The sequence below is a fragment of the Kitasatospora sp. GAS204B genome, assembly GCF_029892155.1.
Taxonomy (GTDB): domain Bacteria; phylum Actinomycetota; class Actinomycetes; order Streptomycetales; family Streptomycetaceae; genus Kitasatospora.
The window spans coordinates 115,051-168,166 of record NZ_JARZAG010000021.1 but is presented as its reverse complement, the minus strand read 5'-3'; the positions used below and the strand labels follow the sequence as shown (position 1 = coordinate 168,166).

The window sequence follows — 53,116 nt, the reverse complement described above, 5'->3', positions numbered from 1 at the left end:
AACCCGACGGCACCCGACACTCCAACCGTCCGGCTGGTCGCACCCACCAGAGCCAGCCCGACCAGCCGGAAAACGACCTAAATCACCGGTATTGGAGCTAAGGGGCGTTCTCGTCCTGTCCGGCTGCCAGGTGGCTCCGTCCGTGGTTGCTGCGGACGAGCCGAGGGGCCCGGTGCGCGTGGTTCGCGCTCCGGGCCCCTCGGCTCTGGCCCCGTTCGGCCCGGCCCTGGCCTGGATTTGTGGCGTGGGTCGTGGTCGTGGGGCGGGTGGGTCAGTAGTTGTGGTGGATCTGCCAGTAGGCCCAGGCCTGGTTGGGGCTGCCGTAGCGGGTGTTCATGTAGTCGTAGGCCCACTTGATCTGGGTGCCCGCGTTGGTCTGCCAGTCGGCGCCGGCGGTGGCCATCTTGCTGCCGGGCAGGGCCTGGGCCAGGCCGTAGGCGCCGGAGGAGGGGTTGGTCGCGGTGACGTTCCAGCCGCTCTCGTGGGAGATGATCTGGTCGAACGAGGCCAGCTGGTTGGCGGGCACGACGCTGGCGGCGATCTGCTGGGGGGTATCGGCGCTGGCGGTGGCCGGGGCGACGGCGGCGCCCAGGGCGGCGATGCCGGCGGCGGAGACGAGCAGGGCGGCGGACTTGCGCATGCGGGTGGTGATCACGGGCATGTGGGAGTTCGACCTCAATCGTGCGGGGTGCCTCGCCCCGCGGCTGTGCGGACCCGGAAGGTCCGGCGGGCGGGAGTCGGCACCGGGGCGGTCACGGGTGGTGACCGCCGGGCGGGAGTCGCGGCAGTGGATCAGACCGCCGCCGCGGCTGGCGACTGAGCCATTGTTAGCGGGGCCGACGCCCGGATCCAAGGGTGTCCGCTACGACGCGGCGTCGTAGCGGGGCGGGGCGCATGCGCCCGCCGGAGGCGGGCCGGCTGCTCGTCGTCGGGGTGGTCAAACCTGGCCGGGCACACTTTTTTGGGCGATTTGCACCGGTTTGGCCTGCGGAAACGACGGAAGGCCGACTGCGGGCGCGGGAGCGCGGCCGCTGCGGCGGCCGACCAGGCGGGCGCGGCGGGCGGGACCGGCGGGCGGCCTACTAGGAAGGGTAGGAGACGCGCGGGACGCGTGAGCACCATCACGGGCCGCTGCGGTCCGACACCCGCCGCGAGGAGATCCGGCTCACACCGCGGTGACTGCCCGCAACCACCCGGTGGCGCCGGCCCGTGTCCGGCTGCGGCCCGGCCGCCGAAGACCCGCACGCGCCCGGCCGGGCGCGCCCACGAAGGCCCGGCGTAGCGGCGCACTGCCCGCCCGCTCCGCACCTCCCGGACTGGAGCGCCGTCCCCGCCAGGACGAGCCGGGACGGCGCGGCCGGTACGGGGCGGGTCGGCCGGTGACGGTCTCGGGGGACCGGTAGAGCGCGTCCGGAAGCGCGCTCTGGTGGTCGCTCGGCTTTCCGTCGGCGCGGCCCCCGCCTGCCTGCGCAGCCACGTGCCGACAACGATCCGAGCCGTCTGGGCCACGACGCATCCGTCTGGTACCGGCGCGCGACGGCCACCACGAGCGGGCGACAGCTCAGCGCATCTGGACCCAAAGCTGCGTCCTTGCCTTGTCACGCCTCCACGCCTACGAGACCGGAGAACGAAGGCCGGTGACAGCCGACTTGGCGGGGACCAGCCCGTTCGAGCCGGGCCAGGCGGGGACAACGAACCGAAGACAGCGAGCCCGCCCGACCCACCCGGGCGCAGCACTGCCCGGCCCGGGGTTCCGTCCCCAACGGACCGTCACGCAACCACCACCCGCCGCAGGCGCTCGCCTGCCGGCTACGGCTCGGTGAGGGAGCCGTCGCCCCCGGCCCGGACGGCGGCGGCGAATCGCCACGCTTCGATGTCGCGGTAGCGGATCGGCCCGGGGCCACGGCCGATGTTGCTGCCGACAAGGTGGAGGCGTTCGGTCCACCACGGCCGGCCCACGAACCCGGTGAGCCCGGCCGCGGCCTGCGGCACGCTGGTGGGATCGTCGCGGCGGGACCGTGCCAGGGTCAGATGGGGGCGCAGCGGGCGGTCCCTGAGCTCGATCCCGCAGGACCTGATCAGGCCCCGGATGTCGGCGGCGAGCAGGTGCAGTCCCTCCAGGTCCCCGTCGATCCCGCTCCACAGCAGTCGCTGGTCGAAGTGGCCGCCGCCCCGCAGGCCCAGGTGCAGGGGTGGGTGCGACGCAGTCGCACCCACCAGCGCGGAGCGCAGCAGCGGCACTGCCGTGGATGGCAGTTCACCGAGGAAGGCCAGGGTGATGTGCCAGTCCTCGATCCGGTTCCACCGCAGCCGTGGGTACCTGGCGTAGGCGGGCTGCAGGGCCTGGGCCAGTTCATCCTTGGCGTCATCGGGCGGAGCCAGTGCCACGAAGACGCGCAGGGTCGAGGGCTCGGGGTGATCGTCCACGAGGGGGGAGGTTAGCTGAGGGTAGGTGGCCTGCGCTCGCTGGTGCCGCCGGGGTCGATGCCCTGGTCGTCAGCCGCTACCCCTGCCGCGGCCGCCGCGCTGCCCTGGGGCACAGCACCTGCCTCGTCAGGCATCCACAGTTCGGTGGTGCGGGCGGGCCGTCAGGGCGCTTTGAGCAGCCGGCCGAGGAGCTCGACGAACTGCTGGCGAACGTACAGGGCGCCAGGTCGGTGTCGGGCAGGTTCGCAACTGAACTCGACGCTTGGCTGGAGCGGGCGTTGCTGCTCATCGGGGAGGGAAACGCTGCGGCCGACGCGCAGTTCGACCGCGGAATCCGAACCGCGTCCGGAGCGCTTGCGCCGCCGTCCAGGGCCCCCATTACCCACGGGCCGGGCCCGCTGCCGCCTCGACAGCGGGTCCGACCGGGGCGCAGCGGTCACTGGACGATGACCGCCATGTCGCCGTAGGTGGCGTACCCGGCGTCGAAAGCCGCCTCGCTGATCTGCAGTTGCCCGCGGGCCGGGTCGTTGACCAGGTACTGTCCGTTGCTGACCGCGGTCACGACGACGGTGTGTTCGGATGGGCCGGCGTAGGGCACCACCTGACCGTCGTACGCGGTGTACGAGCTCGCCGCGACGTCACGCCAGTTGTAGTCGACCCATACGATCGCCGGGTGTCCGGCGGCAACGGCGCTGCTCAGCTGAGCGGGGGAGATCCCCTGCCCGGCCGCCGTCACGGACAGGCCGTAGGACTGCGCGGCCTGGGCGATCGGCGGGGAGTACACGCCGAAGCCGGTGCCGGCTGCTTCCGAGCCGTTGGGGTCTCCCACGAAGGCCCGGAACGGGTCCCCGGACAGCGGCCCGGAGACTCCCGCCTGGGGATGCGCCAGGTCGACGCCGATGCGCCCGAGCACGTCCTGGTCCGACACCTGCACCCCCCGTGCGGCCAGCACCATGCGCAGGGAGGTCGCCTCGCAGTCGTTGGCCAGTTGCTGCTGGTAGGCCGGGACGGCGGCGGAGGCGGCGCTCGAGGGGGGCGTGCCGGCCATCATGACAGCGCTGGTCAGGACCGCGGTGACGGCCGCTGCCAGCCTGCCGTGCCTCTTCGTCGCCGGCCGGCCCAGCGTTGGGCGTCTGCCGGCGCGCGGTGCGGTCGCGGGTGACGAGGGCGCGGGTGGAACCGGCCGTCGCGGACTCTGGTGCGGGCACCGCCCGCCGTTCAGGACGTCTTCGTGGCTCTCCATGGCTCATCTCCTTCCCACGGCTCCTCATCGTCTGAGGGCCGGACACCCGCCGCCAGCTGCCGCTGGCCTTTGCACAGGTCGGCGGCAGCTGCGGACGTACGTTCCTTCCATCGAACCTCGGCTTCGCTCGCTTCGCCCGCTTCGCCCCGCGGTGACACCAGCGCTGGCGGAGCCGACCGCTGTGGTGTACGCGGGAGTTGCCCGGGCAGCCGGCAGCCGGCAACCGCGACCTGCGCGTGGTCTGGAGCCTGGAGCACCCCCGACCGCCGTCGGCTCACGGTCTGCGTCTCGGACACACTCTTTGCCCGCCGGGCTCGGAGACCGGGCACCGTGAATCGGCGCCCGGTCCAGGCCTTCGGCCAGGTGCGGGCGTTCGTCGTTCCGCATCGTCCTCAGCTCGTCGCATGTCTCGCTGGAGCGTCAGCCACTGACGAGATCACCTCACCGCGAACCCCGCTCGGCGGGCACGCATCAGCGCTGGACGGCGTGCCCGCCACTGGGCTGCACGAGTTGGCGGGCTCGGGCCCGCTCTCCCACCAGATCAGCCACTGGCTCTTCAGGTCGACGGCCGCCTCACTTGCTCCTACCGCCAGTCGTTGTTGCGGCGACCACCCCTCCATGAACCGCCTCTACACCGCCTGGGTGTTCGCCACCCACGGGCACGACACCGGCCGGCTCGAACGCCAGCTCGACCTGACCGGCGGCCTGGCCCGAGAGCTCGTCGAGCAAGCCCACCAACGCAGCGGGGTGCCACGCTCCTGACGTCCGCACGGCCTGCCCCGGCCGGGTGAATACGCGTTGCGCCATTCGAGCCGGGTACCGCCCCACGACGGTGCGTCCCACGGGCCGTCGCCACAACCGGACTAGCGTCGTGGCGTGGACCGTGTCGTGTCGCTTTCCCAGCTGTTGCGCCGCCCGCTGGTGGGGCGTGATGGCGCGGTCGTGGGCCGCCTGTCCGATGTGATCGTCCGTCTGCGCGGGCGCGACTACCCCTTGGCCACCGGCCTGGTCGTGCAGATCGGCAAGCGCGAGGTCTTCCTGCCCATCGAGCAGGTCGCGGACTTCGACGGCGAACAGATCCGGCTGACCAGCGAGGTCGTGGACCTGCGGCCCTTCGAACGGCGCGAAGGCGAGGTCCTGCTGCGCGCCGACGTGCTGGGGCACCGCGTGATCGACGTCGCCGACGTCGAACTCGTCCGCGCCCACGACCTGGAGCTGCGCCGGCGTCCGGACGGCTGGGTGGTCGACCGCCTGGACACCCACCCGCGCCATCCCCGCGTGTTCGGCTTCCTGGCGGGCGAGGCCCATCCGCAGTGGCGGGACTGGAAGTCCTTCGAGCCGCTCATCGGCCATGTCCAGTCGGCGCGTGCGCGGGGGCCGTTCGGGCGCCTGGGCAAGCTCAAACCGGCCGACCTGGCGGACCTGCTGGAGGAGGCCAACCGCACCGAGTCGCACGAGATCCTGCAGACCGTCCACGCCGATCCGGAACTGGAGGCGGACGTCTTCGAGGAGTTGGAGCCCGACTCGCAGACCCGCCTGCTCGCCCAGAAGAGCGACGGCGAGATCGCCGAGGTACTGGGCAGGATGCGCGCGGACGACGCCGCCGACGCGATCAACGACCTGCCGCAGAACCGCCGCCAGCCGGTGCTCGACGCCCTGCCGGCCGGCCAGCGCACCAAGGTCCTGACACTGATGGGCTTCAACCCCTCCAGCGCCGGCGGCCTGATGGCCCTGGACATCCTCACCACCGCGCCTGGCGCCACCGTCGCCGAGGTGCTGCGCCTCGTCAGCGCGGCCCGGACCCTGCAGCCCGAGGCCCTCACCATCGTCCACGTGGTCCGCGACAAGAACCGGCTGATCGGCACCGCGACCCTGGTGGCGCTGCTGCAGGCCGATCCGGACGCCCTGATGGAGCAGGTCATGGCCACCGAACCGGTGCGGGTGCTCCCGGACACGGACGTCGAGGACGTCGCCCTGCTGATGACCGACTACAACCTCCTCAGCGTGCCCGTCGTCGACCACCATGACCAGATCCTCGGCGTCATCACCGTCGACGACATCCTGGAGACGGTGATCCCGGAGGACTGGCGCCGCCGCGAGCCCGCCCCGTACCCGGGTCGCCGCACCGAGGACGACACGCCGCGTGAGCCCACGAACCCAACGGATCTCGGCGGATGACGACCCCTCAGAATCCCCCGGACGACAACGCCCGCCCCGCACCCCCGCCCACCCCGGCACCGTCGGTGCCGCCCGTGCCCGTACCACCCAAGGCCACATCGCCGGCCAGGCCCACCTCGCCGCCTGAACCGCCGCCTGAACCGCCGGCCGCAGCGCGGCCCAGCGCCGTCCTGGACGAGGCTCATCTCGGGGACATCGAAGGCGCGTTCGGCCGGATCCCCAGGGATCACGCCGAGGAACGCCCGGGCTTCAAGACCCGTCTGCTCACCCTGCTGGCCATCGTCGGCCCCGGCATCATCGTGATGGTCGGCGACAACGACGCCGGCGGTGTCGCCACCTACGCCCAAGCCGGTCAGAACTACGGCTACTCCCTGCTCTGGGTCCTGCTGCTGCTCATCCCGGTCCTGATCGTCAATCAGGAGATGGTGGTCCGCCTCGGCGCCGTCACCGGCGTCGGCCACGCCCGTCTGATCAACGAACGCTTCGGCAGGTTCTGGGGCTGGTTCAGCGTCGGCGACCTCTTCGTCCTCAACTTCCTCACCATCGTCACCGAGTTCATCGGCATCTCGCTGGCCGCCGGGTACCTCGGCGCCTCCAAGTACTGGGTGGTCCCCCTGTCCGCCCTGCTGCTGATCGCCGTCACCGCCAGCGGCTCCTTCCGCCGTTGGGAACGCGCCATGTTCGCCCTGATCGCGGTCAGCCTCCTGCTCATCCCGCTCACCCTGATGTCCGGGCCCCAGTGGGGCCAGGCCGCCTACCACTTCGTCGTCCCCGGCATCCAGGGCGGCATCACGAGCGACGCGGTCCTGCTGATCATCGCGATCGTCGGCACCACCGTGGCGCCCTGGCAACTCTTCTTCCAGCAGTCCAACGTCATCGACAAGCGCATCACCCCGCGCTTCATCGGCTACGAACGCGCCGACACCGTCATCGGCTCGGTCGTGGTCGTCGTCGGAGCGGCCGCCCTCGTCATGATCGCCGACTTCGCCGCCCGCGGCACGAGCTTCGCGGGCAACTTCACGGACGCCGCCGGTGTGGCCAACGCCCTCGGACAGCACAGCCGCACGCTCGGCGTCATGTTCGCCATCGTCCTCATGGACGCCAGCATCATCGGCGCCGCCGCCGTCACCCTCGCCACCAGTTACGCCTTCGGCGACGTCTTCAACCTGCGGCACTCCCTGCACCGCGGCTTCGGCGAAGCGAAGAAGTTCTACGCCTCCTACAGCCTGATGGTGCTGCTCGCCGCCGGCATCGTCCTCATCCCCGGCGCACCGCTCGGCATCATCACCGAAGCCGTCCAGGCCCTCGCCGGACTCCTCCTCCCCTCCGCCAGCGTCTTCCTGCTCCTGCTCTGCAACGACCGCGAGGTCCTGGGCCCCTGGGTCAACCCCCGCTGGCTCAACCTCATCGCCACCCTCATCATCGCGGTCCTGCTACTGCTCTCCGCCACCCTGATGACCGCAACCCTCTTCCCCCACATCGACGTCAAGGCACTGACCCGCTGGCTCGCCGGCGCCCTGGTCGTCGCACTCATCTCGGCGGCCGGCGGCCTGCGGATCGCCCGCAGGCGTTCCGGCGCCCCGGCCCGCGCTCCGGCGCCCACGATGCCGGCGGCCGAGAAGCTCGCCTGGCGCATGCCCCCGCTTGCCCTGCTCAAGCCCGTCCGATGGTCGCCCGGACTACGCCTCGGCATGCTCGCCCTGCGCGGCTACCTCGTCCTCGCCGCCATTCTGCTGCTGGTCAAAGCCATCCGCCTCGGCGGAACGTGACCAGCGCACCACCCACGGGGGCCGGCCGTGACGAACCCGTCGCCGCCAGGGCGCTCGCCGTGCGCGACCTCGAACTGCCGTGCCCCCGCCCACGGTAGTGGAACCGCTGGTCTTCAAGGGCGGTCGCTGCGTCTCGCTCGCGGCGGACGAGCCGGCGGCGCGTGGTGCTGAGGGAAGGCCGCCAGATGATTCCCTTCGGGACGGGCGAGTGCGGCGGGCATCGCGTTCCCGACAAGAGCTACCCGAGGCGTGGAATGGCAAACGCCAGGCCTGGAAACACAGTTCTCGCACAAGGCAGAGCGAGGGCTGCTTGCGCTCCCGGACGACGCGTGGATGGCGTGTCCGTCTGAGCGTCTGTCACGGGGAGGGGCAAACCGAGGCGGGAATCGGGTTTCTTCATCCGTTCGGGTGAACCGATGGGTTGGCACGTGCCCGAATCAATTCGATGGGGTTTGATCTCGTCCGACGAAATGTTCATTCCGTCCCAGGAGCTTGTATGCCGAACTCGCCCACCAAGAGCAGCGATTCACCTGAGAGTGGCCCGACCGCTGTCGCCCGGCGCAGCTTCCTCGGCTCGGCCGTCGCGGGGGCCGCGGTCGCGGGAGCCGCCGTGGCGGGAGCCACCGGCTTCACCGGGAGCCCGTCCATCAACCCGCCGATTTCCAACCCGTCCCACGGGATCGACCCGGCGGTCAGCCGGGACCTGGCCCGCAAGCTCCTGCTGGTCGGCGACAAGGACGAGGACCTGAAACTGCAGTACCTGCGGATCCTGATCGACGGCCAACTCCCGCCTCGAGCAGCGCGCAAGAAGATCCTGATAGTCGGCGCCGGGGTGGCCGGACTGACCGCCGCCACGCTCCTGAAGCGGGCCGGGCACGAGGTGGTCGTCATCGAGGCCAACGAGAGCCGGGTGGGCGGCCGGGTGAAGACCTTCCGCAACTTCAAGGACAAGGCCCTCTACGCCGAGGCCGGCGCGATGCGGCTGCCGGACTTCCACCCGCTGGTCCGCGCGCTCGCGGACAAGCTCGGGCTCAAGCGCCAGCTCTTCTACAACGCCGACGTGGCACCGGGCGCCCAACCCACCGGCACCATACCGCCGGTCACCTACCGGGCCTTCACCGGCGAGACCTGGACCAACGGCCCCGACGACCACACCTTCACGCCCCCGGCGTCCGGCGGGAAGCGGCTGATCCGCGTCAACGGACTCACCACCACCCGGGCCGCCTACGCAGCCACGCCGCAGCGGGTGAACGGCACGTTCGGCGCGAGCGCCGGCACCGTCATGGCGGACGCGCTCAACGAGGCGCTCAAGCCGGTGACCGTCTCCGGCGACGCGAGCATCAACGACCAGATCGACGCCTGGGCGACCATCTTCCAGAAGTACGACGACTACTCCACCCACCGCTACCTGGTCGAGGAGGCCGGCTGGGACCTGGCGCAGATCCAGGCGGCGGGCACCCTGGAGAACCTCACCTCCCGGCTCCACTACTCCCTCATCCCGACCCTGATGGACCACGCGGCGATCACGCCGACCGACCGCTACTGGGAACTGGTCGGCGGCTTCGACGTCCTGACCGAGGCTCTGGCCGCGCCGCTCAGGAACGACATCCGGATGGGCCGGCGGATGACCCGCCTCGTCCAGAGCGACAGCGGAGTCCGCATCGAGACCACCGCCGAGAGCGGCACCGAGAACTCCTGCGACGGCGCACCGATCCAGCCCGCCGAGTGCTTCGAGGGCGACTACGCGATCGTCACCATCCCGTTCAGCGCACTGCGCTTCTGCACCGTCGAACCGCTGATGTCCTACCCCAAGCGCCGGGCCGTCAACGAGCTGCACTACGACTCCGCCACCAAGGTGCTGCTGGAGTTCAAGACCCGCTTCTGGGAGCAGGGCCCGAACGGCTTCACCGGCGCGGGCTGCACCTCCGACAGCCCGAGCCGCAACACCTACCTGCCCTCGCACGCCCCGGCCGGATCGCCGGGCGGCGTGGTGCTGGCTTCGTACAGTTGGTCCGACGACGCGTTCCGCTGGGACTCCCTCACCGAGGGCGAGCGGGTCGCGTTCGCCCTGGACGACATGGAGCGGCTGTTCGGCCCGGTCGTCCGCGCCTCGTACGCCGGTGTGGGCGTCAGCCAGTCCTGGGCCAGGGCCCGCTACGCGCTCGGCGAGGCGGTCATCTTCACCCCGGGCCAGCTGCACGAACTGCACCCCGCCACCCGCACGGTGGAGGGCCGGGTGCACTTCGCGGGCGAGCACACCAGCCTGAAGCCGGCCTGGATCGAGGGCGCCCTGGAGTCCGCGGTCCGCGCTTTCCTCGAGGTCCACCCCCGCTGAATGACGCGCCCCGCCCCGCAGGTGTGAGACGGGGGGCCGACCTGCCTGCACGGAGGCAGGTCGGACCCCGGTCCCCGGCGCAGCACCGCGTTCTCGTGCCTGCGCACGAGCAGCTCCGGTGTCTGCGCACGAGCAGCTCCGTCTCCTTGGAAGGGCGCCGGGATCGGGCGGTGACCTGGCCAGCACTCGTACTCGTGGACAGGGCGATCTGCCGTGGTACCGGGTCAGCCGTCAGTGGCCCGCACGTCGATGTCAGCAATTCCTGCATATCCGCGGACATCCGGGCGGCGGTCGGGTCGTCGAACGGGAAGTACGCGCGTACTCCTCGAACTTCGAGGTCAGCACGGCCAAGCTGTGGTTGTGACGGGGGCGCCTCACCCCCGGTCAGGCGCTCGGCACCGCGACCGGCCTGGCCAGTAGCTGGTCCAGGACGTCGGCGAGGAACCGCGCCGGATCCGGGACCTGCGCCGTGACCCGCATCGCGACGATCGCGTCCGGTCGCACGAGCAGGGCTCCGTCGTCGGACAGCCAAGGTGCGCAGACCCGGTGTGCCGGTAGGCCGACGTGCGCCGCGTCGGCGAGCCACCGGTCGCCCGCGGCGCCCACCAGCAGGGTCCACCGGGACGCGACCAGGTCGAGCGTGGAGACCCCGTCGACCCACGCGTGGGGCACCCGTGAACCCGGCGACCCGTCCAGCGCCGCCACCAGGTCGACCGTGGACGGGAGTTCCGGCCGCGGATCGACGACGGCGGCCGAGTCGTACCGCTGGCCGAGGTGCACGACCGGCGCCGCCCACACCCCCGCGGCAGCCCTGGCGGCGTCGGCCTCGGGTCCACGCCCCCAGTGCAGCGCCGGGTCGGCGAACCTGCGCATCGCCTGGTCCAACGTCGCCGCGGCGACCGGCTCGCGCTCCTGCGCGTAGCTGTCGAGCAGGCCGGCGCCCGCCTCGCCGTGGTGGACGGCGGCCAGCTTCCACGCCAGGTTGTGGGCGTCGGCGACGCCGGTGTTGAGGCCGAACGCACCCAGCGGTGCCACGGTGTGGGCGGCGTCGCCGACCAGGAACACGCGGCCGACGGCGAAGCGGTCGGCCAGGGCGCTCCGGGGCCGCCACGGCAGCACGCTGCGCACCTCGACGTCGAGGTCGGGATCGCCGACCGCCGCGCGGACGACCGCGACGCAGCGTTCGTCCGTGAAGTCCTCGGGGTGCTCGCCCCCGTCCACGTCGCAGGTGACGTGGAAGACCCAGGTGGTCGCTCCGTCCACGGTCACCAGCAGGCCGGGTGCCTCCGGCGTGGTGATCGTGCAGGTGCCGAAGGACATCCCCCGCAGGTGGGGTCGGAGGTCGGCGCGGAACAGGATGTTGATCTTCGACTTGCCCAGGTCGCCCGCCCCGGAGGTGCCCACGCCGAGCGCGGCCCGCACGGCGCTGTGCGTGCCGTCCGCGGCCACCACGCGCGCGCAGCGCAGCGAGTAGCGACCATCGGGCCCCTCCAGCTCGACGTCGACCCCGTCGGCGTCCTGCGCGATGCCGACCAGGCGGGTCGACCAGCGCACATCCGCTCCGCGGCGCGCCAAGTCGGCCGCCACCACGGCGTCAAGGCGGTCCTGTGAGCAGACGCCACGCAGCCTGAACGGCGTCGTGTCCAGCTCGGTGGCGGACGGGATCGGCATGGGCACGGTCACGACATCGCCCGCGCCCATCTCGACGACGGTCCGCGCCACCGCCTTGGCCGTGGCACCCCGCAGGTCGACAGCGACAGCGTCGACGGCGGTGTCCAGCCCGAGTTCACGCAGGATCTCGACCGTCCGGGGCCCGATGCCGGTGGCGCGCGGGTGGACCGACGGCCCCGGGCGGCGTTCGACGAGCACCGCGGAGACGCCGTGGTGGGCGAGCAACGCCGCAGTGAGCAGCCCGACGCTGCCGCCCCCGACCACGAGGACCGGCACTTCCAGATACGCTGTTTCTGTCATGGATACACCGTAGCCAGAAGCTAGAATGCCGGTCAACGAGAAGAGGAAGCACCCGATGACCGAACCCGCTCCCTGGTCGGTGTGGACCAGGCCTCGCCCCGAACCGGCCCGACGCGCACCGGGAGTGGACCAGTACGTGGCCGCCGCGCTGGCCGTCGCCGACGCGGAGGGCCTGGCCGCGGTCTCGATGCGCCGGGTCGCGGGCGACCTCGGCTCCGGGACGGCCACCCTCTACCGCTACATCACCAACCGCGACGAACTGATGGACCTGATGGTCGACGCGGCGCAGGGCGAGGACCCGCTCCCCGAGCCCACGCGGGACTGGCGCGCCGACCTGGCCGCGGTCGCGCACGCCCAGCGCGCGACCCTGCTGCGGCACCCCTGGTTGGCTGGAGAACTGGCAGGCCGGCCCTCACTCGGCCCCAACTCGTTGCGACGGTCCGAATCCGCGCTGCGTGCCGCCGTCGCGCTCACGCCCGACATCACCCTGGCCTCACAGGCGCTCGGAGCCGTGCGCGCGTACGTGCTCGGCTCGGTGGCCACACAGCAGGCTGCTCGGCGCGCCGAGCAGCGCACCGGCCTGACCGAGGAGCAGTGGCAGCGCAGCGTCGGCCCCTATATCAGCGAGGTCCTCGCGGCGGGCGAGCACCCGATGCTCGCCCGCCGCGTCCTCGAAGGCGAGGAACTCGACCCCGACGTCGAGTTCACGTTCGGCCTGGACTGCGTGCTCGACGGTCTCGCGGCCCGATTGGGTCGCTGACCGTTCAGTGCGGCTACCGGTTCACAGTTATCTTCCTGCTGGTACGACGGAGACCTTTGATAAGCCTCATCTTCCCAGTTCAGAAGGCACTTTCACGTTGCCACCCACGATCCGGTCCGGCCCCGGTTGAACGAGCAGGCTAGATGTTGGCTGCTGCGCCGACGCCGGTGAGGTCGTACTTGGTCCACGAGCCACCCGGAGCCAGGACGGCAGCCGCGGCGTTCGGGAAAGCCCGCCGCTGACCGGCAGCGAGATCGGGGCAGGCACCACCGGCCGGCCCACCGGCCCGGGGCCGGTACTGCGTCTGCGGTGCCGGCCCCGGGCGTTCACCGGTGGATCGGGGTCCCTGCGCGCTCGGCTGATGCCTGGCCAGTTCGCGGCGATGTTCCCGCCGAGGTCCTGCGCACCTGCCCACGGCTGGCCCTGGTTCCACCAGGCGTGCCAGATGTTGCCGCTACCAGCGCCGCTGCCCTTCCAGTGCCCTCTTCCGCACGTGAACCATCCTGGCTGAACGTGGCAGTGTGCTCCATCGCGTTCGTGTTGCGCTGCTGTGGCGTTCAGCGCCGTCTGCCCTTACGGTCTGTCCAGGCAACGAGTCGACGGCGGGGACACTGCCCGATCGTCAACTGAGCGGAAGCTACTGGTCGGGGGCATCAGATGGCTGGAGAGTTCGGGCCGATCTTACGGAAGTACCGTTTGCGCGCCGGGTCGACGCAGGAGGAACTGGCAGAACGATCAGGTGTGTCCAGGCATGCGATCAGCATGTTGGAGTCGGGAGGACGGCGCCCGCGCTTGTCATCGGTGAACCTGCTAGCAGGTGGCCTGGGTCTGGGTCCAGCTGATCGAGACCGGCTCATCGCCTCCGTCCAGGCTGAGGTTTCCTCCGCACCGTTCCCCGCGATCGCAGACCAAGTGGGAACTGGCGCGGACAGTAGCGGCCCACAGCACCGCGTCCTGTCCCACGGCAAGGCCGCAGAAAATCCACCGTTCCTGATAGTCGGCTACGAAGAGCTGGCCGCCCAGTTCGAGGCGGCTCACACCTTGAGCAGTGGCATGGTCAACACCTTCATCGCCCAGACCCAGCTCCTGCGCACGCTGGATCGCCAGCTGGGGGCCATCGTCCTGAGGGACCAGGTGCAGGCTCATCTGACAGCGTTGGAAGATTTGCTGACCTTCGCCACGCTGCCCAGCATGCGGGAGCACATTGCGAAGGCCCTCGCCGATGCAGCCACGCTCGCTGCCTGGCAGGCGCTTGACCTCGGTGCCGTAGAACGCGCCTGGCGGCTGTACGAGTTAGGCAAACGGGCCGCCGCCGAGTCGAAGGACCCGGCGTACCTCGCGTACACCATGGCAGCCCGAGCCCCTGTGCTGTATGCGGCGGGGCTGCCTGAACTCGCGGTAGAACTCGTCCAGGAAGCGCTTCGGTCAGTGGCGCGCAAGGCATCTGCCCGCCTTGTGGCATGGCTTCACGCCAGTGCCGCCGAGGCGCTCGCGCACACAGGGCAACGGGACGCTTGTCTACGTGCCCTGGACCGGGCCTCGGCAGTGATTCCTCCCGGAGACCACGACCAGGATCTCGAAATGCCGAGCGTCCGTCTGAACGAGAACCACCTGACCCGCTGGCGCGGCAGCATGCTCGCTCAACTCGGCGACGGCGACGCCGTGAGCGAGCTATATGAGGCACTCCCCAAGACCGACCCGACGCTCACCCGCGCGAGCGCTAGCATGCACTTCTACCTGGCGAAGGCGCACCTCGCCCGCAGGGAACGGGATGAGGCCCTGAACCACGCATTACAAGCCCGAAAACTGGCCAACAGGATCGGCTCAGCCCGTAACCGTGCCCGGATCGATCAGCTGGCCACAAGGCTTTGAACGTTCCAGGCCAGGGAGCTTGGGGGGCTGCACCGACTCCGGCCTCGCCAGGGTGGCCTGCGCTCCGCGCGGCCGGCACGACTCTGTACCGCCTGCTGAGCGGTGGTGACGAGACACTCAGTGCGGAGCTGCAGTCGGCCGAAGATCTGACCATGGCGTTTGACCGCCTGGTAACACTGCCCCGACCGTGCGGCTGCCGAATACATCATCCGACCAGGTCAGGCGGCGTTGCGCCTGCCGAAAGCCTCATCCGCCCAGGTCAAGCGGCATGCCGGTACTCGTGGATCACTCCGCCGAGCCGATCGTGTCGGCGTATGTCCAGGCGGGCGATCCGTCCGGGATCAGCGATCGGCTCGGGCACCACGCGCAGTGGTGCGGCCTGGTTCATGGCCTGATGGGGCCGGCGCCCGTTGTGATGCCGCTCGAACTCGCGCAAGGCATGGCGTAGGTGGCGCTCGTTCCAGATCACGGTCCGATCCAGGAGTTCGTGGCGGCAGGTCTGCACCCAGCGCTCCATGACGGAGTTCATCTGCGGCATGCGGATGCCGGAGAGCACAACCTTGATTCCGGCGTCGCCCAGGATCTGGTCGAAGAGCGCCGGGAACTTCGCATCCCGGTCGCGAATCAGGTAGCTGACGGCGGCTCCGGCATTCTCAAGGTCCATGACGAGGTTCCGGGCGGCTTGGCCGACCCAATGGGCAGTGGGATGCGCGGTAGCGCCCAGGACGCGGACGGCCCGGCGGGAGGCGTGCTCGATGACCGCGAGGATGTACTGCCGTTGGCCAGTCAGGGTGACGGTCTCGATGAAGTCGCACGCAAGAAGCGCTCCGGCCTGGGAGCGCAGGAAGTCGGCCCAGGTGGTGACGCTGCGGTCGGGCGCGGGGTCGATGCCCCCGGCCTTGAGAAACTCCCATACGGTGGAGGCAGCGATCTTGATGCCGAGGGCTGCGAGTTCACCGTGCACGCGCCTGTACCCCCACGACGGGTTCAAGAGCGGACGTGACGCTGCTTCATCAGGTCGCGATGCCAGCGCAGCACGGTGTCCGGTCGGACCAACAGCCGCAGGCGGCGCAGGACTCCGCGCGACAGCGGAGCAAGAAGCGCAAAAGGAAAGCCCAGTCCGCCGGAGCGAACCTCACCCGGCCCTCACCGAACTGCCCCCCAAGGACGGCAAGCTGATGACGCAGGGCGAGGATCTCCACATCCATCTCGCGGTCGCTCAACGGCAGCAGCCTCAGGGCGGCGAGCACATTAGTGACAGTCAGGTATGCCAGGCGAAGCAACACGAGTGATCATCCTGCCGCAACCGCCGAGCAACTCCTTGAGCTGCGCGGATGACCTCTCGGCAGGCGCAGAGATCAACCTCCTCCGATGGTGTTAGTGGCTGTTGCCGTTCCGATCTTGAGAGGTGCCGGTCGAACGGGAGTCTCGATCGGGTGACTGTGGCGGGAGCCGCGCATAAGAGCAGGGCCTCGTGGTAGCTCCGAGGGTGTCTACGCCAACGAGTGATCCAGGAGGCCCTGTTGTCACAGCTTTTCGCAGTGGCGGCCGTGGAGTCCAGCCCGGTCACCCTTGCGTATGACTGCCTGGCTCACCGGTTCGGGAACGCGGCCGATCACGGGGTACGCGAGCCCCGCTATCCGACGGACATGTCGGACGCCGAGTGGGCGGTGGTGAGACCGCTGCTGCCGGTGCCGGGCTGGCTGCGGGGCCGGGGCGAGCAGCCGGAGGCGTACTGCCACCGCACGATGCTCGATGCCGTCCACTACCTGGTCGACAACGGCACCAAGTGGCGGGCCATGCTGGCCGACTTCCCGCCCTGGGACCGGGTCTACGCGTTCTTCCGCCGCTGGCGCAACGTGTCCCCCGCCGCACGGGCGGAGGAGGGCCCGCTCAGCCGTCGTTCTTGATGATCTTCATGGTCAGGTGCGAGTCGACCCGGGCGACGGCCGGCAACCCCATCAGCCGGGCGGTGAGGAAGCGCTCGTAGGCGGCATGGTCGGCGACCGCGACGCGGATGAAGTAGTCGGGGCGGCCGAAGAGCCGGCGGAACTCGACCACCTCCTCGTAGGAGGCAACCGTCGACTCGAACTCCTCCACCGTCTGCAGGTCGTTGACGCCGATCTCCACTGCGACCACCACCTCGAACCCCCGGCCGGCCGCCGCCGGGTCGATCCGGGCCCGGTATCCAGCGATGACCCCGGCCTCCTCCAGCCGCTTGACGCGGCGCAGGCAGGGCGGCGGCGTGAGGCCGACCCGCTTGGCCAGTTCGACGTTGGTCAGCCGACCGTCCTGACGCAGGTGGAACAAAATGTCACGATCAATGCCGTCCAGCATCTCTTTATTACTCACAGCGCGACTCCAGGGCAATAATTGGAAACCATATTACCGGAAATCCGGCCTAGAATTTCCCCATGAACTCCACCCCTGGCGGGACGCTCAGCCGTCCCGTTCCGCCACTTGGGCCCGCCGCCGACACAAACGCCGCCGACACGAACGCCGCCGCGCCGAGCGCCCGGAACGACCTGACGGCCGCGCTCCGGGACTCCAGCTCCGTCGGTCTGGGCCTGTTCCCGCTCGGCATCGCGTTCGGCGTGCTCGTCGTCCACGCAGGCCTGAGCTGGTGGTGGGCCACCGCCTTCACCGCGCTGGTCTACGCCGGGTCGCTGGAGTTCCTGCTGATCGGGCTCGTTGTCGCGGTCGCCCCGCTCGCGCAGATCGCCATGACGGCGTTCCTGGTGAACTTCCGGCACGTCTTCTACGCCCTGTCCTTCCCGCTGCATCGGGTCGGCGGCCGGTTCGGCCGGGCGTACAGCACCTTCGCCATGACGGACGAGGCGTACGCCCTGACCACCGGGCGGCAGGCGCGCTCCTGGAGCGGGCGACGCATCATCTGGCTGCAGGTGCTCTGCCAGGTCTACTGGGTCGCCGGCGCCACCGCCGGCGCGCTGTTCGGGGCACTGGTGCCCGCCCGGCTGGTCGGCCTGGACTTCGCGCTCACCGCGCTGTTCGTCGTGCTCGCCGTCGACGCCTACCGCGCCCGACGCGACGTCCCCACCCCCGCACTGGCCCTGGTCTGCGCACTCGCCGCGCGCTTCCTGTTCCCCGGCCAGATGCTGCTCGCCGCCACCGCGCTGTTCACCGCCGGGCTGCTGACCCGACGCGCCCTCACCCGGCACCGCACCCCCGCCCCGAAGGAGCCGACCCGTGCCTGACACGCCCTATCTGCTCGCCGCCATCGGGGTGTCGGCCGCCGTCACCTGGGGCCTGCGCGCGCTGCCCTTCGCCGCGCTCGCCCCACTGCGGGCCAGCGCCGTGCTGCACCACCTGAGCGAGCGAATGCCGGTCGGCGTGATGGTGATCCTCACCGTCTACGCCTTGCGCGACCTCCCCCTCACCAGCCCGATGCGGGCCGTACCCACCGCCGTCGCCCTGGCCGCCACCCTCGGCCTGCACCTCTGGCGGCGCAACGCCGTCCTGAGCATCCTGGGCGGCACCGCCGTCCACGTCGCCCTCGCCAGCACCCTCTTCGCCCACCCTTGACCACCGCCGCACCCGCCGAACCGAGCTGCCGCTGCAGCACTGTGATCCGATGACGAAGGGCCAGGATCTCAACGCCCTTGCCACGATCGCTCAGCGGTAGCAACCGCAGCGCGGCGAACGCGCTTCGAGATCATCAGGTACGTCAGGCGAAGCCTGGTCAGCGATCAGCACGCCGCAGCACACAAGACCCACGCCAGGCGCCCGACCTGCACAGACGTCATTTCCGGCACCCGCAGGACCAGTGCCCACTCTGAGAAGGCTCACTGCTCGACAGGTTCATGAAGACGTAATTCGCCATTCCGCCACGATCTTGCCTAAATCCCCCTTAAGCTCGCCAGCAAGGCGGCTCTCTCCGCCATCTCACGTACTCCCTCATGAAGTTGGGCAGCTGCCCCTTGTCTGAACGATGAGAGCAGGGGATGACAGACAGAAGCGAACCAGTAACAGGCAGCGCGCGCGGGCCCGGCCTGCGACGGCCGGGCAGCGTCGGTCTGCGCGCGACGGGCGGCGTCGCAGCGCTCGTCCTCGGACTCGGCAGTTGCTCGCTGGTGTTGGCGCCGTCGGCGTACCCGCAGGCCGGGGACGGCACGGTGACGGTCCGGGTGATCCGGGCCGTGGACACCAGCGGCGCCTGGACACCCGGGCTGGAACCGGGCATCGGCGGTGTCACGGTGACCCTCACCGATGACGCCGGCACCAGCATCGACGCGGTCACGGCGGCCGACGGCACGGTCACCCTGGCCCCGGCGCAGAGCAAGGCCACCGGCGGCAAGTACCGCGTGCAGGTGGTGAATCCGCAGCCGGGCGTGCTGTTCCCGGCCTTCGCCTCAGCGCAGGGCCTGGACGGCGCGCCGACCCAGCTGAGCAGCAACGAGGAGTTCGTCGACCTCTCCGGCAAGAAGAGCGTGTCCTACACCACCGGCCTGTGGAGCCCTGGCGACTACTGCCAGAAGAACGCGCCGCTGGTGACGACCTGTCAGCCCGCCTCGCGCGAAGGCGGATCCCAGCGCACGCTGGTCTCCTTCCCGTACGACACGCGCGGGCAGGACGGCGCCAACGGTGTCAACGTCACCGACATCGCCACCAACGCCGACACCGGGACGCTCTACGGCATCGCCTGGAACAAGGCCGACAAGCGGGTCTTCTCCTCGGCGGTGGCCAAGCGCACCACGGACTACGGTCCGGGCGGGCCCGGCGGCATCTACGTGACCGACATCGCGGCGAAGAAGACCTCGCTCTTCACCGTGGTCCCGAACGCGGGCACGACGGTGCACGGTCCGGGCACCGATGACGCCTTCCTCGCCGTGCCCGGCAAGGAGAGCCTGGGCGGCATCAAGGTCACCGACGACGGGTCCTCCCTGTTCGTCGTCAACCTCGACGATCGCAAGCTCTACGAGTACGACGCCACCGCGGCGACCGCGGCGGCGCCGAAGGCCGCCTTCAGCATCCCGGACCCGGGCTGCCCGGCGGCCGTGGACTGGCGGCCGTTCGGGCTCGGCATGCAGGACGGCGCCGGCTACGTCGGCGGTGTCTGCTCCGGCGAGTCCACCGGCAAGACCTCCGACATGCGCGTGGTGGTCATGCCGTTCGACCTCGCCACCGGGGCCTTCGGCAAGCCGGTGCTGGACCAGCCGCTGGACTACCCCCGGCAGTCCACGGTCGGTTCGGGCGCGTGCGACGGCGGCACGGGGTGGTGGCCCTGGACCAACACCTGGCCGACCTCGCAGAACGGCCAGGCCTGCACGAGCTACCTGGCCCAGCCGGAACCGGAGTTGGGCGAGATCGGCTTCGAGACCGACGGCTCGATGCTGCTGGCCTTCCGCGACCGGTTCGCCGACCGCGCGCCGGCCGGCCCCACCCCGGGGACCCCCGGCCTGGTGCTGTCGGGTGGCGACCTGAACAAGGCCTGCCCAGCGGGCGGGACGTACGTGATGGACACCAACGGCGGCTGCGGGCTCTCCCCCCGGGGCACCCGGTTCTTCGACAACAGCCGGTTGGGTGCCCACCACAACGCCGCCTTCGCGGGGATGGCGCTCTCCAAGGTGGAGGACACCATCGCGGTCTCCAGCTTCGACCCCAACAGCACGGCCTTCGGGACCGGCACCGCCTTCGTCGGACGGGACGGCAAGCAGCACCCGCCGGACGGGCTGCGGCTCAACCCCGCGGGCGTCAACTCCGCGTTCGGCAAGGGCGCCTCGATGGGCGACCTGGAGGTGCTCTGCGACCAGGCGCCGCTGCAGATCGGCAACCGTGTCTGGTACGACCCGCAGCGCACCGGCATCCAGGACCCGGGCCAGCTGCCGGTGGCCGGGGCGACGATCCACCTGTACGACGGATCGGGCAAGTTGGTCGGCACGACGAAGACGACGGCGCGGGGTGAGTACTACTTCGACGACTCCGACGTCAGCGGCGGGCTCAAGCCGAAGACCGACTACACCATCAAGCTCGACGACCCGGCCGACTACGCCAAGGGCGGTCCGCTCTACGAGTGGGTGCCGACCGACGCGAACGTCGGGATCAACCACTTCATCGACTCCAAGGGGACCGTGCCGCCGGGTACGGCCTACCCCGTGAAGGCGCTGACCACCGGTGGGCCCGGCGAGAACAACCACACCTACGACTTCGGCTTCCGCCAGCAGGAGGGCGTGCTGCGCGTGGTCAAGCACGACCAGGACGGCAACCCGCTGGCCGGAGCCCGGTTCCAACTGTGGGAGGAGAGCAACGGCATCGACGGCCTGCAGACCGGCGGGTCGAAGCCGGACACCAAGGTGGGTGACGTCTGCGCCACCGGGGCCGACGGCATCTGCCAGGGCAGCGGCACGGTCGGAACGTACTACTGGCAGGAGGTCAGCCCGCCCGCGGGCTACACCGCGCCGGACTCGACGGTCTTCGGGCCGCTGGTCCTGACTGCCGACAACCTCACCACCGGGGTCTCGGTGACGGCGGTCAACCAGAAGATCGTCACGCCGACGCCGACGCCGACCCCCACGCCGACGCCCACGCCGACGCCGACGCCGACGCCGGGCCAGTCCCCGACGCCCACGCCGACGCCCGGCCCGACCACGCCGGCACCGGTCGTGCCCGGCCCGGGCTCCCCGCCCGGCTCGCACCTGGCCTTCACCGGCATGGACGAGCTGGTTCCGCTGGCCCTGGTCGGTGGCGCCGCGTTCACCGCGGTCGGCGCGACGATGCTCGTGCTGACGCGCAGGCGCAAGGCCTCGGCACAGCGCGGCTAGGGCCGCGGCCCCGCGAGGGGCGGCCGGCACCGGTGATCCCGGGGCCGGATCGGGCGGGGTCGCCGGGTCACCGGCCGGCGAACCCGCCCGACTCCATGACCGCCCGACTGCATGACCGATAGCCCGTGCAACCGATCGGCCGGGACCCGACCACTCCCCCAGCGATGAGAGAAGACGACCGCATGGCTCGTAAGACCGAGACCGCCGGCCTCGCGCCGCGCCAGGACGGCCCCGCGCCACGCCGGACCCGTTGGTCGCACCGGACCCGCTGGTTCAGGGCCTTGATCGCGCTCGCCGTGTGCGGCACCGCAGTGGGCGGCGTGGCCGCCTACCGGAGCCTGTCCGGCGGCAGCGGCGAGCGGCCGGTGACGATGGACGAGGCCTCCCGCCTGGCGCTGTCGCGACTGAACGTGTACCAGGCCAGCCCCGTGGCGGTGACCCTGACCGCCGCCGAGGGTGGCGGCGTGGTGCTGCGGGTCAGCGGGGTGGTGGACTACCGGACGCACCACGGCGTCGGGAGCTACCAGACCACCGGGGCCGGGTTCACCGGGTCGTCCGGCACGTCAGGCGCCACCGCCGCTCCGCAGCTCGACCAAGGCCTGATCGTCTGGGACAGCGACGGCCTCGGCCTGGCCCCCGCGCTGGACGGCACCCCACCCTGGCAGCAGGCCGAGCACATCCCCCGCTCGGGCTGGTCGCCGCGCTCCTACACCACCGATCCGCTGGACGCCGGGCTACAACTGCTGATCGGGCTCGGCGCGGACCGGCCCGACAACCCGCTGCTGCTCGCCCAGTCCGGCGCCCGCTGGCTGGGCCGCGACCGGATCGACGGCCGCGACTACGACGAGATCTCCGGCCCTCGGGCCACCGGCACCACCCCGGGCAGCGGCCCCGACGGTGGGAAGTCGCCGCTGACCTACTGGGTGGACGGCAACGGCGGCCTGCGCAGGGTCACCATGCGAATGCCGGGCCTGGGCACCCCGACCACCCTGGAGTTCACCGGGCACGACGCCAACGCCAAGCTCCCGGAGGCGCCCTGGGACACGGGCACCGGCTGAGACCCGAATCCCATGGCGCACCGCGGATCCGACTACGCGTCAGTGCGCGGCCGGCACCGCACCGGAGTCCGTGGGCAGCGGGTACGCGTCCGGATCGACGGTCCCCGGCAACCCGGTCGCCGGAACGGCCGCGGCCGTCGGGTCGGGCATCGACGGCTGCGCGGGCGGCGCCGGCACCTGGCTGAACGGAACACCGGACGGTGCCTGCACCGAGGCCGCCCGACCGCTCGGCAGGCTGCCCCGCCCGCTCGCCCCGCTGCTCGCCCCGTTCGCCCCGCAGCCCGCCAGGCCCTCCAGTCCGGCCGGGCTCTGGGTCGCCGGCTGGTTGCCGCTGAAGCAGTTGCTGGGGTCCGCGGCGGCCAGCACCAGGTCCTCGCCGTTGCCGGTGACCCGGTTGCCGGTGACCTGGTCACCGCTCGCCGGGTGCCCGGGCGGGTCGGTGATGATCACCCCGACCGCCGTGTTGCCCTGGACCAGGTTGCGCTGCACGCGGTCCCCGGTGCCCCCGCCGATGCCGATCCCGATCCCGAAGCCGCCGTCCGCCTGCTCGGGCGTGTCGGTGGCGTTGTCGTCGCTGATCACGTTGCCCGCGAGCACCGCGCCGTGCTGCGGGGCGAGCGCCTCCTGGTCGTTGGAGTTGACGGTGACACCGACCCGGTTGCCGGTGACCAGGTTGCCCAGCACCGAGACGCCCTCGGAGGCGTTGGTGATCTCGATGCCGACCGCGTTGTGCGCCATGGTGTTCCCACGGACCAGGGTGTCGCAGGGCCGGCACTGGCCGACGTAGATGCCCGAGTCGGCCTGCCCGGAGGCGTAGGAGTCCTCGATCACACCGCCGTGCGCGTCGAACGCGTAGATGCCGTACAGGCCGTTGTCGTACGTGGTCACCCTGGTCGCCCGGAAGCCCTGGACGGCGGGGAAGCGGGAGGTGTCCAGCGGGTCGTACGCCGAGCCGCCGGCCCCGCGCTGCTGCAGCTTCTGGTCGGTGACGCCGGTGAACAGCACGCCGTTGGCGAGGTAGTCGCGCACGGTGAGGTTCTCCACCACCGAGCCCGCGCCGGTCGCGGTGATGCCGTTGACCAGTCGCACGCCGCCGTCGAAGACCACCGCGTTGCGGTCCGTGCCGCGCAGCACCACGTCGGGCTTGGTGACCTGCACGCTCTCCCGGTACACACCAGGGCCGATCAGCACCGTGTCCCCCGAACGGGCGACGTCCACCGCCTGCTGCACCGTGTGGAAGTCCTGCGGCACCCGCAGCACCGTCCCGGCCGGGTGCTTCGCGTCGGCGGACGCCGAACCCGGGGAAGAGCACCCGGTGGCCGCCAGCGCCACCGCCGCGACCAGCACCGATAGGCGCACCGCCACCGCCCGAGGACCCGGCGGTCGGACCTGATGGAGACTCAACACAGGTTGGACAGACAGCATTTGCATGAAGGTGTTCTATCGTCTGCAATAGCCGCATGCCCACCGAACCGGAAAAGGCCCAGGATCCCGTCCACCCGGTCAGCGCCGGATTCGGGCGGCGCGGAGCCCTGCTCGCTGCCGGTGCGGTGCTCGCCGCCGGATTCGGCGTGGCGGCCGACGACCTGGTCAGGAACGACCAGACGGACGCCCACAAGCGCGCCCCGGCCGCGCCGCCCGAGGCCGTGCCCCCCTTCTACGGGCCCCGGCAGGCCGGCGTGACGGCGCCCCAGCAGCCGGCCACCCAACTGCTCGCCCTCGACCTCCCGCAGACTTCCGCCGCCGCCGACCGCCAGACCCTGCGCACCGTCCTCGACGCGCTGACCCGCGCCCTCGCCGCAGCGGCTTCCGACGCCCCGTCAGATGTCCGGCTCCAGGGCGTCGGCACCACCCGGCTCACCTCGCTGGTCGGCGTCGGCCCGGACCTTGCCACCCGGCTCGGCCTCAACGTCCCCGCCGCGCTCGCCGAACTGCCGCCCTTCCCCGGCGACCAGCTGGACCAGGCCCGCGGCGGCGGCGACCTGCTGCTCCAGCTGTGCGCCGCCGACCGCTGGACGCTCACCGTGGTCGCCGAACTCGCCTCCAGCGCCGCCCGGTCCGCCGGCGCCACCCCGCGCTGGAGCCAGTCCGGCTTCCTCCCCGTCACCGCCCCGGGAACCACCCCGCGCAACCTGTTCGGCTTCAAGGACGGCACCTCCAACCCCGGTCCGGCGCAGGACGAGCAGTTCGTCTGGGGGCCGCCCGGCGCGCACCAGAACGGCACGGTGCTGGTCTACCGCCGGATCCGGATGGACGTGGCCGGCTTCGCGGCCCTGCCCGCGGACCAGCGCGACCGGGCGATCGGCCGCCGCGAGAGCGACGGCGTCCCACTCACCGGCACCGCCGAACACGACGACCCGGACATCTACGCCAAGAACCCCGACGGCTCCTACGTGATCCCCGCCAACGCCCACGTCCGGCTCACCAGCCCGCGCCTCGACGGCGGTGCCCGGATGCTCCGGCGCAGCTACAGCTACGACGACGGCCCGACCGACCGCGGCCTGCTGTTCTGCGCCTTCATGCGCGACCCCGCGCAGTTCATCCGGGTCCAGGACCGCCTGGCCACCCGCGACGCCCTCACCCCGTTCCTGCAGCACCAGGCCTCGGCCGTGGTCTACGTGCCGCCCGGCGCGGCCGCCGGAGGCAGCCTCGGCGAGCAGCTCTGGGTGTAGGGCCTGTACGGCGGATAATGGCCCAGGCCACGGACCGGCCACGCCGGCGGCACCGGCCGATGGAGAGGAAGAGGACAGATGACCTTGAAGGAAGGCCAGCGCGTCAGGTTGGCCGAGGACCTCGGGATCGGCGAGGCAGTCGCCGGGGAACCGGGGGCCGTCGTCGGCTTCCTCTCGCTGGGAGCCGGGATCGAGGGCACCGTCGAGCGGGTGGACGGAGAACTCCCGGAGAGCCATGAGGTTCGCGAGTACCAGCGGCTCAAAGCGCTGTTCGAGGACTTCGGGCACACCATGCCCGCCGCGAGCCGCACGCGACTGGAGGCGGAGATCGCCGCGCTGGAGCCACAATGGGCCGCGTACCAGGAGCAGGGCAACCGGATGACCCTCCAGGTCCGGCTGGACAACGGCTTCGTCCTCGGCCGAGCGCACCAGGACATCCTGACCCCGCTGTGAGCAAGGACGTCCCGGCGAAGGGGCGGCAGCCCCCACGCAGGCCAAGAGGAGCCCGTCCCTTAAAGCCGCCGTCCAAGCCCGCGACCCTAGTCACGGGCCGTGCGCTGCGGCCGTGCAGGGGCGCCGGCCGCCTCGCCGATGGCATGGGGCAGGTGAGGCGGCGTCGAGCCGGGGGTCTCCGGGGTGGGGGTGGCGCCGGGGTCGGTCGTGGCGGTTGGGAGCTTGCGCAGCAGGGCCGGGGTGAGGTGGCGGTACGCCGCTGGGTTGATCGGGTTGAGCCAGTGCGAGGCGCGCATCAGGACGTTGATGTTGAGACCGAGGTCGCCCAGCACCTCGTCGACGTTGTGCATCGAGAAGGGAATGATCTTCGTGCCCTTGCAGTGGTGCCCGTCGGTCGCGGTGTCCAGGAACGCCAACTGGTCGACGACCGCCTGGCGCACCTCCTCCGTGCTCGGCAGCGGTATCGCTCGCGCGATCGCCGCCGCGATCCACAGGGCCGCCATCTCGGCGTTGAGCGGACTGAAGAACGAGGAGTTGTAGCCGTTGAAGTACAGCCCGGGGATGTCCGGGGGCATGATCTGGCGGTAGAGCATGAAGTTCCCACGCTCGTCCAGCAACCCCTCCTGTACCTCCGCGGGGAGGAACGGTACGGCCTGGGTGAAGCCGGTCGCGCACACGACGAGGTCGGCCGGGAGCGTCGTTCCGTCCGCGAGCTGGGCGAACGGCCTGCCGTCCCGGGCGAGCAGTCGGGTGATCGTCTGGTCCCGGCGCACCCCGATGCGGCCGTCGGCGACCGCTTCGAAGAAGCCTTCGGTCGCGAGCCCGATGGCGCCTCGGACGATGCCCTCCATGCTGCCGCGGGGGACCAGGGCCAGTCGCCGGAGGCCGAACTGACGCACCGAGACGGAGCCGACGGAGTCGAGCATCCTGCGGCGCAGGCCGTTGCCCGGGCCGTGCAGGAACTTCTCGAACCCGCGCAGCCGCAGATAGCGGAAGAGTGCTTCGCCCATGCGGGTCAGCAGCAGCATCTTGAAGTTGAGGAAGCCGCCGATCCTGCGTGGCACTTTCCACAGCAGCTGCCGCGCGATCACCTCGGTGCTCTCGGCCGCCTCGCTGATCGCCACGGCGACGTCGCAGGCGGACTTTCCGTAGCCCACGACCAGGACGCGTCTGCCCTGGGCGTCCTGGGCGTCGTGGAACTCGGTGGCCGCGCACAACCGCCCGCCCGCTGCGGTGAATTCCTCCACGCCCGGGTACGAAGGGATGGCCGGTTCGCAGAACACGCCGTTCGCCACGACGAGTTGGTCGAATTCCTCGGTGGAGTGCGTGCCCGCGCCGTCGGTCGTCTCGATCGTCCAACCGCTGCCGACGCCGTCCGGGCGCGCGGCGCTCACCTCGGTGTTCAGCCGCAGCGTGCTGTCGAGACCGAACGCCGTGGCGTAGGCGGCCAGGTATGCCTGGACCTGCTCCCCGCTGGGCCACTCGGGGAACTCCTTGGGCATCGGGAAGTCCGAGAGCGAGTACTGGACCCCCGGGCTCTGGGTCGTCAGTCCCGGATAGCGTCGTGTCCGGCTCCACACACCCCCGACGTCGGGCGTCCGGTCGAACACCTGGACCGTGTGCCCGGCCTGGGTGAGCACCTTCGCAGTGGCGAGACCGGCGACGCCGGCGCCGATGATGGCGATCCGCATGGTCAGCCCACCTCGGGCGGGAGTTGGAGCTGGATGCCGAACTCGGCCATGATCTTCTTCATCAGCGAGACGTCCTTCGGACCCGGGGGCATGTCCGCCAGCGCCTGGTAGTACTTCTCCAGGCCTGCCGGCGAGACCACGGAGATGACCCGCGACTCCTCGCCGTACGGGTTGCGGAACGCGTGCACGACGTCACGCGGCAAGTAGAGGTAGTCGCCGTGCTCCAGCACGAACTCCTCGTCGCCGAGGCGGACATCGAGCCGCCCGGCCAGGCAGATGAAGGACTCGTCCTCGCGGGTGTGCAGGTGCGGAGGAGGGCCGTCGACCCCGGCCGGAATCGTGTACTCGAACATCGAGTAGGCGTCGCGGGTGGACGCGCCGTCCGTCTTCATCGTGATGCCGAGCCCGATCGCTGCGATCGCGTGTCCCTCACGCGAGGGCAGCAGGTAGCCACCACCGAGAGTCATCGTCGTCTCCTCAGATCACCGCACCGACAAGTCGTCGGTACGCCAGCGGTCACAGCATTCGGTGTCGCGAGCTCGCGGCGCAAGCACATGTCCCGCTCACTGAGACCGTGCGTGTTCGGTCCTCCTCAGCGACGCTGCGAGTAGGCCCTGGAGGCGGCCGCCGCGGCGAGCCGGACCGCGGGCCCGATCCGGTCCGCGCGCACCAGGCCGGTGGGGCCGGTCACCGACAGGGCCGCGACCACCTCGCCGAGCGGTCCGAAGACCGGGGCGCCCAGGCAGCTCACGCCGATGTTGCCCTCCTCGCGTTCGATCGCCCAGCCCCGGGACGGGATCGCGGTCAGCTCGCGCAGGATCGCGACCGGACTGGTGAGGGTGCGCGGCGTCCTGGCGGGCAGGTCGGCGGCGAGGACCGCCTCGACGGTCCCGGTGTCGCTGTAGGCGAGGATGGCACGGCCCAGGGCCGAGCAGTAGGCCGGGACCCTGCCGCCGACTTGGGAGAGCATCGGCATGGGCCGGTGCCCGGTGATCTTCTCGACGACCAGGACCTGTGTTCCGTCGAGCACGCCGAGCTGCACCGTCGTCTTCGTCGCGTTGTACAGGTCGTGTAGGAACGGCAGTACGGACTCGCGCAGTTCGTGCCGGATCGGTGCCAGGCCGGAGAGCTCGAAGAGGCGGTTGCCGATGCGGTACCGGTCCTTGGGCTTGTCCAGCCAGCCGAGGCGGATCATCCGCTCGGCGGTGCGGTGCGTGGTCGAGCGCGGCAGGCCGCACCGGGACACCAGGGCCGCGAGGGTCAACTCCCGGTGCTCGGCGTCGAAAGCGCCCAGGATCGCCGCCGCGCGGTCCAGCCCGCCGAGGCTGCCCTTGTCGCTGCCCTTGTCGCTGCCGGTGTCACAGCTGGTGTCCCGCTCAGCGGGACTCATCGTTGGCTCCGGAGTCCATGGGGGCCAGGCTAGACCCGTCGCGGACCACCACGCGAGGCCCGGAACCATACGGAGGCAGACATCAGCAAGCGAACCGCTCTCGTCGGCGGCGGCAGTTCGGGCATCGGGTACGCCGCGGCCGAGCACCTGGCGCGCTCGGGACACCGGGTGGTCGTCACCGGCCGCCGAGCCGAACCGCTCCGAGCAGCCGCGTCCGCTCTGCGGGAGAGCACCGGATCCGTGGTCGAGGCGCTGGTCAACGACGTGTCAGAGCCGGACGGCGCCGCGGCGGCGGTCACCTGGGTCGAGGAGCGCCACGGCCCGCTCGATGTCCTGGTGCTCAACGCGGGCGGACCGCCGCCCGGCCGGATCCTGGACGTCGGCGACGACCAGTGGCAGCGGGCGTACGAACTTCTGCTGCTCGGCCCCCTGCGGCTGGCACGACTGGTGCTGCCCCGGATGGCCGCGCGGGGCTTCGGCCGCGTCCTGTTCGTGACCTCCTCGGCCGTGCGCCAGCCACAGCCCGACCTCGCGACCTCCGTCGTGCTCAGATCCGCGGTCACCGCGGCGGCCAAGCTTCTCTCCCGGGAGTTCGCGGCCCAGGGCGTGACGGTCAACTGCGTGGCACCCGGTGCGACCGCCACCGAGCGCCGCAGGCAGATCCTGGACAACCGCGCCCGGCTGGACGGCAGGAGCTACGCCGAGCTGGACGCCGCGGATGCCGCGGCCGTTCCGGCCGGCCGGGCCGGGCGTCCCGAGGAGATCGCGGCGGTGGTGGCGTTCCTGGCCTCCGAAGCCGCAGGCTACGTCAACGGCACAGTACTCACGGTAGACGGCGGACGAACGGAGACCATCTGATGGCGCAATCCGGACAGGACTTCTCCATGGCCGAGTTCCTCGGCGCGATATCCGACACCGTGCGGCCCAGCAGCGCTCGCCCGATCGTGGTGACAGCAGCAGAGTTGGAGACCCTCCCGGCAGGGCAGGTGCACAACCCGACCACGTTGTCCATCGCTGGCAAGCTGCCGACCGCCACGTTCGAGATCTTCCGGCAGACGATCCCGCCGGGCCTCAGCTCCGACATGCAGCGCCACCACCACGAGACCGTCCACTTCGTCATCTCGGGCGAGGGCCACAGCGAGGTCGAGGACGAGACCTGCTCCTGGTCCGCCGGCGACTTCGTCTACACCCCGCCGTGGACCTGGCACCGCCACTACAACGACTCCACCGAGCACCCGGTGGAGTTCCTGACCATCGAGAACTCGCGCCTGCTCGGCCTGTTGGGGGTCGGCCGGCGCCAGAGCGCCGGCCTGGCGACCATCAAGGAGGCCCGCGACCGCTTCCGCGAGGACGCACGGCAGGACCACCCGCAGCCCGAGGGGCCGGCAGCTGAGGAGAACCCGGTATGAGCGACCTGCCCGCGCACATCAGCATCTGGGGCGAGCTCGCGGACGTCGACCACGAGCTGCGCCACGTCGACGTCGGCGGGGTCCGCACCCGCGTCCTGCGGGCCGGGTCGTCCGGCCCGGACCTGGTCCTGCTGCACGGCACCGGCGGACACCTCGAGGCCTATGCCCGCGATGTCGCCGGTCTGGCCGAGGACTTCCGCGTCACCGTCTACGACATGGTCGGCCACGGCTGGTCCGACCTGCCCGACCGGCCCTACACCACCGACGTGCTGTCCGACCACCTGGTCGGGCTGATGGACGCCCTGGACATCGACGCCGCGCACCTGTCGGGCGAGTCGCTCGGCGGCTGGGTGGCCGCCTGGACGGCGGCACACCACCCGGACCGGGTGAACCGACTGGTGCTCAACACCCCGGGGAACATCGCCGACAAGCCCGAGGTCATGGTCCGGTTGCGGGAGAGCACCATGGCCGCCGTCCTGGACCCCAGCGACGAGGTCGTCCGCCGCCGCGTCGAATTCCTGTTCCACCACAAGGAGATGGTGACCGACGAACTGGTCGGCCTGCGCCGCGCGGTCTACAGCCGCCCCGGCTTCGTCCAGGCCATCACCAACACACTCGTCCTGCAGGATCCCGAGGTGCGCAAGGACTTCGCCTGGGACCCGGCCTGGGTCGGCAGGATCGACGCGCCCACGCTGCTGCTGTGGACCGACCACGACCCGACCGGTGGCCTCGACGAGGCCGCGCTGCTCCTGAAGTGGCTGCCCCGCGCCCGCCTGCACGTGATCGAGGACGCCGGCCACTGGCCGCAGTGGGAGAAGCCCGAGGAGTACCTGCGCGTCCACCGGGACTTCCTGCTCGCCGAGGTGGGACCGGCATGAGCGAGATCATCGGCCTGATCGGCATGTCCCACTCCCCGTTCGCCACCATGACGCCGCCACACGGGCCCGAGGAACCGGGCGGCCGGTTCATGGCCGACGCCGCCAGGGTCGCCCGGGCCGTCTCCCGGCTGGCCCCGGACGCCGTCGTCGTCATCGGCCCCGACCACTTCCACGCGAACTTCTACGACGCCATGCCGCCGTTCGTCCTCGGCGTCGAACAGGCCTCCGGCTTCGGCGACTTCGGCAGCAGGTCCGGTCCGCTGCCGGTCGCCACCGAGCTGGCCTGGTCGGTCCGCGACGCGCTGGCCCAGGCCGGATTCGACCTGTCGCTCTCCTACGCGCTGACCGCCGACCACGGCCTGGTGCAGAGCTACGACATGGTCTGCGGCACGGCGGGCATCCCGCTCGTGCCGCTGGTCGTCAACACCGCGGCACCGCCGCTGCCGAGCATGGAGCGCTGCGTCGAGCTGGGCAAGGCCCTCGGCGAAGCCCTGCGCGCGTCGCAGTTCGCCGGGCGGGTCCTGGTCATCGCCAGCGGCGGGCTGTCGCACTGGCTGCCCCCGAACGATCCGCGCGACCCCTCGGTGCCCGACGAGCGGCGCACAGCGGTGATCCACGGGCGCCAGGACCCACACGCGTATGACGCGGTGCGCGTGCCCAGGATCCGCGCGATGGGCGGCGATCCCAACGCCCACGTCAACCGCCTCTGGGACACCTGGTTCCTCAAGCAGCTCGGCACCGCCGACCCGGGACCGATCGTCGCACTGGGCGACCCCGGTCTCGAAGAACAGGCCGGCAGCGGCGGACACGAGATCAGGACCTGGCTGATCGGACTGGCCGCCGTGGCCCGACCACTGGTCTGGACCAGCTATGAGCCGGTTCCGCAATGGATCACCGGCATGGGCATCGGCACGACCTTCGAGGTGAACTGACATGTCGCCGGCTTCCAGAACACTCGACGCAGGCACCGCCGAGGCGCTGCGGCAGCTCACCGAAGCCCGGGCCCGGCACCGACCCCAGCCTCCGGTGCGCGACCTGCTGCCCGCCGGCGACATCGACGCGGCCTACGCGGTCCAGGCGGCGTGGGTCGAGCGGTGCGAGGCAGCCGGAGCCCGGGTCGTCGGCCGCAAGATCGGCCTGACCAACCCGGCGGTGCACGCCCAACTGGGCGTTGACCAGCCCGACTTCGGCGTGCTCCTCGACAGCATGGAAAGCCCGGACGGCGCGCCCGTCGACATCAACCGGACGCTGCAACCCAGGATCGAGGCCGAGATCGCCTTCGTCCTGGCGCGGGACCTGACCGGCGCGACCATCGGGGAGGCCGAGGTCGCCGCCGCCACCGCCTTCGTCGTGGCGGCGCTGGAGATCGTCGACAGCCGGATCGCCGACTGGGACATCAGCATCGTGGACACCGTGGCGGACAACGCCTCCGCGGGGCTGTTCGTCCTCGGCGCGCACGGCCAGGAACTCGGCACCCTCGACCTGGCCGACTGCGCCATGACGATGTGGCGCGGGCAGCAGGTCGTCTCGCAGGGGTCCGGCGCGGCCTGCCTGGGCAACCCCCTGACCGCCGTCGCCTGGCTGGCCAGGACCGCACACCACTACGGCCGGCCGCTGCGAGCTGGGGAGATCGTGCTCTCCGGTGCGCTGGGCCCGGTGGTGCCCGTCGCTCCCGGCGACGGCTTCCGCGCCGAGATCAGCGGCATCGGCGAGGTCAGCGCGACCTTCACGGAGGCACCGGAATGAACCCGACCGCACAGACCAGGGCCAAGGCCGCCGTGATCGGCTCGGGCAACATCGGCACCGACCTGATGGTCAAAATGCTGCGGCTGAGCGAGCACTTGGAGATCGTGGCGCTGGTCGGCATCGACCCCGGGTCCGACGGTCTGGCCCGGGCCGCACGCCTCGGCGTGCCGACCACCGCAGCGGGCGTCGCGGGGCTCATCGCCATGCCCGGCTTCGACGAGATCCAGGTCGTCTTCGACGCCACTTCGGCCAAGGCCCACCAGGCCAACGCCCGCGCCCTAGAACCGCACGCCAAGCGGCTGATCGACCTCACCCCGGCAGCACTCGGCCCGTTCGTCGTCCCGGCGGTGAACCTGGAGAGCCACCTGGACGCGCCGGACGTCAACATGGTCACCTGCGGCGGCCAGGCCACGATCCCGGTGGTGGCGGCGATCGCACAGGTGGCACCCGTGCCGTACGCGGAGATCGTCGCCTCGATCGCCTCACGATCCGCCGGGCCCGGCACCCGCGCCAACATCGACGAGTTCACCGAGACCACGGCCGCCGCCATCGAATCGGTCGGCGGCGCGCGGCGCGGCAAGGCGATCATCGTACTCAACCCGGCCGAGCCACCGCTGATCATGCGCGACACCGTCCTGTGCCTCGTCGACGCCCCCGAGCCGGACGTCCGCGACCGGATCGCCACGTCGGTCGAGCACATGGTCGCGCAGGTCGCGGCGTACGTCCCCGGCTACCGGCTCAAGCAGCCGGTACAGATCACACCCCTCGCCGACCACCCGCACACGCTCATCGGTGCGAGCCCGGCAACCCATCAGGTCAGCGTCCTGCTCGAAGTGGAGGGCGCGGGCCACTACCTCCCCCCGTACGCGGGCAACCTCGACATCATGACCTCGGCCGCCCTGCGCGTCGGCGAACGGATCGCAGCACGCCTGTTGGAGGCGAAGGTATGACCAAGCGGCTGTTCATCCAGGACGTCACCCTGCGGGACGGCATGCACGCCGTCCGCCATCGCCTCCCGCCCGGGACAGCGGCCCGGATCGCGGCCGCACTCGACGCGGCCGGCGTCGACGCGATCGAAGTGGCGCACGGCGACGGGCTCGCCGGCACAAGCCTCAACTACGGCCCCGGAAGCAACACCGACTGGGAATGGATCGAGGCCGTCGCCGCGAACCTCACCCATGCCCGGCTGACCACACTCCTGCTGCCCGGCATCGGCACCGTCAAGGAGCTCAAGCGCGCGTTCCGACTCGGCGTGCGCTCGGTGCGGGTCGCCACCCACTGCACGGAGGCGGACGTCGCCGCGCAGCACATCGCCACCGCGCGCGAGCTGGGCATGGACGTGTCGGGATTCCTGATGATGAGCCACCTGGCTCCGGCCCCCGAACTCGCGCGGCAGGCCGCACTGATGCAGTCCTACGGAGCGCACTGCGTCTACGTCACCGACTCGGCCGGCCACCTCACCATGAACGGAGTGCGCGAGCGGGTCCGCGCCTACCGCGAAGTCCTCGACCCCGCCACCGAGATCGGCATCCACGCACACGAGAACCTCTCCCTGTCGGTCGCCAACTCGCTCACCGCAGCCGAGGCCGGGGCCACCCGCGTCGACGCCTCACTGGCCGGACACGGCGCGGGGGCGGGCAACTGCCCCATCGAAGCCTTCATCGCCGTCGCGACCCTCGAAGGCTGGGAACACGGCTGCGACCTGCACGCCCTCCAGGACGCCGCCGACGACCTCGTCCGCCCCCTGCACGACCGGCCGGTCAGGGTGGATCGCGAAACCCTCACCCTCGGCTACGCCGGCGTCTACTCCAGCTTCCTGCGCCACGCCGAGACCCTGTCCCGCACCCACGGTGTCGACGCCCGCACCCTTCTCCTGGAGGCCGGCCGGCGCGGCCTCGTGGGCGGCCAGGAGGACATGCTCGTCGACATCGCCCTCGGGCAACCGACGAGATGACCACGCCGAAGTCCCGGGCGGGTTCGGCAAGGCTCGGCTGCGAAGAGAGCGTCCCCCCGCGAAGCCCGATGCCCCCCACGACGGCGGGGCATCGGGCTCCGGGGTGGTGCGGACCTCGTTGACTGGGCGTCAGTTGACGGTGAACGCCGTGCCGGTGGTGCTGTCGCCGGCGAGCAGCGTGTACTGGCCCGGCTCCACCGTCGGGCTGCCCGATCCGTCGACGTCGCCCTCGGTGTGGGCGAGTCGGGAGAGCGGGACGTCGAGGTGGACGGTGGTGTGGGCGCCCGCCGCCAGGTTCACCCGGGTGAAGCCGACGAGCCACTTGGCGGGGGTGAGCACCCGGCTCACCGGCTGGGACACGTACAGCGGGACGACGAGGTCACCGGCCTCGGCGCCGGTGTTGGACACCGGGATGCTGACGTGCACGGTGCCCTCGGCCGGGGTGCTGGTGCGGTCGGGTGTGGCTGCACCGATCTGCCAGTCGGTGTAGGACAGGCCCGCGCCGAAGGGGAACAACGGGCTGTATCCGGAGTCCGTACCGCCGTTGGTGCCCGGCAGTTGGGTGTAGAACTCGGGCTCGTTGCCGATCGCCTTGGGCCAGGACACCGACAGGCGGCCGCTGGGGTTCGCCTTGCCGTAGAGGATGTCGGCGACCGCGTTCCCGCCCTCGGTGCCGGGCAGCCAGGCCATCAGCAGGCCGGCGGTGTTCGCGGCGCTGCCCAGGACCAGCGGGCGGTCGGCGATGACCACCACCACGACGGGCTTGCCGGTGGCCTGGAGCGCCGCGACCTGCGCCTGCTGGGCCGGGTCGAGGGTCGGGTCGGGGTGATCGTTGGGCCCCTCGGCGCCGGGGGTGTCGCCGACGACCACGACGGCTGCGTCCGCGGACCGCAGGTCGGTCACGGCGGCGGCCTGGTCAGCCTGGTAGTCGATGGCGGTGCCCGCTGGAGCTCCCTTGCGCAGGCCGGCCAGGACCGTGGTGCCGGGGACGGTGACCCCGTTCGGCACGCCCTGCCAGCCGATGGACCAGCCGCCGAGCTGGTTGTTCAGGTTGTCCGCCGAAGGGCCGGTGACCACGATCTTGTGGACCGAGGCGCCGAAGGGGAGCACGTTGTTCTGGTTGCGCAGCAGCACCGAGGACTCGGTGGCCGCCGTACGGGCCAGGCCCAGGTCGGCGCCGTTGACGATCCCGTCGGCCTTGGACGCGTCCACGTAAGGGTGCTCGAAGAGACCGAGCTTGAACTTCATGGTGAGGATGCGGGAGACGGCCTGGTCGATGCGCTGCCGGGAGATCAGGCCGCGCTGGACGGCGGTGAGCGCCGAGGCGGTGAAGTCGGCGGCGTTGGTCGGTTCCATCGCCATGTCGACGCCCGCGTTGACCGCCTTGGCGATGGCCTGCGGGTAGTCGGCGGCGATGTGGTAGGAGGTCTGCAGGTTGCGGATGTCGCTCCAGTCGCTGACCACGACGCCGTCGAAGTGGTACTGGTCGCGCAGCACGGTGGTGAGCAGGTAGTGCGAGGAGGTCACCGGCACGCCGTTGACCGCACCCGAGTCGGCCATGACGCTCAATGCTCCCGCCGACAGCGCCTGTTGGTAGGCCGGCAGGATGGTGTCCTGCAGATAGCGGGCCGAGTAGTCGGCGGGCACGCGGTCGTGGCCGTTCAGCGGCTGGGAGTACCCGGCGAAGTGCTTGACCGTCGCGGCGAGCTGGGTGCCGCTGGAGGCGTCCTGCAGGCCGTTGACCGCGGCGGCGGCCATGGTGCCGGTGAGCAGCGGGTCTTCGGAGAACGCCTCGTAGTAGCGGCCCCAACGCTGGTCCCGGGCGATCTCGGCAACCGGTCCGAAGGCCCAGTTGATGCCGGTGGCGGCAACGGCACGCTGGGTGGACTGCTCGACGCCGCGTTCCAGGGCGGGGTCCCAGCTGGAGCCCATGCCGATCTGCTGCGGGAACATGGTCGCGCCGAGCACGTTGTTGTGTCCGTGGACGGCGTCGATGCCGTAGAGGATCGGGATGTGCAGGCGGGAGTTGGTGATGGCGTAGCTCTGGAGCTGGTTGGTCAGGTCCGCCCAGTCCTTGGGGCTGTTGGTGGCCGGTGGCATGCCTCCACCGGAGAGGATGGACCCGGCCGCGTTGTCGACCAGGACGTTGTGCAGGCAGGCCTGGTTGAGCGCGCCGCCGCTCCACTGGCAGTTGCCCTGCACGGTGACCAGGGCCAACTGGTCCATCTGGCCGATCTTCTCGTTGAGCGTCATCCGGTGCAGCAGGTCGGCGACCCGGCTCGGGATCGAGGCGGTGGCGTCGAGGTAGGCGGGTGTGCGAGCGGCGGCGGCCGGGGCGGGTGCGGCCCCCAAGCCGCTCAGGGTGGCGGCGGTGACCACGGCCAGGACCAGACCGGTGACACGACGTGGGATTCTCCGCGCAGGGCGCATGGGACCATCCGTTCGTAGCCGAGGTGCTGAGTGGGCGTCACGACAGGAACTGGAGAGGGAGTTAACTCCCGTGGCGCACGAGCGTCAATGAGTTGAACGGGAAATTCTGCCCAAAAACCTGAATGGGGGACCACTGGAGCTTCTGCGTTCACTATTTGAAGGACAGTCACCATCCCCGGACCGTGCCGACGCTCTTGACGGCACTTCGGGGCCCGAGTTTAATCACGTCGCGAACTAAGTGGTCTGTACCAGTCCCCCCAGTTCCCCCAGCCGAGAGGCAGCACTCCCCCATGCGCTTGCCGACCTTCTCCCTACCCCGACGCGCGCTCTGCGCCGGCCTGGCAGGCATGCTGGCTGCCGCCGGGCTCGCGCTGGCCGCCCCGCCGCCCGCCCAGGCCGCCGACGAACCGGTGAACATCTGGCTCACCAGCACCAGCGACTCCGGCGGACGGACCGTCACCCGCGGTCTGCAACAACAGAGTCCGATCGCCTTCACCGCCGGCACCGGCACCGGCGGCCAGACCATCTCCGTGGACGAGAACACCCGCTACCAGCAGTTCACCGGCGCCGGCGCCTCGTTCACCGACACCGCGGCCTGGCTGCTGAACAGCAGCGGTGCGCTCAGTTCGGCCACCCGCACCCAGGTGATGCAGAACCTCTTCGATCCGAACGCCGGGATCGGCCTGGACTTCCTGCGCAACCCGATGGGCGCCTCCGACCTGGCCCGCTACAGCTACACCTACGACGACCTGCCGGCCGGCCAGACCGATCCCGGTCTGAACAGCTTCTCGATCGCCCATGACCTGGTCGACGTGCTGCCGCTCACCCAGCAGGCGCAGCAGCTCAACCCGGCGCTCAAGGTGATGGCCACCCCCTGGACCGCCCCGCCCTGGATGAAGGACAGCGGCGCCTACAGCCAAGGCTGGTTGCAGTCGCAGTACTACGCCGCGTACGCCCAGTACTTCGTGAAGTACCTCCAGGCCTACCAGGCGAACGGCGTGCACGTCGACTACGTCTCCGCGCAGAACGAGCCGACCTGCTGCTCCGGCTACCCCTCGATGCAGTGGAACGGCTCGGGCCTGCAGTACTTCATCGGCACCGACCTGCTACCCGCCCTGCATGCGGCCGGGCTCAGCACCAAGGTGCTCGCCCTGGACTGGAACTGGGACCAGTACGCGAGTTTCGCGGCCCCCACGGTGGACGACGCGACGATCCGCAACGACTCGCTCTTCGGCGGGATGGCCTGGCACGGCTACGGCGGCGACGTCACCGAGCAGACCACCGTGCACAACCAGTACCCGACAGTGGACGCCTTCGACACCGAGCACTCCGGTGGCACCTGGATCGCGAACCAGCAGCAGGAGGACATGCACAACATCATCGACTACACCCGGAACTGGGGAAGGTCGGTGGTCAAGTGGTCGCTCGCGGTGGACCAGAACATGGGCCCGCACAACGGCGGTTGCGGCACCTGCACCGGCCTGGTGACGGTGCACAACGGCGACTCGCGCAGCGGCCAGGTGGACTACACCGTGGAGTACTACGACCTGGGCCAGCTCACCAAGTTCGTCAAGCCCGGCGCCTATCGGATCGACTCCACCGCCAACTCCTCGGTGCCGAACGTGGCCTGGCTCAACCCGGACGGCTCCAAGGCCCTGGTGGCCTACAACGACAGCGGCTCCACCCAGAACGTCCGGGTCAACTGGGGCGGTGAGTCGTTCAGTTACGACCTCCCGGCGCAGACCACGGCCACCTTCAGCTGGGCCGGCAGCCAATCCAGCGGCGCCACCGGGCAGATCACCGGCTACGGCGGCAAGTGTGCGGACGTGGCCGGCGCCAACACCGCCAACGGCACCGCCATCCAGCTCTACGACTGCAACGGCACCGCCGCCCAGCAGTGGACCCTTCCCGGCGACGGCACGGTCCGCGCCCTCGGCAAGTGCCTGGACGTCACCGCCGCCGGCACCGCCAACGGCACCCGGACCCAGCTGTACGACTGCAACGGGACCGGCGCCCAGCAGTGGACCAGGGGTGCCAACCAGTCCCTGGTCAACCAGGCCTCCGGTCGCTGCCTGGACGCCACCGGGCCCAGTTCCGCCAACGGCACCCGACTGCAGATCTGGGACTGCACCGGAGCCGCCAACCAACAGTGGACGCTGCCGAGTTGATCCGACGTCCACTCACCTGAACCGGCCGGCTGGAGCACTGTTCGGCTCCAGCCGGCCGTACCACGAGTACGGCCGGAGGGTGTGGCCCTGGCCGGCCGATCAGCCGCCGGGGGTGACGGCGGCGCGGGGCGGGGTGGCCTGGGGATCGGGAGCGGAGTTGGGAGGTGTGCCGGTCCCGGGAGAGAATGAGGCCCATGAACGAGAACACCCCCGAAGCACCCACCTCGGCCATCGAGAGACGCGACCAGCTCCTTCAGGCGATGCGGCAGGACGGCGGTGCCTGGGACTGGGTACGCGCCCGCGCAAGCTATGTGGTCGAGCCGGACCCGCGCACCGTGCGGCGGGACCTGGAGCAGCTGCGCAAGTCGGGCGCGATCTACCGCGACCGGGAGACGGGCAAGTACCAGGCCGGTTAGGACGACCGTGAGCCCACGGGTTCCGGAAAAGTGCTGGTTGAGATTCGTCTCGACCAGCACTTTTTGCTTTCCCGGTCAGCCCGTCGGGGGTGAGGCAGTGGAATGATCCCAATGAGAAACAGAACGGGGGACGATGCCCATGCGCACCATCAGGATTCGATGCGCAATTGTGCAACAGTGGGCTGCACCCGATCACTCCAGCCTCGTACGCAACATTCGATTTTCCTCTTGCGACACCTGACGAGCTGGCTGTAGTTTTTCGTCGCGGGAAGCACGGGTGCCGCCGAACGACGTGATCGTCGTATCCGCATCGCGCGCCTCCCGAGAAAATAAGGGGGCGGGGGCAGGGGGATGCATTCCTTATTGACACGATTCCGGGAAAGACGTCGCCGCGGGCACTCGATTCAGCGTGTCATCGCAGGCGTGCCGGCGTTGTTGCGCGCCGCTCTCCTCACCGAATCCCCAGGACCCGTAAGGCCGCCAGGGCGCGGCGTCCACGGCCCGCTGGGGCAAGCGTTGCGATCCGCGCGACCGGGGCGCCGATCGGATCCGACAAGTCCACTCGCAGGATGACGGGGGTTCAGCAATGACCGAGTCCAGCACCACGCCCGACATGCCCGCCCGCACGAACCGACCCGCCGGCACCTCCCGAGCCCGGACGAACGTCCAGCGGACCATTGATCCGGGGGCGTTCGATCTGCCGTCGCTGGTGCCAATCATGTACACGTACATGTTCCGGAACATCGCCAGTGACGGATTCGTCTTCAGCGATCCGCAGTCGCCGGGCGACATTTCCCGGGACTCGAAGCCGGGCTGCATCATCGCCGCCCCGTCCTTCCCGGCCGACACCCCCGGCATCGACGAGGACTACGTCTTCAACTGGGTGCGCGACGGGGCCATCACGGCCATGGAGGTGGCCAAAGCCGGCATGCCCACCCGCCCGGGTGGGACGGTGCAGACGCTCAACGACTACGTGCAGTTCGCCGACCTCTGCCACTCCAACGCCCAGCCGCCGTTGACCAAGGGTCACGCCTGCTTCAACATCGCCGGCGACGCCCGCCCGTGGACCGAGCAGAACGACGGTCCGGCCCTGCAGTCGATCACCATCCTGGCCGCCTACGACCAGCTCGATCTCGACACCCGCAAGCGGGCGCTCGACCTGGTGAACGCGAACGTGGCCTACCTCCTCGGCGTCTACGAGGACGCCACCACGAACCTGTGGGAGGAGCACAGCGGGTTCAGCTTCTTCGCCCGGTCCGCCCAGCTGCGCTGCTTCGAGGAGATCCAGGCCTCGACCATCGTCGGGATCGACAAGCCGGTCGGGCTGCGGCCCGCCATCGACTGGCTGCGCCAGGCCCTGGCAGGCCACTGGGACGGGAGCAAGTACGTGAGCATGATGGCCGACCCCGGTAGTGGGGCCCAGCCGTCTCCCCAGAACCCGGTGGTCAGCGGTTACGACCCGAACATCGACATCGTCCAGTCGGCCGTCTACGGCGCCGTTCCCGTCATCGACACCAAGCTGCTGGCCACGGCGGCCCAACTGCGCTCGCAGTGGGAGGAGGGCGGCATCGCCTTCTACCCGGTCAACAAGGCGGACAAGGAAGAGTTCGGCATCGGGCCGCTGTTCGGCCGCTACCCGGGCGACGTCTACGACGGTGACACCTCGCACCCGGTGCTCGGCGGTCACCCCTGGGCCCTCTCCACGTGCAACGTCGCCGAGCTGCACTACAAGCTGGCAGCCGAGATCAAGGCGAGCGGCAAGGTACCCCTGGACGACCTGTCCGCACCCTTCTTCGCGCAGTCCGGCATCGATGCGTCGACGGCCCCGGCGGCAGCCGCCGCCGCCTTGGCAGCGACCGGTGACGCCATGGTGCGCGCTGTCGTCTACCACAGTGACAACTTGGAGCTCTCCGAGCAGTTCGACGGCACCACCGGCTTCGAGCGCAGTGTTCACAACCTGACGTGGAGCTTCGCCGCCTACCTGTCCGCCATGCGAGCCCGGGCCGAGGCCGTGTGACCCCGCGGACAGCAGAGGAGTAACTGCCCCATGTACGCGAAATTCCCCGACGGGGCGGCGAAGCGCACCGACCCCGCGGCGGCGGCCGAGGTTCTCTACGACGCCGTCATCGTCGGTGGCGGGATCGCCGGCGCCATCATCGCCTCGCGGCTGAGCGACGCCGGCAAGCGAGTACTGATACTCGAAGCGGGCCCGGCCGAGGACCTCACCATGCGGGGCTACGAGGCCTACCTCGACCGCTTCTACTCGGCGACCGGCAAGGACAACCAGGCCCCCTACCCGGTCGTCGCCAACGCCCCCATGCCCCGTGGCACCGACGCACGGCGCATCCTCCCGGGTGCGCCCGACGCCTCGGCCTACCTCGTCCAGAGCGGGCCCTTCGCCACCGACACCACCTACACGAGGGTCCTCGGCGGCACCACCATGCACTGGGAGGCCAAGACGCTGCGGATGCTGCCCGAGGACTTCCGGATGCGCACGCTCTACGGCGAAGGGGTCGACTGGCCGCTCGGTTACGAGGACCTCTCCCCGTACTACAACGAGGCCGAACGCGAGATCGGCGTCTCCGCCGACGTGGCGGACCAGGCCTACCTCGGGATCACCTTCGACGAGGGCTACGTGTTCCCCATGAAGGGGCTGCCGCTGTCCTACCTGGACCAGGTGGTGGCCGCGGACCTCGACGGGATGCCCGTCGAACTCGACGGGGAGAAACGAGAGTTGCGGGTCCGGCCGTTCCCCCAGGGGCGCAACGGGGTGCCGAACCCGGCCTACGACGGCGGGAAGGGCTACCTGCCGCGAGGGGCGGTGAGCACCTACCAGGTCGAGGTCGGCGGGCGGTGCCAGGGCAACAACAACTGCGTGCCCATCTGCCCGGTGCAGGCCAAGTACAACGCGGGCAAGACCCTCGCCGCGGCCCTGCGGAGCGGCCGGGTCGACCTGGTGGCCCAGGCGGTGGCCTACAAGGTGCACGTCGACGAGCGGACCCGCCGAGTGACCGAGATCGAGTACCGCCGCTACGACCGGCCCGACAGCCCCGGCTTCACCACCGTGAGGGCCCGTGGCCGGCTGTTCATCCTGGCGGCCAACGCGGTGGAGAACCCCCGGCTGATGCTGGCCTCCGGCCTGCGCGGCTCCAGCGGCCTGATGGGGCGCAACTTCATGGACCACGCCTACCTGCTGGCGTGGGCCCTGCTACCGGAGGTGGCCGGCACGTTCCGGGGCACGAACTGCACCGGCGGCATCACCGACCTGCGCGGGGGCCGCTTCCGCCGCCGCCAGGCGGCATTCAGCGTCGACATCCACAACGACGGCTGGGGCTGGGCCCGCGGGGCGCCGATGACCGACCTGATCGACCTGGTGGACGCCGGCGGCCGCTACGGCGAGTCGCTCCGCCAAGGCCTGGTGGACCGGGTGTCCCGCCAGCTGCAGTTGGCGTTCATGGTCGAGGTCCCCGCCAACCCGAGCAACCGGATCACCGTGGACCCGGCCGTCACCGACAGCCTGGGGAACATGCGGCCCATCCTCAGCTACGACATCCCCGACTACACGATGCGGGGGGTGGCGTACGCCCGGCAGCTGTCGAAGCGGATCTTCGCCCGCCTCGGGGCCGAGGACCACACCGAGTACGACCCGAACTTCTGGGGCTACGCCGTCCACGCCGGCGAGGGGTACGAGATCCGCGGGGGCAACCATCTCGCCGGCACCCACGTGATGGGCAGCGACCCGTCGACCTCGGTGGTCGACGCGGATCAGCGCAGCTGGGACCACCAGAACCTCTACCTGGTCGGCGGGGGCAGCATGCCCACCGTGGGCACCTCGAACGTGACCCTCACCATCGCCGCCCTGTGCCTGCGCAGCACTCGGGCCATGCTGGCCCAGCTCGAGTCCGAGACCGCACCGATCCACGTCAGCTCGAACGGCGCCGCCCCGGGCCGAGCTCAGGAGGCGGCCCGGTGACCGCGTCGACCATCGACAACCGTGACGACCTGATCAGCTACCTGCACTCGGCGATGGCGCTCGAGCACGCGACCATCCCCACCTACCTGACCGCGTACTACTCCATCCACTCCTCCACCAACTCCGACGCCGCCCACATCATCCGGGTGGTCGCGGTGGAGGAGATGCTGCACCTGACCCTGGTCGCCAACGTCCTGAACGCCATCGGCGGGACGCCCGACCTGACGCTCCCCGGCTTCGTGCCGAGCTACCCGGCCTACCTGCCCGACGGGGAGGACGACTTCACCGTCGACCTGCGGCCCTTCTCCCCCGAAGCGGTGGAGACGTTCTGCAAGATCGAGCGGCCGGGCAAGGCCCCCAGCGCCGGCGCACGGCTGGTGCGCACTTCGGACCGCGGCAGGCCGCTCCTGGTCTCCAGCCCGACGGCCGAGGGGATGCGCTTCTACAGCATCGGCGAGTTCTACGAGGAGATCATCGAAGGGCTCGAGAAGGTGGCGGCCGGCGACCCCGGGCTCTTCTGCGGGGATCCGGCCCGGCAGGTGGGGCCCGAGTACTTCTACTCCGGCGGCGGGGAGGTGATCACCGTCTGCGACCTGGACTCGGCCCGGCGGGCGCTGCGCCTGATCGCCGCTCAGGGCGAGGGCCTCGATTCGGGCCTGTACGACGCGGACGGCGAGCTGGCCCACTACTACCGGTTCCGGCAGTTGCAGCTCGGCCGCTACTACCAGGTGGGCGACCATCCCGACGCGCCCTCGGGGCCGCCGCTCAGCGTCAGCTGGGACGACGTGTACCAGGTGAAGGTGAGCGCCCGGCTGGCCGACTACCCGGTGGGATCGGAACTCGCCGGTGCCGCGCGGAAGTTCAACGCCGAATACGGAGCCTTCCTCGCCCTGCTCACCAAGGCGTTCAACGGGAGGCCGACACTTCTGCTGGACGCCGTCTGGTACATGTTCCGCCTGCGCGACGGGTTCAACCGGTTGGTCCGCAACCCCCTGCCGGGCAGCGGCGGCCTGCACGCCGCTCCCACCTTCGAGATCCCGACCCCGGTCGGGTCCGATCCGGCCGCAGCCCGGACCGCCGGCGGGACGACCCGGGCGGTGACCCGGTGACCGTCCAGTCGTTCGATGAGTTCCTCCTCCTGTCGGTCGACCTCACCGCCTTCGAGCAGACCGACCTGCTCGGCACGGGTCTGGCCCACCACTACCTGGCCAAGGCGCGCGCCGCCTGCGGCGACGAGGTCGTCACCGCCCTGCTGGACGCCCACCGGGCGGCCCGGGCCGACGCGGCCGACGGCGTCGGCGGCCATGACCGGGCCCTGCTCGACCGGGCCCTGCGCCACCGGATCTTCAGCGACGACCGCCTCGGCCCGGTGGCCCGCAATGTGATCAAGCTCTGGTACTCCGGGACGTGGTACGGCCTGCCGGCCGAGTGGACCGACTGCTACGGCGCCCAGCCGGCGGCCGAGACGTCCACGGTCACCGCCGCCTCCTACCAGGAGGGACTGCTGTGGCCGGCCATCGGGGCCAATCCTCCCGGTGCCAAGGCGCCCGGCTACGGCTCCTGGGCTCAGCCGCCCCGGATCGAGGACCGCTACCTGAAGGGGACAGCCAAATGACCGAACTGGGTGACCGCCTCAGCCCGGACAAGGTGAAGCTCGGCGTCTGCTGCACCCTGTGGTGGAACGACGACTTCCCCACCATCGACGCCGGCATCTCCTTCGGACAGGCCGTCAGCGAGATGGCGCTCGCCGGCTTCCAGGGCTGCAGCATCGGGCACAAGTACCCCTCGGACGCCGCCGTGCTCAGAGCCGCGCTCGATCTCCGCGGCCTGCAGGTGTCCGAGCCCTGGACGAGCACGTACTTCACGATCGGCAAGATGCGGCAGAAGACGATCACCGCCTTCGAGAAGACGCTGCTCCAGGTCAAGGCGCTGGGTGGGACCGAGTTGGTCGTGGCCGAGTTCGGAGCTTCGTCGCACCTGCTCCCCGTCGACGTGTTCGCCAACCGCCCGGTCTTCACCGACGCCCAGTGGGACGATCTGACGTCGGGCCTGGAGGAGCTCGGCAAGATCGCCAACTCGGCTGGGATGAAGCTCAGTTACCACCACCACATGGGCACGGGTGTGATGACCCGGGCCGACGTCGACCGGCTGATGGCTTCGACCGATCCGGCCCTGGTCCACCTGCTGCTCGACACCGGCCACATCGCCTTCGCCGGCGACGATCCGCTGGATCTGGCCCGGGCTCACGCCGACCGCATCGGCCACGTCCATATGAAGAGCATTCGGCCCGAGGTCGTGCGGCGGGTGCGAGGCGAAGGCCTGTCGTTCCAGGAGGGCGTCGAACTCGGCGTCTTCACCGTGCCCGGAGACGGCGCGATCGACTTCCGGCCCATCCTCGGGGTGCTGGCCGACGCCGACTACCAGGGATGGCTCGTCGTGGAAGCCGAGCAGGACCCGAAGAAGGCCGTCCCGCTCGAGTACGCCAAGAAGGCCCGCGCCTACCTCGCCGACCTCCTGGGCTGGTAGCGAACTCAGAACAGCGAGGACACCAGGAATGAACGCGGCATCCAGCCGGGACGTCTACTTCAGCTTCTTCATGTTCACGGCCGATCTGCGGCCGCAGGACTCGGACTACACCCAGGTTCTGATCAGTCATCTGCAGGCCCTGACCGACATCGGCTACGACGGCTTCGACCTGCACATCGCCTCCCAACCCGCGACCGTCGACCATCGGACCGAGGTCGAGAGCTACGTCGGTCTCAAAAAGGCGTTCGACGAGGCGGGGCTGAGGGAGGTCAAGTTCACCACCAACGTCGGGACCACCCGGACCTTCGACCCGACGTCGCCCTACGAGGAGCAGCGCAGGCAGGCCCTGTCCTACCTGAAGTCGCGGGTCGACATCACCCGGGTCCTGGGCGGCGACTCGATCATGTCGGGGCCGTTCCTCTACCCCTACGGGGTCTTCCCGGTCACGGACGCCGGTGCGCCGATCTGGAGCGACGCCCTCCAGGACTGGATGAAGTCGCGCTACCACGCGGCGCGTTCCGTCTTCGAGGAGCTCGCGGAGTACGCCGCGGCGCAGCAGGTGAAGCTCGCCATCGAGCCCGTCAAGAGCTGGGAGACACCCCCGCCCAACACGGTCTCGGAGGTGCTGGACTTCCTCGACGACCTCGGGCCCTCGTGCGGTGGCGTGACGGTCGACACCGCTCAGGTGGTGATGGAGAGCCGGGGGCCGTCGGTCTTCAAGGCCAACGTCGCCCGAGCCGCGCGGCAGGACCGGCTCTGCTACGTCCACATCTCCGCACCCGACCGAGGTGCGGTGCGGGACAGCTGGATCCCGTGGGACATCGTCCGGAAGGAGATCGAGCCGGTCTACCACGGGCCTTACCTGGTCGAGGTGTTCAACGCGATTCCGCCGTTCGACAGCTCGATGCGCATGGCGCGCCGGCGCTTCTGGCGGCCCGGTGAGGACGACCCGGTGCGCGGCGTCGACAGCGCCTACGACGTCGCCTCAGCCGCGCTGGAGGAAGTGCGGGCACAGCTCCCGTCCGCCTGACGTCGATCCATCACGGCAGAGAGGTCCCCGAATGCTGGCTCAGGTGTCGGATCCCATCATCATGGTCGTGAAGCGGGCGGGTAACGTCCGCATTCACACCTTCGTCGCGTCCTTCGCGTACAACAACATCGCGAACGCCACGCACATCATCGAAACCGAGAACCAGCTGGTGCTCGTCGACGGGCAGTTCCTGGTGCCTTATGCGAAGGCGTTCAGACAGTACGCGGACAGCCTTGGCAAGCCGATCGAGAGACTGTACCTTTCCCACCGGCACCCCGACCACTGGTTCGGCACGGGGACCGCGTTCGCCGACGTCACGATCTACGCGCTGCCCGAGACCATGAGCTTCATCGAGGAGCACGGCGAGGACTCGAGGAGCGACCACTGGAAACTCGGCGACCTCGCGCCGGACCGGATAGTCGTCCCCCAGAAACTCGCCGGCCCGGGCGAGGAGATGATCGACGGGGTCAGGTACGTCTTCGACCGGGTGACGGACACCGAGATCGACTACCACCTCACCATCAGGCTTCCCGAGCTGAGCGTGTATTTCGCCCAGGACCTGCTCTACAGCGGAACCCATCTGTATCTGACGAAGCACCTGGACCACTGGATCCGGGTTCTGCGGGACATGCTGCTGGAGGACTACGAGCTTTTCCTGCCGGGCCACGGCCTGCCGGCCGACAAGAACGAAGTCGCTCGCAACATCGAGTACCTCTCGACCGCTCGGCAGGCCATCGGCAACGGCCTGGCGGACGACGCCTTCAAGGAGTTCATGCTCCAGCGGTACCCCGAACGCAAGTGTCCGGGCATCTTCGACATCTACCTGCCCCGACTCTTCGGCGGCGCGAGCGACTACTGATGACGGGGGTCACCATGAACGAGCGCTACTCGGTGGGACAGTACCTGGTGGACCGGCTCCGCCAGCTGGGCCTGGAGCACCTGTTCTCCATCGCGGGTGACTATTCGATCGAGTGGTTGAACCGGTACGTCACACCGAGCACCATCGAGATCGTCGAAGAAGTCAACGAGGTGAACGCCGGCTACGCGGCGGACGGATACGCGAGGCTGAAGGGCATCGGGGCCCTCTGCGTCACCTACTCCGCAGGGGCGCTGTGTGCGGTGAACGCCGTCGCCGGCGCCTACGTCGAGAAGGTGCCGATCGTGCTGATCAACGGCACACCGAGCATCAAGAAGACCCTGACCTTCGAGCAGACCGGGTTCAGTGCGCACCACTTCATCAGCGGACGCGAAACGGACCTCCAGTCGTTCGAGCACATCACGGTCGCCGCCGTCCGGATCGACAGTCCCGACCTCGCACCGATGCTGATAGATTCCGCACTGACCCGGTGCATCAGTGAACGGCGCCCGGTATACCTCGAACTCCTCCAGGACATGGTCGACTTGGAGTGCGACCCGCCTCAGGGCGTGCTGAAGCCGGCCAGGATCCTGTCGGACCCGACCAGCCTGGAAGAGTCGGTCGAAAAGATCTGCGCCAAGCTCGAAAGCGCGGAGAACCCGCTGATCTGGATCGGTGTGGAGATCGACCGGCTCGGCCTCCAGGAGAAGGCCCTGCGGCTGATCCGGCAGCTGGACGTCCCCTTCGTCACGGAACTCCTCAGCAAGGCCGTCCTCTCCGAGGACGATGTGCTGTTCGCCGGAGTGCTCGACGGCCAGGCCTCCTCGGAGGCCGTCACCGAGCTGGTCGCGTCGGCCGATTTCGTCCTGGCCCTCGGCGTGTGGCTGACGGACATCAACTGCCTGGGCTGGGAGCCGGACTACGACAAGACCGCGTTCGCCTCGCTGGACGCGGTCAAGTTCGGCACCTACTTCGGCGGACAGGTCGCGCTGGAGCACCTGATCGACGGGATCCTCGCGGCGAAGCAGGTCGCGCCCAACGGGCGGCAACTGCCGACGAGGCAGACCCGGAGCACGCCGGCTGTCGCGGGGACCGAGGTGATCACGTACCAGGGGTTCTACAACTACGTGCAGCGGTACATCGACCGGAACACCATCGTCGGCAGCGACGCGAGCATGAACTACTTCGGCAGCCTGCTCCTCGATGTGCCCGCCCCGAGCGGGTTCATCGTCCAGTCGTCCTACTCGGCGATCGGTTACAGCGCGGCGGCCGCGACAGGTGTCTGCCTGGCGAAGAGACCCGACCAGCGGGTCATGGTCTTCTCGGGCGACGGCGGCTTCCAGATGACCGCCCAGTGCCTGTCGACGCAGACCCGCTTCGGACTCAATCCGATCATCTTCGTCATCGACAACGGCGTCTACGGCGTTGAGCAGTGGCTCGCCGACGCATCGGTCTTCCACACCGACAAGCCGTTCTACCGGCCCTGCGTCCTGCACCGGTGGAACTACAGCAGGCTGTCGGAGGTGTTCGGTTGCCAGGGATGGGAGGTCAGCACGTACGGGGAGCTGGGCGAGGCCGTGGCGGGTGCGCTGGAGAACTCCAGCAGCCCGTCCATCATCCAGGTCCGGGTGCCCGACAAGTCGATTCCTGACAATGCGAATTGGAAGACCCAGTAGTAGGACGAACATCGACCGCAACACCGGAGAGAGGAAAAGAACAATGCCCACGAAAATCACTGCAATCTTCGAGAACCCGCAGAACGCCGATGCCTTCGAGGCCGGTCACGACGACCAGATCGCGCTGGCGAAGAAGATTCCCGGAGTCCAGCGGGTCGAGAGCGCGAAGGTCTGGCCGAAGGAGGACGGCAGCGCGACCCCGGCCTATCGCGTGCTCGACCTGTACTTCGCCGACTACGACGCGGCCAGCCGGGCGGTGACGACCGAGGAGGCATCGGCGTTCGTCTCCAAGGTCTTCGAGCTGGCGACCGGCGGTGTGCGGCTCCTCTTCACAGACGTCGAGGAGGTCTGAGCGCAGACGCTGTCGTCGCCTCGCGTCGTCGCCTCGCGAGGCTGAGCGCTGCCCATGAGTTTCCGGCAGCGTGGTTCGGCGCCCGTACCAGGCCTTCGGCCAGGTACGGGCGTTCGGTTTTCAACCCTGAAGACGGGGCGAGCACGTCGAGGTCGGTGCCATCGAGGTTTGAGCGGTGCCGTCACCCCAAAGGGTTCTCCATCAGGATTCGCCGGACCCCATCCGGTCGCCGGTCTACTCTACGAACAGGCCGCCCGCTGCCCACTGCGGGCGTTTGAGGAGGAGACCCGTGTCATCGCCCTGTGACCCCGAATACGCTTCCGTCGGCGATGTGAGCGGAGCGCTCATGGTGATCGACTCCCGACTCAAATCCATCTACGACGGCACGGGTGAGACGGACCCCGAACGGCAGCAGCTGCTGGACCAGTTCACCGCGTCCTTGGGCCCCACGGAGGCCAATGCGCTGCTGGACGGCGCGTGCACGCTCATCTACATGTTCATGACCTGGCTCCGGAAGGCCTGCGAGGAGCACGAAAAGGACGTCATCGAGTACGTGGTGCCCACCGTCGTGGCCACGATGCGGATGATGCCCAAGACCTTCCGCCCCGAGGTCATCCCCACCATGGCCGGCCTGCTCATCGCCGCTGGCACCGACCTGAGCCCCAACCTGTGGCGCGCGCAGTACGGTTACTGGACCGAGGCCGAGATGAATCCGCTGGAGGCCACGGCCGTCCTGCTCGCGGATCAGATCAACCGGATGTCCGGCGACGACCACGACTTCGCCACCCGCCTGATCACCGGGGCCCTGTCGATGTCCGACCAGGACTGAGGTGCGGCGGCTCGCCTGGCTCCCCATGAGCCGGCGACCCGTCAGTCAGCGATCCATCAGCCGGCGATCCGTCAGCCGACGACCCATCAGCCGGCGATCCGTCAGTCGCGCGAACCCAGCGTGTCCTGCGACACCCGCCAGAGCAGCGCGGCCGCCTCAGGATCGAGAGCGTACTCCGCGACGCCGTTGCGAGCGCCGAGCTGGCCGCGGACGGCCTCGTTGCAGTCCTCGAAGTAGCGTCCGGTGACGCCCTCCACGAGGGGCGAGGCGGCGAGCAGCACGGAGGTCGCGGCGCCCTGCTCGGTCGTCTTCCACTTCAGCTCCGCGCCGCCCGCGGCCTGGCTGCGCAGCCGGGCGAGTTCTTCCTCGGAGACGTAGCGCTGGAGGTTGGTGCGGATCCCGCCGGGCATCAGGGCGTTGACGGTGATGTGGTCCGCGGCCCAGCGCTTGGCGGCCTCGACCGCGAACAGCACGTTGGCGGTCTTGGACTGGCCGTAGGCGGACCAGGGCTCGTAGGGGCGCTCACGGAAGTGGATGTCCTCGAAGACGACCGGCGAGCGGTGGTGGGCGCTGGAGCTCACGGCCACGACGCGGGCGCCATCGGCCTGCGCGAGCGCTCCGTGCAGTCCGGTGGCCAGCGCGAAGTGCCCCAAGTGGTTGGTGGCGAACTGGAGTTCCCAGCCCTCCGGCGTGCGGAGTTCCGGGGAGGCCATCACCCCGGCGTTGTTGACCAGGATGTCCAGCGGTCCGCCCCAGGCGGCGACGAACGCCGCGACGGAGGACTGGTCGGCCAGGTCCAGGGGCGCGATGTGGACGTCCCGGTTGTCGGTCGTCGCGCTGATGTCCGCGGCGGCACGGGCTCCCGCGGTCAGGTCCCGGACCGCGAGGGTGACCTGCGCGCCGGCCGAGGCGAGGGCACGCGCGGTTTCGACGCCGATCCCGGAGGCCCCGCCGGTGACGACGGCGCGACGGCCGGTCAGGTCGACGCCCGAGATGACCTCGGCAGCCGTGGACTCGGCGCCGAAGGGAGTGGTGATGCGTGGGGTGGGGGTGCTGGCGGTCATGGTCGCTTCCCGTCTGGCTGAGGGCCTGGAGCTGGGGTGCGGGGGGCCTGTAGAGTGGAAACCGGAGGCCCCTCCGTATATCTCGAGACTAAGCGGAGGATGCTCCGTTTGCAAGCAGGGCTCCGACCGTGAAACCGAGCCACCATCTCCGGCCGTACGCCGGACCAGAAGGAGGAACCCCCGTGGCCGCCGCCGAACCCAGGCCGCTGCGCGCCGACGCGCGGCGCAACCGCGACCGACTGCTCGAAGTGGCCGTCCAGGCCTTCTCCCAGGACGGGCCCGAGGTGACGCTCGACGCGATCGCCAAGCAGGCCGGCGTCGGGATCGGCACCCTCTACCGCCACTTCGCCACCCGCGAGGAACTGGTCGAAGCGGCCTACCGCAGCGAACTCGTGCACCTCTGCGACGCCGCCGGAGAGCTCCTGGCGACCCGGGCACCGGACGAGGCGCTGCGCGCCTGGATGGACGGCTTCATCCAGTACATGACGGCCAAGCGCGGCATGGCCGACGCCCTGCGCGCCCTGATCGCCTCCGGCGGCGACCCCTTCTCCCACAGCCGGACGATGCTGACTGCCGCGATAACCGAACTGCTGCAGGCCGGCGCGGCCGCGGGCGTGGTGCGCTCCGACGCGGAGCCGGACGACGTGCTGTTCAGCCTGAGCGGCCTGTCACTCGCCGCCGCGACACCGGAGCACCAGGCCCGGATGGGGCGCCTCCTCGACCTCCTCATGGACGGCCTCCGCCACCGCGCCGCAGCCGCCGAGCCCGGGAGCGGAGCACCGAGCCGCTGAACCGCTGAACCGCTGAACCGCGGACCCGTGGAACACGGAGCGCTGCGCTCCCGGCCGCCGTGCGGTTACTGCAAGCCGTTCCGGAACACCCCAACTTCCCACGCCAGAAAGCCCTGCGGTAGGCCGACGACCCCAATCCCGACATGCGCGCACTCGCCCTCGAAGACCCCGCAGCCACCGCCGAACTCGTCGAGAAGTTCAGCCGCGACCCCGATCGCGGCGTGCGCTCGCGGGCCCTGCGCGACCCACGGCTGTCACCGGCATCCGTCATCCGCCTGCTGGACGACCCCGACCGGGTCATCAGAGAAGCAGCGGCCCGCAACCCACGCCTGACCACACGCGCGCTGACCACGCTGCTCCACGACGCCACCGCCGCAGCCTCGGCTGCCGCGAACCCGGCCATCCCGGAGCACGTGATGC

44 protein-coding genes and 1 pseudogene are annotated in these 53,116 nt (G+C 70.3%); 33 read left to right on the top strand and 12 right to left on the bottom strand.

The window, feature by feature from the left end; all coding sequences use genetic code 11:
- Positions 1-271: 271 nt before the first annotated feature.
- From P3T41_RS26290 to P3T41_RS26280, 3 genes are all read right to left on the bottom strand, one after another.
- A complete protein-coding gene (locus tag P3T41_RS26290) occupies positions 272-661 on the bottom strand; it encodes a transglycosylase SLT domain-containing protein (RefSeq protein WP_280692949.1) in 390 nt (129 codons plus the stop codon).
- Between the two features lie 1,148 nt (positions 662-1,809).
- Positions 1,810-2,427, bottom strand: coding sequence for an RNA 2',3'-cyclic phosphodiesterase (gene thpR / locus P3T41_RS26285; protein ID WP_280692947.1), 618 nt, complete (start codon positions 2,425-2,427; stop codon positions 1,810-1,812).
- Between the two features lie 436 nt (positions 2,428-2,863).
- Positions 2,864-3,475, bottom strand: a complete 612-nt coding sequence (locus P3T41_RS26280) for a C39 family peptidase (protein WP_280692946.1) — start codon at positions 3,473-3,475, stop codon at positions 2,864-2,866.
- Between the two features lie 813 nt (positions 3,476-4,288).
- On the opposite strand from P3T41_RS26280, the gene P3T41_RS26275 reads away from it, so the two are divergent.
- The 4 genes from P3T41_RS26275 (at position 4,289) to P3T41_RS26260 (ending at position 9,952) form a co-directional block, all read left to right on the top strand.
- Positions 4,289-4,432 (top strand): hypothetical protein, encoded by a 144-nt coding sequence (locus P3T41_RS26275; protein WP_280692944.1) that lies wholly within the window; start codon positions 4,289-4,291, stop codon positions 4,430-4,432.
- A gap of 114 nt (positions 4,433-4,546) precedes the next feature.
- Positions 4,547-5,848 carry a CBS domain-containing protein gene (locus tag P3T41_RS26270; RefSeq protein WP_280692942.1) on the top strand — a complete coding sequence of 434 codons (1,302 nt, stop codon included), beginning with the start codon at positions 4,547-4,549 and terminating at the stop codon, positions 5,846-5,848.
- Entirely contained in the window at positions 5,845-7,617 is a 1,773-nt protein-coding gene (locus P3T41_RS26265; RefSeq protein WP_280692941.1) for a divalent metal cation transporter, read from the top strand. Before P3T41_RS26270 ends, P3T41_RS26265 begins: the two co-directional genes overlap by 4 nt.
- 496 nt (positions 7,618-8,113) lie before the next feature.
- Positions 8,114-9,952 (top strand): FAD-dependent oxidoreductase, encoded by a 1,839-nt coding sequence (locus P3T41_RS26260; RefSeq protein WP_280692939.1) that lies wholly within the window; start codon positions 8,114-8,116, stop codon positions 9,950-9,952.
- 384 nt (positions 9,953-10,336) lie between these two features.
- Here the strand turns inward: P3T41_RS26260 and P3T41_RS26255 are convergent, their stop codons facing one another.
- Complete coding sequence (locus tag P3T41_RS26255; protein WP_280692937.1) at positions 10,337-11,923, bottom strand: FAD-dependent monooxygenase; 1,587 nt, start codon at positions 11,921-11,923, stop codon at positions 10,337-10,339.
- Between the two features lie 55 nt (positions 11,924-11,978).
- Here P3T41_RS26255 and P3T41_RS26250 point away from each other — a divergent pair, with 55 nt between their 5' ends.
- Positions 11,979-12,683 (top strand): TetR/AcrR family transcriptional regulator C-terminal domain-containing protein, encoded by a 705-nt coding sequence (locus P3T41_RS26250; protein ID WP_280692935.1) that lies wholly within the window; start codon positions 11,979-11,981, stop codon positions 12,681-12,683.
- Positions 12,684-13,340: 657 nt separating this feature from the next.
- Positions 13,341-14,555 carry a helix-turn-helix transcriptional regulator gene (locus P3T41_RS26245; RefSeq protein WP_280692933.1) on the top strand — a complete coding sequence of 405 codons (1,215 nt, stop codon included), beginning with the start codon at positions 13,341-13,343 and terminating at the stop codon, positions 14,553-14,555.
- A gap of 259 nt (positions 14,556-14,814) precedes the next feature.
- On the opposite strand, the pseudogene P3T41_RS26240 reads toward P3T41_RS26245, so the two are convergent.
- A pseudogene (locus tag P3T41_RS26240) lies at positions 14,815-15,841 on the bottom strand (integrase core domain-containing protein).
- Positions 15,842-16,078: 237 nt separating this feature from the next.
- Between P3T41_RS26240 and P3T41_RS26235 the strand changes: the two are divergent.
- Positions 16,079-16,465 (top strand): transposase, encoded by a 387-nt coding sequence (locus P3T41_RS26235; protein ID WP_280692931.1) that lies wholly within the window; start codon positions 16,079-16,081, stop codon positions 16,463-16,465.
- On the opposite strand, the gene P3T41_RS26230 is transcribed toward P3T41_RS26235, so the two are convergent.
- Complete coding sequence (locus P3T41_RS26230; RefSeq protein ID WP_280692960.1) at positions 16,449-16,892, bottom strand: Lrp/AsnC family transcriptional regulator; 444 nt, start codon at positions 16,890-16,892, stop codon at positions 16,449-16,451. The two genes, P3T41_RS26235 and P3T41_RS26230, sit on opposite strands and share 17 nt — an antisense overlap.
- 77 nt (positions 16,893-16,969) lie before the next feature.
- On the opposite strand from P3T41_RS26230, the gene P3T41_RS26225 reads away from it, so the two are divergent.
- The 4 genes from P3T41_RS26225 (at position 16,970) to P3T41_RS26210 (ending at position 22,392) form a co-directional block, all read left to right on the top strand.
- On the top strand, positions 16,970-17,770 hold the full coding sequence (locus tag P3T41_RS26225) for an AzlC family ABC transporter permease (protein ID WP_280692929.1): 801 nt from the start codon (positions 16,970-16,972) through the stop codon (positions 17,768-17,770).
- A complete protein-coding gene (locus tag P3T41_RS26220) occupies positions 17,763-18,098 on the top strand; it encodes an AzlD domain-containing protein (protein ID WP_280692927.1) in 336 nt (111 codons plus the stop codon). Before P3T41_RS26225 ends, P3T41_RS26220 begins: the two co-directional genes overlap by 8 nt.
- A 419-nt stretch (positions 18,099-18,517) precedes the next feature.
- Positions 18,518-21,334 carry an SdrD B-like domain-containing protein gene (locus tag P3T41_RS26215; RefSeq protein WP_280692926.1) on the top strand — a complete coding sequence of 939 codons (2,817 nt, stop codon included), beginning with the start codon at positions 18,518-18,520 and terminating at the stop codon, positions 21,332-21,334.
- A 182-nt stretch (positions 21,335-21,516) separates the two neighbouring features.
- A complete protein-coding gene (locus P3T41_RS26210) occupies positions 21,517-22,392 on the top strand; it encodes a hypothetical protein (protein ID WP_280692925.1) in 876 nt (291 codons plus the stop codon).
- A 39-nt stretch (positions 22,393-22,431) separates the two neighbouring features.
- Here the strand turns inward: P3T41_RS26210 and P3T41_RS26205 are convergent, their stop codons facing one another.
- Positions 22,432-23,757: a right-handed parallel beta-helix repeat-containing protein gene (locus P3T41_RS26205; RefSeq protein WP_280692923.1), complete on the bottom strand. Its 1,326-nt coding sequence runs from the start codon at positions 23,755-23,757 to the stop codon at positions 22,432-22,434.
- A 95-nt stretch (positions 23,758-23,852) separates the two neighbouring features.
- Here P3T41_RS26205 and P3T41_RS26200 point away from each other — a divergent pair, with 95 nt between their 5' ends.
- On the top strand, positions 23,853-25,064 hold the full coding sequence (locus P3T41_RS26200) for a Dyp-type peroxidase (protein WP_280692922.1): 1,212 nt from the start codon (positions 23,853-23,855) through the stop codon (positions 25,062-25,064).
- A 78-nt stretch (positions 25,065-25,142) separates the two neighbouring features.
- The gene (locus tag P3T41_RS26195; RefSeq protein ID WP_280692920.1) at positions 25,143-25,517 is read left to right on the top strand and encodes a hypothetical protein; all 375 of its coding nucleotides are present in this window, start codon (positions 25,143-25,145) and stop codon (positions 25,515-25,517) included.
- 86 nt (positions 25,518-25,603) lie between these two features.
- On the opposite strand, the gene P3T41_RS26190 is transcribed toward P3T41_RS26195, so the two are convergent.
- The 3 genes from P3T41_RS26190 to P3T41_RS26180 form a co-directional block, all read right to left on the bottom strand.
- Positions 25,604-27,208 (bottom strand): NAD(P)/FAD-dependent oxidoreductase, encoded by a 1,605-nt coding sequence (locus tag P3T41_RS26190; RefSeq protein WP_280692918.1) that lies wholly within the window; start codon positions 27,206-27,208, stop codon positions 25,604-25,606.
- A 2-nt stretch (positions 27,209-27,210) separates the two neighbouring features.
- Complete coding sequence (locus P3T41_RS26185; protein WP_280692916.1) at positions 27,211-27,675, bottom strand: cupin domain-containing protein; 465 nt, start codon at positions 27,673-27,675, stop codon at positions 27,211-27,213.
- 125 nt (positions 27,676-27,800) lie between these two features.
- Positions 27,801-28,598, bottom strand: coding sequence for an IclR family transcriptional regulator (locus tag P3T41_RS26180; RefSeq protein WP_280692914.1), 798 nt, complete (start codon positions 28,596-28,598; stop codon positions 27,801-27,803).
- An 81-nt stretch (positions 28,599-28,679) separates the two neighbouring features.
- Here P3T41_RS26180 and P3T41_RS26175 point away from each other — a divergent pair, with 81 nt between their 5' ends.
- From P3T41_RS26175 to dmpG, 7 genes are read left to right on the top strand one after another with little or no spacing between them, the layout of a single operon-like run.
- The gene (locus tag P3T41_RS26175; RefSeq protein ID WP_280692958.1) at positions 28,680-29,456 is read left to right on the top strand and encodes an SDR family oxidoreductase; all 777 of its coding nucleotides are present in this window, start codon (positions 28,680-28,682) and stop codon (positions 29,454-29,456) included.
- On the top strand, positions 29,456-30,007 hold the full coding sequence (locus tag P3T41_RS26170) for a cupin domain-containing protein (protein WP_280692912.1): 552 nt from the start codon (positions 29,456-29,458) through the stop codon (positions 30,005-30,007). The genes P3T41_RS26175 and P3T41_RS26170 overlap by 1 nt, the downstream gene beginning before the upstream one ends.
- Positions 30,004-30,885: an alpha/beta fold hydrolase gene (locus P3T41_RS26165; protein ID WP_280692910.1), complete on the top strand. Its 882-nt coding sequence runs from the start codon at positions 30,004-30,006 to the stop codon at positions 30,883-30,885. The genes P3T41_RS26170 and P3T41_RS26165 overlap by 4 nt, the downstream gene beginning before the upstream one ends.
- Entirely contained in the window at positions 30,882-31,817 is a 936-nt protein-coding gene (locus P3T41_RS26160) for a 2,3-dihydroxyphenylpropionate 1,2-dioxygenase (protein ID WP_280692909.1), read from the top strand. The genes P3T41_RS26165 and P3T41_RS26160 overlap by 4 nt, the downstream gene beginning before the upstream one ends.
- A 1-nt stretch (position 31,818) precedes the next feature.
- Positions 31,819-32,631, top strand: a complete 813-nt coding sequence (locus P3T41_RS26155; RefSeq protein WP_280692907.1) for a fumarylacetoacetate hydrolase family protein — start codon at positions 31,819-31,821, stop codon at positions 32,629-32,631.
- The gene (locus P3T41_RS26150; RefSeq protein WP_280692905.1) at positions 32,628-33,581 is read left to right on the top strand and encodes an acetaldehyde dehydrogenase (acetylating); all 954 of its coding nucleotides are present in this window, start codon (positions 32,628-32,630) and stop codon (positions 33,579-33,581) included. The genes P3T41_RS26155 and P3T41_RS26150 overlap by 4 nt, the downstream gene beginning before the upstream one ends.
- A complete protein-coding gene (dmpG, locus tag P3T41_RS26145) occupies positions 33,578-34,585 on the top strand; it encodes a 4-hydroxy-2-oxovalerate aldolase (RefSeq protein WP_280692903.1) in 1,008 nt (335 codons plus the stop codon). Before P3T41_RS26150 ends, dmpG begins: the two co-directional genes overlap by 4 nt.
- Positions 34,586-34,714: 129 nt before the next feature.
- Here the strand turns inward: dmpG and P3T41_RS26140 are convergent, their stop codons facing one another.
- On the bottom strand, positions 34,715-37,015 hold the full coding sequence (locus P3T41_RS26140; RefSeq protein WP_280692901.1) for a glycoside hydrolase family 3 N-terminal domain-containing protein: 2,301 nt from the start codon (positions 37,013-37,015) through the stop codon (positions 34,715-34,717).
- A 290-nt stretch (positions 37,016-37,305) separates the two neighbouring features.
- On the opposite strand from P3T41_RS26140, the gene P3T41_RS26135 reads away from it, so the two are divergent.
- The 12 genes from P3T41_RS26135 (at position 37,306) to P3T41_RS26080 (ending at position 50,841) form a co-directional block, all read left to right on the top strand.
- On the top strand, positions 37,306-39,183 hold the full coding sequence (locus tag P3T41_RS26135) for a ricin-type beta-trefoil lectin domain protein (protein ID WP_280692899.1): 1,878 nt from the start codon (positions 37,306-37,308) through the stop codon (positions 39,181-39,183).
- Between the two features lie 194 nt (positions 39,184-39,377).
- Complete coding sequence (locus P3T41_RS26130; protein WP_280692897.1) at positions 39,378-39,599, top strand: hypothetical protein; 222 nt, start codon at positions 39,378-39,380, stop codon at positions 39,597-39,599.
- Positions 39,600-40,185: 586 nt separating this feature from the next.
- Positions 40,186-41,616 (top strand): glycoside hydrolase family 15 protein, encoded by a 1,431-nt coding sequence (locus P3T41_RS26125; RefSeq protein ID WP_280692896.1) that lies wholly within the window; start codon positions 40,186-40,188, stop codon positions 41,614-41,616.
- 30 nt (positions 41,617-41,646) lie between these two features.
- Positions 41,647-43,572, top strand: a complete 1,926-nt coding sequence (locus tag P3T41_RS26120) for a GMC family oxidoreductase (protein ID WP_280692894.1) — start codon at positions 41,647-41,649, stop codon at positions 43,570-43,572.
- Positions 43,569-44,681, top strand: a complete 1,113-nt coding sequence (locus tag P3T41_RS26115; RefSeq protein WP_280692892.1) for a ferritin-like protein — start codon at positions 43,569-43,571, stop codon at positions 44,679-44,681. Before P3T41_RS26120 ends, P3T41_RS26115 begins: the two co-directional genes overlap by 4 nt.
- Positions 44,678-45,187, top strand: coding sequence for a hypothetical protein (locus tag P3T41_RS26110; RefSeq protein WP_280692891.1), 510 nt, complete (start codon positions 44,678-44,680; stop codon positions 45,185-45,187). The genes P3T41_RS26115 and P3T41_RS26110 overlap by 4 nt, the downstream gene beginning before the upstream one ends.
- Positions 45,184-46,098 carry a myo-inosose-2 dehydratase gene (gene iolE / locus P3T41_RS26105; RefSeq protein WP_280692889.1) on the top strand — a complete coding sequence of 305 codons (915 nt, stop codon included), beginning with the start codon at positions 45,184-45,186 and terminating at the stop codon, positions 46,096-46,098. The genes P3T41_RS26110 and iolE overlap by 4 nt, the downstream gene beginning before the upstream one ends.
- A gap of 28 nt (positions 46,099-46,126) precedes the next feature.
- A complete protein-coding gene (locus tag P3T41_RS26100) occupies positions 46,127-47,128 on the top strand; it encodes a sugar phosphate isomerase/epimerase family protein (RefSeq protein ID WP_280692887.1) in 1,002 nt (333 codons plus the stop codon).
- A 43-nt stretch (positions 47,129-47,171) separates the two neighbouring features.
- Positions 47,172-47,987 carry an MBL fold metallo-hydrolase gene (locus P3T41_RS26095; protein ID WP_280692885.1) on the top strand — a complete coding sequence of 272 codons (816 nt, stop codon included), beginning with the start codon at positions 47,172-47,174 and terminating at the stop codon, positions 47,985-47,987.
- On the top strand, positions 47,987-49,660 hold the full coding sequence (locus P3T41_RS26090; protein WP_280692883.1) for a thiamine pyrophosphate-dependent enzyme: 1,674 nt from the start codon (positions 47,987-47,989) through the stop codon (positions 49,658-49,660). Before P3T41_RS26095 ends, P3T41_RS26090 begins: the two co-directional genes overlap by 1 nt.
- A gap of 43 nt (positions 49,661-49,703) precedes the next feature.
- Positions 49,704-50,012, top strand: coding sequence for an EthD family reductase (locus P3T41_RS26085; protein ID WP_280692881.1), 309 nt, complete (start codon positions 49,704-49,706; stop codon positions 50,010-50,012).
- Between the two features lie 289 nt (positions 50,013-50,301).
- Positions 50,302-50,841: a hypothetical protein gene (locus tag P3T41_RS26080; RefSeq protein WP_280692880.1), complete on the top strand. Its 540-nt coding sequence runs from the start codon at positions 50,302-50,304 to the stop codon at positions 50,839-50,841.
- A gap of 101 nt (positions 50,842-50,942) precedes the next feature.
- Here the strand turns inward: P3T41_RS26080 and P3T41_RS26075 are convergent, their stop codons facing one another.
- The gene (locus P3T41_RS26075; protein ID WP_280692878.1) at positions 50,943-51,905 is read right to left on the bottom strand and encodes an SDR family NAD(P)-dependent oxidoreductase; all 963 of its coding nucleotides are present in this window, start codon (positions 51,903-51,905) and stop codon (positions 50,943-50,945) included.
- Between the two features lie 182 nt (positions 51,906-52,087).
- On the opposite strand from P3T41_RS26075, the gene P3T41_RS26070 reads away from it, so the two are divergent.
- Complete coding sequence (locus tag P3T41_RS26070) at positions 52,088-52,696, top strand: TetR/AcrR family transcriptional regulator (RefSeq protein ID WP_280692876.1); 609 nt, start codon at positions 52,088-52,090, stop codon at positions 52,694-52,696.
- Positions 52,697-53,116: the final 420 nt, after the last annotated feature.

Bases quoted from the DNA above. Each gene is read 5' to 3' on its own strand.
- P3T41_RS26185 (WP_280692916.1), bottom strand. From the start codon at position 27,675: ATGACTCTCGGTGGTGGCTACCTGCTGCCCTCGCGTGAGGGACACGCG.
- P3T41_RS26250 (WP_280692935.1), top strand. From the start codon at position 11,979: ATGACCGAACCCGCTCCCTGGTCGGTGTGGACCAGGCCTCGCCCCGAA.
- P3T41_RS26170 (WP_280692912.1), top strand. From the start codon at position 29,456: ATGGCGCAATCCGGACAGGACTTCTCCATGGCCGAGTTCCTCGGCGCG.
- P3T41_RS26120 (WP_280692894.1), top strand. From the start codon at position 41,647: ATGTACGCGAAATTCCCCGACGGGGCGGCGAAGCGCACCGACCCCGCG.
- iolE (WP_280692889.1), top strand. From the start codon at position 45,184: ATGACCGAACTGGGTGACCGCCTCAGCCCGGACAAGGTGAAGCTCGGC.
- P3T41_RS26190 (WP_280692918.1), bottom strand. From the start codon at position 27,208: ATGCGGATCGCCATCATCGGCGCCGGCGTCGCCGGTCTCGCCACTGCG.
- P3T41_RS26215 (WP_280692926.1), top strand. From the start codon at position 18,518: ATGACAGACAGAAGCGAACCAGTAACAGGCAGCGCGCGCGGGCCCGGC.
- P3T41_RS26150 (WP_280692905.1), top strand. From the start codon at position 32,628: ATGAACCCGACCGCACAGACCAGGGCCAAGGCCGCCGTGATCGGCTCG.
- P3T41_RS26140 (WP_280692901.1), bottom strand. From the start codon at position 37,015: ATGCGCCCTGCGCGGAGAATCCCACGTCGTGTCACCGGTCTGGTCCTG.
- P3T41_RS26090 (WP_280692883.1), top strand. From the start codon at position 47,987: ATGACGGGGGTCACCATGAACGAGCGCTACTCGGTGGGACAGTACCTG.
- P3T41_RS26125 (WP_280692896.1), top strand. From the start codon at position 40,186: ATGACCGAGTCCAGCACCACGCCCGACATGCCCGCCCGCACGAACCGA.
- P3T41_RS26180 (WP_280692914.1), bottom strand. From the start codon at position 28,598: ATGAGTCCCGCTGAGCGGGACACCAGCTGTGACACCGGCAGCGACAAG.
- P3T41_RS26230 (WP_280692960.1), bottom strand. From the start codon at position 16,892: ATGCTGGACGGCATTGATCGTGACATTTTGTTCCACCTGCGTCAGGAC.
- P3T41_RS26290 (WP_280692949.1), bottom strand. From the start codon at position 661: ATGCCCGTGATCACCACCCGCATGCGCAAGTCCGCCGCCCTGCTCGTC.
- P3T41_RS26135 (WP_280692899.1), top strand. From the start codon at position 37,306: ATGCGCTTGCCGACCTTCTCCCTACCCCGACGCGCGCTCTGCGCCGGC.
- P3T41_RS26260 (WP_280692939.1), top strand. From the start codon at position 8,114: ATGCCGAACTCGCCCACCAAGAGCAGCGATTCACCTGAGAGTGGCCCG.
- P3T41_RS26225 (WP_280692929.1), top strand. From the start codon at position 16,970: ATGAACTCCACCCCTGGCGGGACGCTCAGCCGTCCCGTTCCGCCACTT.
- P3T41_RS26075 (WP_280692878.1), bottom strand. From the start codon at position 51,905: ATGACCGCCAGCACCCCCACCCCACGCATCACCACTCCCTTCGGCGCC.
- P3T41_RS26280 (WP_280692946.1), bottom strand. From the start codon at position 3,475: ATGGCCGGCACGCCCCCCTCGAGCGCCGCCTCCGCCGCCGTCCCGGCC.
- P3T41_RS26210 (WP_280692925.1), top strand. From the start codon at position 21,517: ATGGCTCGTAAGACCGAGACCGCCGGCCTCGCGCCGCGCCAGGACGGC.
- P3T41_RS26160 (WP_280692909.1), top strand. From the start codon at position 30,882: ATGAGCGAGATCATCGGCCTGATCGGCATGTCCCACTCCCCGTTCGCC.
- P3T41_RS26100 (WP_280692887.1), top strand. From the start codon at position 46,127: ATGAACGCGGCATCCAGCCGGGACGTCTACTTCAGCTTCTTCATGTTC.
- P3T41_RS26165 (WP_280692910.1), top strand. From the start codon at position 30,004: ATGAGCGACCTGCCCGCGCACATCAGCATCTGGGGCGAGCTCGCGGAC.
- dmpG (WP_280692903.1), top strand. From the start codon at position 33,578: ATGACCAAGCGGCTGTTCATCCAGGACGTCACCCTGCGGGACGGCATG.
- P3T41_RS26245 (WP_280692933.1), top strand. From the start codon at position 13,341: ATGGCTGGAGAGTTCGGGCCGATCTTACGGAAGTACCGTTTGCGCGCC.
- P3T41_RS26155 (WP_280692907.1), top strand. From the start codon at position 31,819: ATGTCGCCGGCTTCCAGAACACTCGACGCAGGCACCGCCGAGGCGCTG.
- P3T41_RS26255 (WP_280692937.1), bottom strand. From the start codon at position 11,923: ATGACAGAAACAGCGTATCTGGAAGTGCCGGTCCTCGTGGTCGGGGGC.
- P3T41_RS26195 (WP_280692920.1), top strand. From the start codon at position 25,143: ATGACCTTGAAGGAAGGCCAGCGCGTCAGGTTGGCCGAGGACCTCGGG.
- P3T41_RS26265 (WP_280692941.1), top strand. From the start codon at position 5,845: ATGACGACCCCTCAGAATCCCCCGGACGACAACGCCCGCCCCGCACCC.
- P3T41_RS26085 (WP_280692881.1), top strand. From the start codon at position 49,704: ATGCCCACGAAAATCACTGCAATCTTCGAGAACCCGCAGAACGCCGAT.
- P3T41_RS26130 (WP_280692897.1), top strand. From the start codon at position 39,378: ATGAACGAGAACACCCCCGAAGCACCCACCTCGGCCATCGAGAGACGC.
- P3T41_RS26200 (WP_280692922.1), top strand. From the start codon at position 23,853: ATGCCCACCGAACCGGAAAAGGCCCAGGATCCCGTCCACCCGGTCAGC.
- P3T41_RS26275 (WP_280692944.1), top strand. From the start codon at position 4,289: ATGAACCGCCTCTACACCGCCTGGGTGTTCGCCACCCACGGGCACGAC.